The organism is Pseudomonas sp. JUb42 (assembly GCF_024807945.1).
Classification (GTDB): domain Bacteria; phylum Pseudomonadota; class Gammaproteobacteria; order Pseudomonadales; family Pseudomonadaceae; genus Aquipseudomonas.
In genome coordinates this window covers 169,079-225,400 of record NZ_JANUFD010000012.1, presented here as the reverse complement: position 1 = coordinate 225,400, position 56,322 = coordinate 169,079, and the positions used below count along the sequence as shown (strand labels likewise).

59 protein-coding genes (2 of these 59 only partly in view) are annotated in these 56,322 nt (G+C 57.4%); 19 read left to right on the top strand and 40 right to left on the bottom strand.

Features of this window, described 5'->3' with window-relative positions; translation table 11 throughout:
* From M2401_RS23450 to M2401_RS23435, 4 genes are all read right to left on the bottom strand, one after another.
* On the bottom strand, positions 1-583 hold the 5' portion of the coding sequence (locus tag M2401_RS23450) for an alcohol dehydrogenase catalytic domain-containing protein (RefSeq protein WP_259106248.1). 503 nt of this gene lie to the left of the window's left edge; only the first 583 of its 1,086 coding nucleotides appear in the window; the start codon lies at positions 581-583; its stop codon lies off the left edge, out of view.
* 81 nt (positions 584-664) lie between these two features.
* Positions 665-1,657 (bottom strand): ABC transporter permease, encoded by a 993-nt coding sequence (locus M2401_RS23445; RefSeq protein ID WP_259106246.1) that lies wholly within the window; start codon positions 1,655-1,657, stop codon positions 665-667.
* Complete coding sequence (locus M2401_RS23440; protein WP_259106244.1) at positions 1,623-3,128, bottom strand: sugar ABC transporter ATP-binding protein; 1,506 nt, start codon at positions 3,126-3,128, stop codon at positions 1,623-1,625. The genes M2401_RS23445 and M2401_RS23440 overlap by 35 nt, the downstream gene beginning before the upstream one ends.
* A 73-nt stretch (positions 3,129-3,201) precedes the next feature.
* Complete coding sequence (locus M2401_RS23435; RefSeq protein ID WP_259106242.1) at positions 3,202-4,128, bottom strand: substrate-binding domain-containing protein; 927 nt, start codon at positions 4,126-4,128, stop codon at positions 3,202-3,204.
* Between M2401_RS23435 and M2401_RS23430 the strand changes: the two genes are divergently transcribed.
* Both M2401_RS23430 and M2401_RS23425 read left to right on the top strand, forming a co-directional pair.
* A complete protein-coding gene (locus M2401_RS23430) occupies positions 4,127-4,315 on the top strand; it encodes a hypothetical protein (RefSeq protein ID WP_259106240.1) in 189 nt (62 codons plus the stop codon). The genes M2401_RS23435 and M2401_RS23430 overlap by 2 nt on opposite strands.
* A 205-nt stretch (positions 4,316-4,520) precedes the next feature.
* On the top strand, positions 4,521-4,808 hold the full coding sequence (locus tag M2401_RS23425; protein ID WP_259106238.1) for a hypothetical protein: 288 nt from the start codon (positions 4,521-4,523) through the stop codon (positions 4,806-4,808).
* A gap of 52 nt (positions 4,809-4,860) precedes the next feature.
* Here M2401_RS23425 and M2401_RS23420 read toward each other — a convergent pair whose 3' ends face one another.
* The gene (locus M2401_RS23420) at positions 4,861-5,301 is read right to left on the bottom strand and encodes a rhodanese-like domain-containing protein (RefSeq protein ID WP_259106236.1); all 441 of its coding nucleotides are present in this window, start codon (positions 5,299-5,301) and stop codon (positions 4,861-4,863) included.
* 96 nt (positions 5,302-5,397) lie between these two features.
* Between M2401_RS23420 and ftrA the strand changes: the two genes are divergently transcribed.
* The gene (gene ftrA / locus M2401_RS23415) at positions 5,398-6,366 is read left to right on the top strand and encodes a transcriptional regulator FtrA (protein WP_259106234.1); all 969 of its coding nucleotides are present in this window, start codon (positions 5,398-5,400) and stop codon (positions 6,364-6,366) included.
* Between the two features lie 15 nt (positions 6,367-6,381).
* Here the strand turns inward: ftrA and M2401_RS23410 are convergent, their stop codons facing one another.
* The 6 genes from M2401_RS23410 to rutA all read right to left on the bottom strand — a co-directional run bounded on the left by M2401_RS23410 (position 6,382) and on the right by rutA (position 11,469).
* Entirely contained in the window at positions 6,382-7,692 is a 1,311-nt protein-coding gene (locus M2401_RS23410; RefSeq protein WP_259106232.1) for a solute carrier family 23 protein, read from the bottom strand.
* Positions 7,693-7,750: 58 nt separating this feature from the next.
* A complete protein-coding gene (gene rutF, locus M2401_RS23405) occupies positions 7,751-8,278 on the bottom strand; it encodes an NADH-dependent FMN reductase RutF (RefSeq protein WP_259106230.1) in 528 nt (175 codons plus the stop codon).
* A gap of 15 nt (positions 8,279-8,293) precedes the next feature.
* A complete protein-coding gene (gene rutD, locus M2401_RS23400; protein ID WP_409033974.1) occupies positions 8,294-9,067 on the bottom strand; it encodes a pyrimidine utilization protein D in 774 nt (257 codons plus the stop codon).
* A gap of 8 nt (positions 9,068-9,075) precedes the next feature.
* Entirely contained in the window at positions 9,076-9,468 is a 393-nt protein-coding gene (gene rutC, locus M2401_RS23395; protein WP_259106218.1) for a pyrimidine utilization protein C, read from the bottom strand.
* 118 nt (positions 9,469-9,586) lie between these two features.
* The gene (rutB, locus tag M2401_RS23390) at positions 9,587-10,348 is read right to left on the bottom strand and encodes a pyrimidine utilization protein B (protein WP_259106217.1); all 762 of its coding nucleotides are present in this window, start codon (positions 10,346-10,348) and stop codon (positions 9,587-9,589) included.
* Entirely contained in the window at positions 10,348-11,469 is a 1,122-nt protein-coding gene (gene rutA / locus M2401_RS23385) for a pyrimidine utilization protein A (RefSeq protein ID WP_259106215.1), read from the bottom strand. The genes rutB and rutA overlap by 1 nt, the downstream gene beginning before the upstream one ends.
* 515 nt (positions 11,470-11,984) lie before the next feature.
* Between rutA and rutR the strand changes: the two genes are divergently transcribed.
* Positions 11,985-12,617: an HTH-type transcriptional regulator RutR gene (rutR, locus tag M2401_RS23380; RefSeq protein ID WP_259106298.1), complete on the top strand. Its 633-nt coding sequence runs from the start codon at positions 11,985-11,987 to the stop codon at positions 12,615-12,617.
* Positions 12,618-12,629: 12 nt separating this feature from the next.
* Here the strand turns inward: rutR and M2401_RS23375 are convergent, their stop codons facing one another.
* Together M2401_RS23375 and M2401_RS23370 are read right to left on the bottom strand one after the other, a co-directional pair.
* The gene (locus M2401_RS23375; protein ID WP_259106213.1) at positions 12,630-15,065 is read right to left on the bottom strand and encodes an alpha/beta hydrolase; all 2,436 of its coding nucleotides are present in this window, start codon (positions 15,063-15,065) and stop codon (positions 12,630-12,632) included.
* Positions 15,062-15,517 carry a cell division protein gene (locus tag M2401_RS23370; RefSeq protein WP_259106212.1) on the bottom strand — a complete coding sequence of 152 codons (456 nt, stop codon included), beginning with the start codon at positions 15,515-15,517 and terminating at the stop codon, positions 15,062-15,064. The genes M2401_RS23375 and M2401_RS23370 overlap by 4 nt, the downstream gene beginning before the upstream one ends.
* Positions 15,518-16,036: 519 nt before the next feature.
* Here M2401_RS23370 and M2401_RS23365 point away from each other — a divergent pair.
* Positions 16,037-18,085 (top strand): TonB-dependent siderophore receptor, encoded by a 2,049-nt coding sequence (locus M2401_RS23365; RefSeq protein WP_259106296.1) that lies wholly within the window; start codon positions 16,037-16,039, stop codon positions 18,083-18,085.
* Positions 18,086-18,193: 108 nt separating this feature from the next.
* On the opposite strand, the gene nanR is transcribed toward M2401_RS23365, so the two are convergent.
* The 3 genes from nanR to M2401_RS23350 are packed head-to-tail and all read right to left on the bottom strand — an operon-like array spanning position 18,194 to position 20,858.
* The gene (gene nanR, locus M2401_RS23360; RefSeq protein WP_259106210.1) at positions 18,194-18,886 is read right to left on the bottom strand and encodes a transcriptional regulator NanR; all 693 of its coding nucleotides are present in this window, start codon (positions 18,884-18,886) and stop codon (positions 18,194-18,196) included.
* A 50-nt stretch (positions 18,887-18,936) separates the two neighbouring features.
* Positions 18,937-20,133, bottom strand: coding sequence for a hypothetical protein (locus tag M2401_RS23355; RefSeq protein WP_259106208.1), 1,197 nt, complete (start codon positions 20,131-20,133; stop codon positions 18,937-18,939).
* A complete protein-coding gene (locus M2401_RS23350; RefSeq protein ID WP_259106206.1) occupies positions 20,130-20,858 on the bottom strand; it encodes a hypothetical protein in 729 nt (242 codons plus the stop codon). Before M2401_RS23350 ends, M2401_RS23355 begins: the two co-directional genes overlap by 4 nt.
* A 162-nt stretch (positions 20,859-21,020) precedes the next feature.
* Between M2401_RS23350 and M2401_RS23345 the strand changes: the two genes are divergently transcribed.
* From M2401_RS23345 to M2401_RS23330, 4 genes are read left to right on the top strand one after another with little or no spacing between them, the layout of a single operon-like run.
* The gene (locus tag M2401_RS23345) at positions 21,021-21,767 is read left to right on the top strand and encodes a DUF2291 domain-containing protein (RefSeq protein ID WP_259106204.1); all 747 of its coding nucleotides are present in this window, start codon (positions 21,021-21,023) and stop codon (positions 21,765-21,767) included.
* A 4-nt stretch (positions 21,768-21,771) separates the two neighbouring features.
* Entirely contained in the window at positions 21,772-23,352 is a 1,581-nt protein-coding gene (locus M2401_RS23340; protein WP_259106202.1) for a sugar ABC transporter ATP-binding protein, read from the top strand.
* Positions 23,349-24,452, top strand: coding sequence for an ABC transporter permease (locus M2401_RS23335; RefSeq protein ID WP_259106201.1), 1,104 nt, complete (start codon positions 23,349-23,351; stop codon positions 24,450-24,452). Before M2401_RS23340 ends, M2401_RS23335 begins: the two co-directional genes overlap by 4 nt.
* Before the next feature lie 30 nt (positions 24,453-24,482).
* Positions 24,483-25,448, top strand: a complete 966-nt coding sequence (locus tag M2401_RS23330; RefSeq protein WP_259106200.1) for a D-ribose ABC transporter substrate-binding protein — start codon at positions 24,483-24,485, stop codon at positions 25,446-25,448.
* Between the two features lie 218 nt (positions 25,449-25,666).
* Here M2401_RS23330 and M2401_RS23325 read toward each other — a convergent pair whose 3' ends face one another.
* The 9 genes from M2401_RS23325 to M2401_RS23280 all read right to left on the bottom strand — a co-directional run bounded on the left by M2401_RS23325 (position 25,667) and on the right by M2401_RS23280 (position 35,020).
* Complete coding sequence (locus M2401_RS23325) at positions 25,667-26,704, bottom strand: Gfo/Idh/MocA family protein (RefSeq protein WP_259106199.1); 1,038 nt, start codon at positions 26,702-26,704, stop codon at positions 25,667-25,669.
* Positions 26,705-26,791: 87 nt separating this feature from the next.
* Entirely contained in the window at positions 26,792-27,661 is an 870-nt protein-coding gene (locus M2401_RS23320) for a phosphogluconate dehydrogenase C-terminal domain-containing protein (RefSeq protein ID WP_259106198.1), read from the bottom strand.
* A 4-nt stretch (positions 27,662-27,665) separates the two neighbouring features.
* Positions 27,666-28,472, bottom strand: coding sequence for a sugar phosphate isomerase/epimerase (locus tag M2401_RS23315; protein ID WP_259106197.1), 807 nt, complete (start codon positions 28,470-28,472; stop codon positions 27,666-27,668).
* A complete protein-coding gene (locus tag M2401_RS23310; RefSeq protein WP_259106196.1) occupies positions 28,457-29,263 on the bottom strand; it encodes a triose-phosphate isomerase family protein in 807 nt (268 codons plus the stop codon). Before M2401_RS23310 ends, M2401_RS23315 begins: the two co-directional genes overlap by 16 nt.
* Before the next feature lie 8 nt (positions 29,264-29,271).
* Positions 29,272-29,742, bottom strand: a complete 471-nt coding sequence (locus M2401_RS23305; protein ID WP_259106195.1) for a ribose-5-phosphate isomerase — start codon at positions 29,740-29,742, stop codon at positions 29,272-29,274.
* Positions 29,735-31,498: a dihydroxyacetone kinase family protein gene (locus tag M2401_RS23300; RefSeq protein ID WP_259106194.1), complete on the bottom strand. Its 1,764-nt coding sequence runs from the start codon at positions 31,496-31,498 to the stop codon at positions 29,735-29,737. The genes M2401_RS23305 and M2401_RS23300 overlap by 8 nt, the downstream gene beginning before the upstream one ends.
* 3 nt (positions 31,499-31,501) lie before the next feature.
* Complete coding sequence (locus M2401_RS23295; RefSeq protein ID WP_259106193.1) at positions 31,502-32,857, bottom strand: MFS transporter; 1,356 nt, start codon at positions 32,855-32,857, stop codon at positions 31,502-31,504.
* Positions 32,858-33,155: 298 nt separating this feature from the next.
* Positions 33,156-34,175 carry a M10 family metallopeptidase C-terminal domain-containing protein gene (locus M2401_RS23290; protein ID WP_310504150.1) on the bottom strand — a complete coding sequence of 340 codons (1,020 nt, stop codon included), beginning with the start codon at positions 34,173-34,175 and terminating at the stop codon, positions 33,156-33,158.
* Between the two features lie 107 nt (positions 34,176-34,282).
* Complete coding sequence (locus M2401_RS23280) at positions 34,283-35,020, bottom strand: hypothetical protein (protein ID WP_259106192.1); 738 nt, start codon at positions 35,018-35,020, stop codon at positions 34,283-34,285.
* 193 nt (positions 35,021-35,213) lie between these two features.
* On the opposite strand from M2401_RS23280, the gene M2401_RS23275 reads away from it, so the two are divergent.
* Positions 35,214-35,450 carry an acyl carrier protein gene (locus M2401_RS23275; protein WP_259106191.1) on the top strand — a complete coding sequence of 79 codons (237 nt, stop codon included), beginning with the start codon at positions 35,214-35,216 and terminating at the stop codon, positions 35,448-35,450.
* Between the two features lie 120 nt (positions 35,451-35,570).
* Here M2401_RS23275 and M2401_RS23270 read toward each other — a convergent pair whose 3' ends face one another.
* The 4 genes from M2401_RS23270 to M2401_RS23255 form a co-directional block, all read right to left on the bottom strand.
* The gene (locus tag M2401_RS23270) at positions 35,571-37,067 is read right to left on the bottom strand and encodes a sensor domain-containing diguanylate cyclase (protein ID WP_259106190.1); all 1,497 of its coding nucleotides are present in this window, start codon (positions 37,065-37,067) and stop codon (positions 35,571-35,573) included.
* A gap of 174 nt (positions 37,068-37,241) precedes the next feature.
* Entirely contained in the window at positions 37,242-37,874 is a 633-nt protein-coding gene (locus tag M2401_RS23265; protein ID WP_259106189.1) for a hypothetical protein, read from the bottom strand.
* Positions 37,875-38,195: 321 nt separating this feature from the next.
* The gene (locus M2401_RS23260; RefSeq protein WP_259106188.1) at positions 38,196-38,453 is read right to left on the bottom strand and encodes a DUF1652 domain-containing protein; all 258 of its coding nucleotides are present in this window, start codon (positions 38,451-38,453) and stop codon (positions 38,196-38,198) included.
* Positions 38,419-38,625 carry a hypothetical protein gene (locus M2401_RS23255; protein ID WP_259106301.1) on the bottom strand — a complete coding sequence of 69 codons (207 nt, stop codon included), beginning with the start codon at positions 38,623-38,625 and terminating at the stop codon, positions 38,419-38,421. Before M2401_RS23255 ends, M2401_RS23260 begins: the two co-directional genes overlap by 35 nt.
* 211 nt (positions 38,626-38,836) lie before the next feature.
* Here M2401_RS23255 and M2401_RS23250 point away from each other — a divergent pair, with 211 nt between their 5' ends.
* Positions 38,837-39,067, top strand: coding sequence for an antitoxin (locus tag M2401_RS23250; protein WP_259106187.1), 231 nt, complete (start codon positions 38,837-38,839; stop codon positions 39,065-39,067).
* A complete protein-coding gene (gene vapC / locus M2401_RS23245) occupies positions 39,067-39,471 on the top strand; it encodes a tRNA(fMet)-specific endonuclease VapC (protein WP_259106186.1) in 405 nt (134 codons plus the stop codon). Before M2401_RS23250 ends, vapC begins: the two co-directional genes overlap by 1 nt.
* A 566-nt stretch (positions 39,472-40,037) precedes the next feature.
* Here vapC and M2401_RS23240 read toward each other — a convergent pair.
* A complete protein-coding gene (locus tag M2401_RS23240; protein ID WP_259106185.1) occupies positions 40,038-40,631 on the bottom strand; it encodes a hypothetical protein in 594 nt (197 codons plus the stop codon).
* A gap of 91 nt (positions 40,632-40,722) precedes the next feature.
* Positions 40,723-40,902, bottom strand: a complete 180-nt coding sequence (locus tag M2401_RS23235) for a hypothetical protein (RefSeq protein WP_259106184.1) — start codon at positions 40,900-40,902, stop codon at positions 40,723-40,725.
* 266 nt (positions 40,903-41,168) lie between these two features.
* Here M2401_RS23235 and M2401_RS23230 point away from each other — a divergent pair, with 266 nt between their 5' ends.
* Complete coding sequence (locus M2401_RS23230; RefSeq protein WP_259106183.1) at positions 41,169-42,365, top strand: 3'-5' exonuclease; 1,197 nt, start codon at positions 41,169-41,171, stop codon at positions 42,363-42,365.
* Between the two features lie 351 nt (positions 42,366-42,716).
* Positions 42,717-43,646: a hypothetical protein gene (locus M2401_RS23225; protein ID WP_259106182.1), complete on the top strand. Its 930-nt coding sequence runs from the start codon at positions 42,717-42,719 to the stop codon at positions 43,644-43,646.
* Positions 43,647-44,186: 540 nt separating this feature from the next.
* Here the strand turns inward: M2401_RS23225 and M2401_RS23220 are convergent.
* On the bottom strand, positions 44,187-44,555 hold the full coding sequence (locus M2401_RS23220) for a histone-like nucleoid-structuring protein, MvaT/MvaU family (RefSeq protein ID WP_259106181.1): 369 nt from the start codon (positions 44,553-44,555) through the stop codon (positions 44,187-44,189).
* Between the two features lie 536 nt (positions 44,556-45,091).
* Between M2401_RS23220 and M2401_RS23215 the strand changes: the two genes are divergently transcribed.
* On the top strand, positions 45,092-45,496 hold the full coding sequence (locus M2401_RS23215) for a helix-turn-helix domain-containing protein (protein ID WP_259106180.1): 405 nt from the start codon (positions 45,092-45,094) through the stop codon (positions 45,494-45,496).
* A gap of 326 nt (positions 45,497-45,822) precedes the next feature.
* Here M2401_RS23215 and M2401_RS34720 read toward each other — a convergent pair whose 3' ends face one another.
* The gene (locus tag M2401_RS34720) at positions 45,823-46,398 is read right to left on the bottom strand and encodes a TetR/AcrR family transcriptional regulator (RefSeq protein ID WP_409033968.1); all 576 of its coding nucleotides are present in this window, start codon (positions 46,396-46,398) and stop codon (positions 45,823-45,825) included.
* 107 nt (positions 46,399-46,505) lie between these two features.
* On the opposite strand from M2401_RS34720, the gene M2401_RS23210 reads away from it, so the two are divergent.
* Positions 46,506-47,387 carry an NmrA family NAD(P)-binding protein gene (locus M2401_RS23210; protein ID WP_259106179.1) on the top strand — a complete coding sequence of 294 codons (882 nt, stop codon included), beginning with the start codon at positions 46,506-46,508 and terminating at the stop codon, positions 47,385-47,387.
* A 124-nt stretch (positions 47,388-47,511) separates the two neighbouring features.
* Here M2401_RS23210 and M2401_RS23205 read toward each other — a convergent pair whose 3' ends face one another.
* From M2401_RS23205 to M2401_RS23190, 4 genes are read right to left on the bottom strand one after another with little or no spacing between them, the layout of a single operon-like run.
* Positions 47,512-48,321 carry an SDR family NAD(P)-dependent oxidoreductase gene (locus M2401_RS23205; RefSeq protein ID WP_310504149.1) on the bottom strand — a complete coding sequence of 270 codons (810 nt, stop codon included), beginning with the start codon at positions 48,319-48,321 and terminating at the stop codon, positions 47,512-47,514.
* Positions 48,322-48,323: 2 nt separating this feature from the next.
* On the bottom strand, positions 48,324-49,382 hold the full coding sequence (rhaT, locus tag M2401_RS23200; protein ID WP_259106178.1) for an L-rhamnose/proton symporter RhaT: 1,059 nt from the start codon (positions 49,380-49,382) through the stop codon (positions 48,324-48,326).
* A gap of 38 nt (positions 49,383-49,420) precedes the next feature.
* The gene (gene rhaM / locus M2401_RS23195; RefSeq protein WP_259106177.1) at positions 49,421-49,741 is read right to left on the bottom strand and encodes an L-rhamnose mutarotase; all 321 of its coding nucleotides are present in this window, start codon (positions 49,739-49,741) and stop codon (positions 49,421-49,423) included.
* Positions 49,741-50,622, bottom strand: a complete 882-nt coding sequence (locus M2401_RS23190) for an amidohydrolase (protein ID WP_259106176.1) — start codon at positions 50,620-50,622, stop codon at positions 49,741-49,743. The genes rhaM and M2401_RS23190 overlap by 1 nt, the downstream gene beginning before the upstream one ends.
* Before the next feature lie 780 nt (positions 50,623-51,402).
* On the opposite strand from M2401_RS23190, the gene M2401_RS23185 reads away from it, so the two are divergent.
* The 3 genes from M2401_RS23185 to M2401_RS23175 all read left to right on the top strand — a co-directional run bounded on the left by M2401_RS23185 (position 51,403) and on the right by M2401_RS23175 (position 54,275).
* The gene (locus tag M2401_RS23185) at positions 51,403-52,323 is read left to right on the top strand and encodes a LysR family transcriptional regulator (protein ID WP_259106175.1); all 921 of its coding nucleotides are present in this window, start codon (positions 51,403-51,405) and stop codon (positions 52,321-52,323) included.
* Positions 52,324-52,881: 558 nt separating this feature from the next.
* Entirely contained in the window at positions 52,882-53,712 is an 831-nt protein-coding gene (locus M2401_RS23180) for an alpha/beta fold hydrolase (RefSeq protein ID WP_259106290.1), read from the top strand.
* 65 nt (positions 53,713-53,777) lie between these two features.
* Positions 53,778-54,275 (top strand): Dps family protein, encoded by a 498-nt coding sequence (locus M2401_RS23175; protein WP_259106174.1) that lies wholly within the window; start codon positions 53,778-53,780, stop codon positions 54,273-54,275.
* Positions 54,276-54,317: 42 nt separating this feature from the next.
* Here M2401_RS23175 and M2401_RS23170 read toward each other — a convergent pair whose 3' ends face one another.
* The 3 genes in view from M2401_RS23170 to M2401_RS23160 are tightly spaced (at most 48 nt apart) and all read right to left on the bottom strand, a layout consistent with a single transcriptional unit that may run on beyond the window.
* Positions 54,318-55,010 carry a glutathione S-transferase gene (locus tag M2401_RS23170; RefSeq protein ID WP_259106173.1) on the bottom strand — a complete coding sequence of 231 codons (693 nt, stop codon included), beginning with the start codon at positions 55,008-55,010 and terminating at the stop codon, positions 54,318-54,320.
* A gap of 48 nt (positions 55,011-55,058) precedes the next feature.
* Entirely contained in the window at positions 55,059-55,820 is a 762-nt protein-coding gene (locus M2401_RS23165; RefSeq protein WP_259106172.1) for an ABC transporter permease, read from the bottom strand.
* Positions 55,817-56,322, bottom strand: partial view of an ABC transporter ATP-binding protein gene (locus M2401_RS23160; RefSeq protein ID WP_259106171.1) — the 3' portion only. It continues 415 nt past the right edge of the window; 506 of the gene's 921 nt are visible here — the last part of the coding sequence; its start codon lies beyond the right edge, outside the window; its stop codon occupies positions 55,817-55,819. Before M2401_RS23160 ends, M2401_RS23165 begins: the two co-directional genes overlap by 4 nt.

Genomic DNA, 56,322 nt, shown 5'->3' with positions numbered 1-56,322 from the left:
CCAGGGTACCGGCACCGGCAATCACCAACACATCGTCGAGCTGGATATCACCGCGATTGACCGTGTGGATAGCGCAGGACATGGGTTCGATCAGGGCTGAATCCTCAAGGGACACCGACTCGGGGATCTTGTGCACGATGGCGGTCTTGGGGATGCGCATGTACTGGGCCATGCCGCCTTCGGCGACTTCACGCTGGAAGCCGAAGATATTGTGCACTTCGCACATCCAGTACTTGCCGGACTTGCAGAAACGACACTTGCCACACGGCACGATCTGCTCGGCGATGACCTTGTCACCGAACTTCACGTCGAACAGTTCCTCGGCGCCCTCGCCCACCTCGGCCACATAGCCAAAGAACTCATGGCCCGGCACCACCGGCGCCTTGACCCAGGGATTGTCGCCGCCCCAGAACATCGCCGCGCCCGAGTGGCACTTGCAGTCGCTGGCGCAGATACCGCAGGCAGCGATACGGATCACCAGTTCATTGGGCCGCGCCTTGGGCTTGCCGATGCGCTCCAGGCGGTAGTCTTTGGGGCCGTGGCAGACAACGGCTTGCATCTGGTCTTGGGTATTTTTGTCCATGATCTTCAACCTTTTTCGAGCATGAGTTGGCCCGTCACGGCGCCGGGGCGCCATGGGGGCAATGACAGGGGGGTTAACGGCTTATTTGTGTCGTTGGCGGCTGATAAAAATCGCCAGCAAAATGATCCCGCCCTTGATGACGCTCTGCACATAGGGCGATACGCCGAGCATGTTCAGACCGTTGTTGAGTACGCCGAGCAGCATCGCCCCGACCAGGGTGCCGAGGATCACCCCACGGCCACCGGCAATCGACGCACCACCCAGAACCACGGCGGCAATGGCGTCCAGTTCGAAAGACACCCCGGCATTGGGCTGGCCGCTCATCAAGCGTGAACTCAGCACCAGCCCGGCGATGGCAGCGGTCAAACCACTGATGCCATACACCAGCAGCTTGAACCTCGGCGCACGCACGCCGGACAGGCGCACCGCCTCTTCATTGCCGCCAATCGCATAGATATAGCGGCCGATGCGCGTGTGTTGCAGCAGCACATAAGCAATCAGGTAAGTCAGCAGCATGATCAGAATCGGCACCTGCACGCCAAACAGGCTTTCGCGGCCGAAAAAGCCGAACCACTCCGGCAGCCCGGAGATCGGGTAACCGTCGGTGTACATCAGGCCCAGGCCGCGAGCGATGCCCATGGTTGCCAGGGTGACGATGATCGGCGGCATTTGCAGGTAGGCGACGAACACGCCGTTACCGATGCCGAACGCCACGCCCGTGACGATCCCGGCGCCAATCGCCAGGCCCGGCGGCACACCGGCGACCATCAACCCAGCCGTGAGAGTGCCGGACAAGGCCATGACCGGCCCCACCGACAGATCGATGCCGCCAGTCAGAATCACGCAGGTCATGCCAACGGCAATGATTGCGTTGATCGACACCTGGCGAGCGATGTTTTCCAGGTTCGCCGAGGTGAGGAACTTGTCACTGGCGAAGATCATGAACAGCGTCACCACCAGCAGCCCGACGAAGGGAAAGAACGCCGGCGAACGGGTCAGGCGCGCCAGATTGAAGCTCAGCTTGGCTGGCATGAGGGTATTAATGGAGGTATTCATTGTGGCTCCCGGTGGCATGACGCATGACTTCCTGCGGGTTGACGGCGCTGGCTTCCAGCACCTTGACGATGGCGCCCTTGTTGAACACCGCGACGCGGTCGCACATGCCGATGATTTCCGGCAGCTCCGAGGAAATCATGATGATTGCGTAGCCCTGTTCGGTGAGGGCGCGCATCAGCGCGTAGATCTCGGCCTTGGCGCCGACATCGATGCCCCGGGTCGGCTCGTCGAAGATCAGGATCTTGCAGTTGTGATTGATCCAGCGCGCGATCACCACCTTCTGCTGGTTGCCGCCACTGAGGTTGAACACCCGGCTTTCACCGCTCGGCGCTTTGATAGACAGCTGTTTCATCAAGGCTTCGGTGGTGCTGCTCTCGCGGCCATGGTCGATCAGGTGGTAGTGCTCGTACTTGCCGAGGTTATTCAGGGAAATGTTTTCGCGAATGCTGAAATCGGTGATCAGCCCTTCGCTCTTGCGGCTCTCCGGCAGCAGGCCGATGCCTTGCGCCAGAGCCTGGGCCGGGTCACGCAGAGCGACGCTATGGCCGCGCAGGTGCACGTCCTTGCTCACCGACGGCATGGCGCCGATCACCGCGAGGGCCAGTTCCGTGCGACCGGACCCGACCAGCCCGGCAAAGCCGAGGATTTCGCCCTGATGCAGGTCGAAATGGTTGTGCGGGCCGTTGCGGATCAACTGGATATCCTTGACCTCAAGCAACAGCGGGCCGCGGGCCTGTTGGGTCTTGGGCGGAAAACTGGCTTCCAGACGGCGCCCGACCATCATCTCCACCAGACGGTCGATATCGCTGTCGGCCACATCGGTAACGCCGACATTGCTACCGTCACGCAGCACGCTGATGCGGTCGCAGACCTGGAAGATTTCTTCCAGGTGATGAGAAATGAAAATCACCGCCACACCCTGGCGCTTGAGCTCGCGCATGATGTCGAACAACAGCTCGGCCTCGGTGGGCGTCAGGGTCGCGGTGGGTTCGTCGAGCACCAGCAGGCGCGCGTCCAGGGCCAGGGCCTTGGCGATTTCGACGAACTGTTGTTCAGCCACGCTCAGGTGCCGGACCGAACTTTGCAGATCAATGCTGACGCCCAGACGCAGGAACAGCGCGGCGGCCTTGTCGTGCATTTCGCGCTTGCGCAGCAGGCCCAGGCCGTTGACCAGTTCGTGGCCGAGAAAGATGTTTTCTACAGCATTGAGATAGGGAATCAGGCTGAATTCCTGAAACACGATACCGATGCCGGCGGCGATGGCATCGTGATAAGTGGCGAATTTCTGCGCCTGCCCGTCGATCAGGATCTGCCCTTGATCCTGATGCTCGACCCCCACGAGGATTTTCATCAGGGTCGACTTGCCCGCGCCATTCTCGCCAAGCAAGGCGTGAATTTCGCCGCGCTGCACTTCCAGGTCGATGCCCTTGAGCGCCTGCACGCCGGGGTAGGACTTACAGATATTTTCCAGCTTCAAAAGACTGTTCATGCTGCCAACCTCATCCATCGATTGATTCACACCAATGACTGCGCCCGGCCAGATGCGCCGGACGCAGGGGCATTTACCAACTGAAGTCTTTGGCCTTGGCCTGGTCGATCAGAGCGATGTCCACCGGAATGGTGGCAGGAACCTGGGAGCCCCACTTCTTGGCCAGGGCCAGGCCCAACGCCAGGCGGATCTGATCGCGCGGGTACTGGGCCGAGGTGGCGATGAACTTGCTGCCCGGCTTCTGAATGGCCTTGATCGCCTCCGGGGCGCCATCGACGCTGACCAGCTTGACGTCCAGGCCGCTGGCTTCGATGGCCGACAAGGCACCGAGGGAGCCGTTGTCATTCACACTGAACAACCCCTTGAGCCCTGGCTGGGCCTGAAGCATGTTCTCGGTGACGGTCAGGGCCTGGTCACGCTCCTGCTTGCCGTTCTGGATGCTGACAATCTTGATATCCGGGTGCTTGCCGATGGCCTCCTTGCAGCCGCGCACGCGCTCGAGAATCGGCACTACGGCGATGCCGTCGAGAATGCCGATATCACCCTTGTTGCCGATGTTCTTGGCCAGGTATTCGCAAGCCTGGAAGCCGGCGTCGAAGTTTTTCGAACCGACGAACGAATCCAGCGGCCCGTCAGCCTGGGCGTCCACTGCGACCACGACCACGCCTGCCGCATGAGCCGACTTGACCGCCGACTGCACGCCGACCGAATCGGTCGGGTTGATGATCAGGATGTCGATGCCCTTTTGCAGCATGTCTTCAATATCGCTGACCTGCTTGGACACGTCATGGTGGGCGTCGGTGATCTGCAACTGCGCGCCGATGCTGCCGCCGGCGTCCTGCAGGGCATTTTTCATGGTGACGAAATAGGGGTTATTGATTTCCTGAAAGGAAGCACCGATTCGCAGCGGTTTGGCCGGGGTGTCCGCATGAACGGCACCGGCAGTGACAAATCCAACACTTAGAGCCAACAAACACAGGGTTTTTGGAAGCGTTTTCATGGGGAGATTCTCTGTTGTTTTTATTGTTTTGGAGCAAAATGTTATCGATAACATTTTTAGCGAAGCTAACAAAGAATTCAGGCGCCCGCAAGCGCCGTTGAGCGAATTAATCGAAGGCAATGGCGGACAGAAACAACTGGCGTTTACCCCCCTGCGGCGCTGCCCATCCATCGTCTTTGTCACTTGAGCGCACAGATCCCCAGACTAGAGCGGCACAAACCACCCGTCGCCAGTACTGCAAGACTTCGTTCAATTCAATGTAAAAATAGCTGCTCACCGGACGTCGCCCTGAGCGAGCTGTCGTCCTGATTGAGGAATGATCCCGTTCTGATTAAACGTCATGAATGCAGTTGACCAGGAGCAAGCAGTTGGATCGCTACATGGAGCTCTAGATGTTCAACGAAAAATTCAAGTCTCTGACCGGACTCACCTGGGAAGAGGCGGCAACACAATGCAACCTGCTGTTGCTAGAAGCCAATAAACTGGATGAAGAAGCTTATCGTCTGCTGGCGGCCGACAGGCTGGATGCGGATCTGTGGACCCGCTTCAATGACACCAGGAAAGCCGCCGAGAGACGCCGCGCCGAGGCCAGAAGGGAGTGGCTGCGGGTGACCAGGATTTTAAACTCCCTTGATGCCAGAGCGGGAAGAGCGGCCTTCCATGGCAGGACGGTTCACTAACATCGCTTAAGTCTGTGCAGCCGTGAATCCCCAGGATTCGAGGCGCACAGACTTAGCAGGCACATGACACCTGATGGCCGCTGCCAGCCAGCGCATCCCCCTTCCCTTCCAGCGCCAGGCCTTCATCAAGCCAGCCGGTGACGCCACCAATCATCTCCTTTACCCCATAGCCAAGACCCGCCAGGCGTACTGCGGCGCGGTGCACGCCGTTGCAATGCGGCCCCGCGCAGTAAACGACGAACAACGTATCGAGGGGAAACTGCGCCATTCGCTCAGCCGTCATCTCCCGGGAAGGAATATTGATCGCGCCGGGAACATGTCCGCTCTCAAAGGCTGACTGGCTTCGGACGTCCACCAGCACATAGTCGATCTCACCCCGTTGCCGGCTGTAATGGACATCCGAGCAGTCGGTCTCGAATGCCAGCCTGCGGCTGAAATGCGCCAGGGCTTCGGACGGGGATGCAGCGCTGATTTCACTGATCAAACTGGGCATGGCGCTTTCTCGATAATGAAGAGGGAGGCCCATTGTAGGAATCGAGTTGCGGGCGCTACAGTGGCGCACAAGACAGTTACCGGTAGTTTTCCGCCAATGCATGACAATCCAGGATTAGTGGCCGTTCTGGCCTATGACGGGCTCTGTACCTTCGAATTCGGCATTGCTGTCGAGATCTTCGGACTGCCGCGCCCGGAATTCGATTTCCCTTGGTATTCCCACAGCATCGTCGCCGTGGATGAGGGCCCGATGCGCGCATCAGGGGGCATGGCGATATCAGCTGATGCCGGGCTGGCCGAACTGGTAAACGCCCGGACCATCGTCGTACCCGGCTGGCGCAACCGCCTTGAGGCCCCACCGCAAGCGCTGCTGACTGCGCTTCGATCAGCCCATGAGCGCGGCGCGCGGATTATCTCCATATGCTCCGGCGTGTTCGTGCTGGCCGCTGCCGGGCTGCTGGATGGCAAACGAGCCACCACTCATTGGCGCTACACCGAAGAGCTGCAGGCCCGCTTCCCGGCCATCGATGTGGATGCCGATGTGCTCTATGTCGATAACGGCCAGGTAATTACCTCGGCAGGCAGTGCGGCCGGGATCGACGCCTGCCTGCATCTGGTTTCCCGGGACTACGGCACCCATGTGGCCAATACCGTGGCCCGGCGTCTGGTCATGGCACCGCAACGTTCGGGGGGTCAGGCGCAGTTCATCCCGGCTCCGGTGGCGAGGACGCCGCGTGACGGGCTGGCTCAAGTACTGGAATGGGCTCGGCAGAACGCCGGGGTCGCCTTGACGGTAAAACAGCTGGCGGCGAAAGCGCTGATGAGCGAGCGGACCTTCCTTCGACGCTTTGTCGAAGCGACGGGCATGACGCCCAAAGCCTGGCTGCTGCAAGCGCGCATGTCCCTGGCCCGGGATCTTTTGGAAAGCACACAACTGAATGGCGAAGAGATCTCCGCGCGATGCGGCTTTACCTCATCCGAGAGTTTTCGCGTAGCGTTCCGCAAGGCGGCCGGCCTGCCGCCGACAGCCTATCGGGAACGCTTTGGCAGTAGCAGACAAACATAGGAGCCGTGGAAGCCGCTAGACCTTCTCGGCCGAAGCAGAACGAGCAGCCTGCCCTCTTCCCTTCAACAGTTGATTCAACAGAATCGCGCCAAAGGTCGCAGTGCCCAGGCCGTTAAGGGCGAAGCTACCGAAATGCAGAGTGAAGTCACCCGTCCCCAGAACCAGAGGAATCGCGGCCACCATCAGATTGCGGTTGTCGGAAAAATCGACCTTGTTATCGACCCAGATCTTGGCACCCGACACCGTGATCAAACCAAACACCACAATGGACACACCGCCCATCACCGGGACCGGAATGGCATGGATGATCGCGCCGAATTTAGGAGAAAAGCCCAGGACGATCGAGACCAGCGCCGCCACGACAAACATCGCGGTCGAATAGACCTTGGTGGCGGCCATGACACCGATGTTTTCCGCGTAAGTCGTCACGCCCGGACCACCGACGCTACCACTTACAGCAGTTGCGACACCGTCGCCGATAAAGGCACGGCCGATGGAGTCATCCAGGTTCTGCTTGGTAATCGCCGAAATTGCCTTGATATGCCCAAGGTTTTCCGCGATCAGAATTACCACCACCGGAATGATCAACATCGCCGCATTCAAGGTGAAGGTAGGCGACTGAAAGCCCGGCATGCCGAACCAGTCGGCATTGGCGATGGCGCTGAAATCCACCGGTTTGCCGAAACCCAGCACGTTGGTCAGGACCAGATAAATCAGGGTGGAGATGATCAAGCCTGCCAACAACAGCATGCGTTGCATCATGCCCTTGGAGTATACGGCGATCAGGGCCACGCAGACGAAGGTCAGCAACTGCATCCAGGATTCGAAGTTCGATGAAGCCATGGACTTGACCGGCACACTGGCCAGGTTCAGACCGATCACCGCCACCACCGTACCGGTTACCACCGGCGGCATGACGGTTTCGATCCAGGCGGTCCCGGCCATTTGCACGACCACGCCCACCACCACGTAGACCAGGCCACAGAGAATGATCCCGCCCAAGGCCACTGCGACATTCGGGTTGGCGCCACTGCCGGTATAAGCGGTGGCCGCAATGACCACGCCAATAAAGGCAAAACTGGAACCCAGGTAACTCGGTACTTTGCCTTTGGTGATCAAAAAGAAGATCAAAGTACCGATACCACTCATCAGTACCGCAACATTGGAGTCCATGCCCATGAGTAATGGAGCAAGCAGTGTCGCACCAAACATGGCAAAAACATGCTGGATACCCATGGCAATGGTCTGCGGCCAGGGCAATCGCTCGTCGGGGGCAACTACACCGCCCTCATCGGCCTTTACCCGCCAGGAAAATAGATTCTTCATAATGCGCTCACCCGATCAACTTGGAGGATCTCAAAAAAACAACTGGCCTACCCGGCACTTACAACTCGTGATACTGGCGGTTGAAATAGATAAGGCTTTGCGCCTGCTCACCGGTGGAGAGGGAGATTACTTCACAAATCAATACATCGTGAGTCCCAACTTCAGTGATCTGACTCAATCGGCAATCAAAAGACACGCTCGCGTCCTGCAGAATCGGCGAACCAGACGGCCCGCTAGACCATGAAGCCGAGGCAAAGCGCTCGTCCATGGCGGTCTTGCCGCCGAACAGGCTGGAGATGGCCTGATGCCCGGCGCCCAGCACATTCACACACAGCACCCCATTACGCTTGAAGGTCTCGTAAACCGACGCACTGCGGTTCAGGCACACCAGCAGGCTGGGTGGTTCATCGCTCACGCTGCACACGGCGGAGGCGGTAAAACCGGCGCGACCGCCAGGCCCGTCCGTGGTGATGATATTTACCGCAGCCCCCAATCGCGCCATTGCGTTGCGAAACTCGACCTTGTCAGGAACGCCCTGACTGCCAGCGCTGGGGTCGACCGTGGTAGCTACCGGGGATGTCTGCATGATGAATGACCGGATTCAGGAGTTTTTGACGAAGGACAGCAACGAATCGTTGAATTCGCCAGCCGCCGTAATGTTATGGGCATGGGCGCCATGCTCGACGCAATGCCAGTGCGCATCAGGCAAATGCCGAGCCAGCTGTTCGGAACAGGTCCAGGGCACCAGTACATCGTCCCGGGCCACTGAAATCAGCACCGGCACGCCGATCTCGACGAGCCGCGCGGTGACGTCGAAGCGGCGCAATGCAGCGATACGCGCACGCATGGTATCGGCACCGGGGAAATGCTCAAAGGCATGATCCACTTCCGCCTGGACCCGCTCGGCATTGGCCGCGCACCAACTGGCCGGATAGAGGAAAATCGGCTGGGCCTCGACATAGGCACGGGGGCCGGAGTCGGCCAGCAGGGTCAGACGGGCGTCGAAGCAGCGCGCGGAATGCGGGTTGGGCTCTGACCAGGCATTGATCAGGGTCAGGCTGCGCACACGCTCGGGGCAATCCAAAGCCAGCTGCAAGCCGACCAGGCCACCGAGGGCGTGGCCGACCAAATGGCAGTGGTCCGACTGCGTAGCATCGAGAATACGCCTGACGTCCTGGGCCATATGCTCAATGGCGTAGTCCCCAGGCAAAGCGCCGCGGCTGCGTCCCGTGCCGTGCTGGTCGTAGGCGATAACCCGGTAACCGGCCTCGACCAGCATGGGGATCTGCAGCGTCCAATAGTTTGCGGAGCCGCCAAGACCGGACGACAACAGCACCACTTCAGCGTCAGCGGGCCCATGAACCTCGGTATACAGATCCATCGTCAGAGTCCTTTGCCGATATGCGCCACGCTGGCGATTTCAATCAGCGCATCGGCTTTTACCAGGCCGCACTGAATGCAGTAACGCGCCGGCTTTTCACCGGGAAAATACTCGGCATAGACCGCGTTGATGGCAGCGTAGTCTTCCCAGTTCTTGAGGAAGACATGGTTGAACGTGACGTCGGCCATGGTCCCGCCCGCGCTCTCAATGACGCCCTTGATGATGTTCAGCACATGACGCGTCTGGGCCGCAGCATCGCCGACATGGACGACGTTATTGTCACTGTCGAAGGGCAAAGTGCCGGAGACATAGACGATGCCATCGGCGGTTGTGCCCGGAACAAATGGGCCGATTGGCGTGCCGGTACCGGCAGGAATAATGACTTTTTTAGGCATGGACAGTCCCTCGATTAAAAGTTGATGGTTGTAGGAGCTGCCGAAGGCTGCGGATGGGGCTATCCGATACATCGCTTTCGCAGCCTTCGGCAGCTCCTACAGGTGTTCTCATTCCAATTCAGCTCGATTGCAACATCTGAACAAAATCACCGACACTGGAAACCCAGCCGAAAAACGTCTCGATGTTGTACACGGCACCCGCCTGAATGGCGCCGCCACCCAGTTCATGGGTGGCGTCTTCTAGCATCACGCCGAAGTATTCGAGGTGGAAGGCATCGCGCAGGGTTGACTCGACGCAGACGTTGGTGGCAATCCCGGTGAAGACCAGATTGCGGATGCCCCGCGCCCGCAATGTACTGTCCAGCGAGCTGTTGAAGAAGCCGCTGTAGCGGGTCTTGGGCACCAGGATATCGCCGGGCTGCGGTTTCAATTCGGGAACAATCTCGTAGTCCCAACCGCCTTTGGCGAGGAACTTGCCTTGCAGCTCCGGGCATTTGCGCATGGTCTTCAGAGCGTTGGATTTGTAATAGTTCGGCGAAGCAGGCCCACCGGCTTCTACGTACTGGTCATCCCAGCCGTTTTGCAGATAGATCACCAGAACGCCCGCCGAACGTGCAGCCGCTATCGCCTGGCCGACCTTGGCAATCACACCTTGGGCACCGGAGATATCGAACCCGGCGCAATCGACATAGCCGCCGACCGAGGCATAGGCGTTCTGCATATCCACCACGATCAGCGCGGTATTGGATGGATGCAGGTAAAGCGGCTCCGGGCGCGCGGGCAGCACCAGTGGCGCCGCAGCGCCGACAACCGTGCTGATGCCGACCGGGACCGACGAGGAAAGGGTCTGGTTCTTCACGCCGTTCTTCACGCCAACCATCACACCGCCTCCGCGCTGACTGGGGCACTGCGCACCTGGGTTTGCACAGGGCTCATGGCGTCGATACGGCTTTTCATCAGCGGCTGGATACGTGTGCCGAAGTTCTCCACGCCCTCGACGAAGTTATCGAAGGTCAGCAACACTCCTTCAGTTCCCTCCACTTGCGCCACCTCATCGAGCATCCGGGCGACGCTGGCATAGGAGCCCACCAGGGTGCCCATATTGATATTCACCGCCGAAGTGGGGTCCGCCATCTGCCGCACATTGGTATCGGCGCCGGACTTCTTGTCTACGGCACCCTGCACGCCGAGCCAGGCAACAGCTTCTTCATCGACCCCCGCCTTGTAGTGATCCCATTTGGCTCGCGCGGCTTCATCAGTCTCATCGGCAATGACCATCATCAGCACGTAGGTACTGACCTCGCGGCCGGTCACCCGAGTGGCTTCGATCAATTTGTCGGCCGCCGGGGCGAAGGCCTTGGGTGTGTTGACGCCTTTGCCGAAGCAGAAGTTGTAATCGGCATATTTCGCGGAAAACTCCATGCCCGCATCGCTCTGCCCCGCACAGATAACCTTCATATCGGCCTGGGGCCGCGGGCTCAGACGGCAGTCATCCATCTGGAAATGCGCGCCCTTGAAATCGGACTGACCCTTGCCCCAGAGATCGCGCAGCACCTGAATATATTCGGACAGGTATTCGTAACGATTGCTGAAGAACTCATCGCCAGGCCACATGCCCATCTGCGAATACTCCGGGCGCTGCCAACCGGTAACCAGGTTGACGCCAAAACGGCCATTGGAAATCGAATCGATGGTCGACGCCATCCGCGCCACGATGGCGGGCGGCATGACCAGGGATGCAGCAGTAGCAAACAGTTTGATTCGACTGGTCACAGCAGCAAGACCGGCCATGAGCGTGAAGGACTCCAGGTTATGGTCCCAGAACTCGGTTTTGCCGCCAAAGCCACGCAGCTTGATCATGGACAGCACGAAATCCAGGCCGTAGTACTCTGACGACTGCGCGATCTGTTTATTCAATTCAAAGGTAGGTTGGTACTGAGGGGCATTTTCCGAAATCAACCAACCATTGTTGCCAATTGGGATAAAGACACCGACTTTCATAATCGTCACCGATTTGCGTCGGCAGCCACTACGGCTGCGCTCTTGGTCAAGGTGATTGCAGGCGTCGTGCCAAGTAGTTTTTATTGTTGTTAATCAGTGGGTTAAATAAACATGTGATTTCCGATCAGACCAAATGGTCCGATAAAGACCATTTGGTGAGTTTTCGCTGCACGAGACTGATGCAGGTGGAGCGTGGAAAGTGACATTTGAGGGCGTTTTTATTGATCGAGATCAACGTCTCTGCAAATTTAATTGAGGTCTTGTGGGAGTCGGCTTGCTGGCGATGGCGAAAGGTCGGTCACCGCAGCTATTGCAAGCGCTTCGCACTCGATCGCCACCAAGGCGGCTCCCACCAGAGCCCATTCTGTGAAGGTGCCTGATACACTGCCCCAATGATTCGACATACGGTCCGCGCTGTGAACAGTGAATCCCACCCTGCCGACAAGGCCCCGGCCAAGGCCAATAAAAAAGCCGCAAAGCCTGCCTCGAATGCCAAGCCCAAGGCCCCCCGAACCCTGAGCCCCAAGGCTGAAAGCCGCCGTCTGCTGCTGGTCGAGGGCAAGCGCAATGCGATCATTCAAGCGGCGTTACAGCTGTTTTCCCAGTTCGGCCTGCACGGCACCAGCCTGGACCAGGTCGCCAGTTCGGCAAACGTCTCCAAGACCAACCTGCTCTACTATTTCGCTGGCAAGGAAGACCTGTACGCCAACGTCATGCAGCACTTGCTGGATATCTGGCTTTCGCCCTTGCGCGGGTTCAATCCGCAGCAGGACCCTTTGCAAGCCATCGGCAGCTATATCCGGGTCAAGCTCGAGCTGTCACGGGATCATCCCGCGGAATCAAGGCTGTTCTGCATGGAAGTGATGCAGGGCGCGCCGCTGATCATGAATCAGTTGGAAGGCCCGCTGCGGGATCTGGTCGCCAATAAGGTGCAGGTCATTCAGGGCTGGATCGACGCGGGCAAGCTGGCACGAATAGACCCTTTGCATCTGATCTTTTCGCTGTGGAGCACCACACAGCACTACGCCGACTTCAGCACACAGGTCCGGGCAGTCAGCGGCAAGACCCTGGCAGATCCCGAGTTCTTCGAGGAAGTCCTGGCCAACCTGCAGACGCTGATACTCAGAGGCATTGAACCGAGGGCCTGATTGCGCAGGCACTCACTCAATCAGCTTCAACTCGCCATCGGCATACAGCACTTCCCGCCCCAGCCAGGCCAGATCGACATCGGGCATGACCGCCGAAGGCTTGCGCAGCTCACGCAGCAGGGTCGAGCCGTGGGACAGGCGCCCGCCCATGCGTGCAATCACGGCCCGGGCGCTTTGATAAACAGCGTGGCGCCCAGGGTCCAGAGTGTCTTCCAGCAAAATGTCTTCACCCAGCACACCCCTGACCTGCCCCGGATAAATCATGAAGCCACTGGCTTTTTCACTGCCCTCACGGCCGTCCTGCCAGAAACTGCCATCCCGGCTGCGAATATGCGGGTGCGGCGCAAACCAGTGTTCGCGGTCGGCTGTCGGCATGGCGTGATGCAAACGAAAGAATATGCGCATCAGGTTGTCCCGATACCACTCGCGCACTTGCAGGAAATAGCCACGCAGACCCGGTAAACCGACGCGGCTTGCAAGCCGAATCGCCGAGGGCCAGGACGCAAAGGCTTGCAATGGCAGGTCGGACAGTGCCGGGCGCGGGGTGGCCGGATCGGTTTCCCAGGGCAGTCGATGGGGGCAGTGTTCGACGTTCTCGTAGGCGGTCGGCGGACGCCCCAACAGGTCGCCGCCACTGCTGGCCAGGGCCGTGGCGATACACAGGTTGCCCTGCACGACGAAGACATAGAAACGGCTAAACCAGTCGGCCAGTTGCCTGCCGTCGGCGCCCTGCTCTTTCAGCGCCGCAAGCTCGCGGTCGAAGCGCTGCAATTGCGCGTCAAGGGTCAGCAGATGGCCTCGGGCAATGCGCTGCATACGCAGGAACAATGGCAATGAACGTAATAGGCGCAGGGGCCGCAATGGCAGCTCTGGGGTCGCGCCACCGACTTCACCGGCGTAATTGCTGGAAGCAATCCCCCAATCCGCCAGACGTGCGAGAAACAGATCGTTGTTGATATAGGAAGCGTCGCCAAACAATGCGGTAAAAGGCTCGTTGTCCTGCAGGATGCGCGCGTCCCAACGGGACATGATCGCCGGAATACTCGCCGCCGCGCGGCGCTGTGCGTACTCCACCAGGCGGCTCGGCTGAGGTGGCAGGATTTCGGCGATATTGGCCGCAGTCAGGTGCCGACGCCAGCCGTAGTCACTGATGGGACGGTAATGCAACAGCCATAACTGGCTGCCATCCCAGGCCCATTCGACATCTCCGGGCACATAGTGAAAGACCCGCAGCACGCCTTGCAGGAAGTTCCAGAGTGTTTGCTGAGTCAAGCCATGGGCGGCCCTGAACTCGCCGCTGCTCCAGGAGGCACCGAGGCGGGAAATCACCGCCCGCTCCGGGCTGGCCTGACCGTCAGCCAGGGACTCCAGATGGCCTTCGACCCACTCCAGCTCCACGGCCAGATGGCGAACGAAGGCAATCCCGGAGAGCACAGGCGTGATGAAGCGCTGCACCACGACCTCTTCAACACCCGCACCATGCAGTTCGGCGATGCGTGCGGGCACGTTATGCGCAGGTTCGCGCAGATAGGTAGTGCTAAGCCCGGCATTGGCGGCGTCGGCCTGATCCTCGCCAAAACTGGACGAGCGCACCGCCCAGGTAGCGTCCGGGGCGTTGGCGAGAAACCCATTCAGCCCGGCGTCATCGCCCTGCATCAGGGACAGCGCCGCAGGCACCGGCTGCCCGGCACAGGCCGCCAGGCGTAAGCGACCGCCTTTGGTATGGGCGACAAACCCGCGCTCGCCCGACTCAAGCCAGTGCACGAACTCGGCCGGGGCGTCGATCCAGGGGTAATGGCCCCAGCCCGGTTTAAGGCTGATGCTCAGGTCAGCCCGGGCCAGAATCGCCGACCAGGCCGCCGCCTGCTCGATGCCCAGCACCTTGTCCTGATCGCCCCAGACCAGCTCGACCGGGTCCTCGACCCACTCCAGTAACGGCAAAGCTGTATCGGCGCGCAGCATATCCCAGTACGGCACGAAGGCGCGGCAGCGGGCATAACCGGCGCCCATGCGCGCATAGTGCGCGGCGGGCCAGGCCTGCCGGGAAAACTTGTGGGCGAACAGCGCGGGCTTATTGGCCAGCAGCCAGTGGATGGTCTTGCGAATGGGCATCGGCGACATCAGCGCCGGCAAGCGCCGCTGCCAGAGAAACGCCCCGACCGGCGCCAGCAGCACGCTGCGACAGAAATGCCCCGGTGCGCGTTGCAGCGCATGCAGGACCAGCAACGCATTGACCCCCACCGCCACTATGGCACTGCCCCGCACAGTGGCGGCGATCAACGCCTCGGCATACGCGGCAAGGTCGGCACAGGGCGGCTGGGGATTGATGCCGAAACCGGGCAATTCCAGTGGCACCACCTGATAGCGGGTGAAATGCGGCACGGCATCGTCCCACCACTCGGCGCTGCCGCCATTACCCGCCAGCAAGTACAGCAGAGGCTTACTCATTTGCACTGCTCACGCCGGTCATGGCGATACAGCCAGAACAACGGCGGCAACAACATCAGCAGCGCCACCGTATCGATCCACAGATGCGACCACATGCCGACCTGTGCGGAAATCCACATGTCCTGCGGCGCCCACAACACCAGGCCGATAATCAACCAGCCCCAGGCCATGGGTGCCCTCAGGCGGTTACCGATATGCAGCAGCGCCAGCATGTACAGCGCATAGCTCTGCAACGTCGCGCCAAACAGCGCCATCCACCAGACCTGCTGCGCACGGGCGGCAGGCGGCACCGCGCCGGTCCAGAAGGCCTGCTCCAGGGACGTCAGATAGCCCTCGAACACTCCCGACGAACCGGCCCATGAGAGCAACAGGCCAAACAGCAGATGCGCTGCTGCCACGGCATATAGCCAGAGGATCAACGTGCGGCGAAGGGTGTGGGAAGGGAGCGACATTCCGGGTCCTTGGTGTCTTTGCGGAGCGCGAGTATAGCGATTGCAGGGTCGTCGCACAGCGAACACTTGGCGGACGCAAGAGCAAACTCGCGCTCATCAAATAACGCGCAACCTACTGAATAAAAAAACTCTGTGGGAGCGAATTCATTCGCGAAGGCGATGTTCCAGGCGATGAAGATGCGTCGAATGCACCGGCCTCTTCGCGAATGAATTCGCTCCCACAAGATGTGCTCCCTGCCTCGGTGAGTGTTTGCGGCGTGACAGCGCGGCGTCGTAGACGGGGCGGAATCTCCCAAAAAGTTTTGGTGATTGCCCAGGCTGTGCGTTGTTTGAGAAAAACCGCCTGCTGCTACCGGCAATCCGGCAAATGTGAAAAATTTGTCAACAAGCCTTATCAATTGGTATAAGTTCTCATTCGCATTGTTGAAATTTAAGTTGTTACTGCCAATTGCACCAAGGAATGCCATCTTGAAACCTCGCCTCCCCGCCAGCCTGTTGCTGGCTGGCGCCTGCAGCGCCATGTCCCTTGCCCATGCTGCCGGTGATCTGACCCTGCCAGCCACGCAGATCGAAAGCACTAGCACAAGCACTGACGACCAAAGCGTGGGCTATCAGGTCAAGCCTTCATCCAGCACCACCAAGCTGGGGCTGACCGACAAGGAGACGCCCCAGGCGGTCACCACCATCAACCGCCAGGCCCTCGACGACTTCCGCATGACGGGCATCCGCGACGCACTGCGCACCGCGCCATCGGTAACGGTTGAACAGACCGAAACCGACCGCACCGAGTTCACCTCCCGCGGTTTCGATATCAACAGCTTCGAATACGACGGCATGGGCATGCCCTTCGTCGGCACCACCCTGGTGGGCGAACAGGATCTGGCCGAGTACGAGCAAATCGACGTGCTGCACGGCGCCAACGGCTTGATGAGCGGTGCGGGCAATCCGTCGGCTACGGTCAACTTCGTGCGCAAACGTCCTACGCAAACCTTCCAGGCGCAGATCGACACCAGTGTCGGCTCCTGGGATAGCCGACGAATCAACGTGGACGTTTCCGGCCCGCTGACCGATACCGGCAACGTACGCGGCCGTTTCATCTACGCCCACGACAAGGGCAATTCATGGATGGACCGCTACAGCCACGAACGCAACATCGCAGCCGGCCTGCTGGCGTTCGACGTCACCGACAGCGACACCCTGACTGTCGGTTTTTCCCAGCACAACAGCGACGCCAATGGCAGTTCCTGGGGCAACCTGCCCCTGGTGGACAGTGACGGCAACGCCCTGCATTACGGCAGCCGCAGCTCCGCCATCGGCCAGCCGTGGACCTACTGGAACCAGCACACCCAGCGCGCGTTCGTCGAGCTCAAGCATGACTTCGGCAACGGCTGGGCGTCCACGATCACAGCGACCGGGGTCACCGAGAAACAAGACACCAACATGCTCTACATCGCAGGTGTCAGCGGCGACGACGCGTCAGCCTTTGCCGCCCACACCACCAGCGAAGCCCACCAGTTGCTGGGCGAAGCCAAGTTATCCGGGCCTTTCAGCCTGTTCGGCCGCGAACATGAACTGACGCTCGGCGCCGCCTATGGTCGTACCCATCAAAAGGCCCGGGAGTACGATGCAGCAGCCGATGGTTACTACGACGTTTCGTTCGCCGATGTACTGGCTGGCCGCGTGACCCATCCGTCGTTCACCTACACCAGCGACACCAACACCGAGAACTACAACGACACGCAGAAGAGCGTTTACGCCGGTTCGCGCTTCAGCCTGACCGACGACCTGCACTGGATAGTCGGTGCCCGCATGCTCAGCGCCGACGGTACCGGCGAGAGCTACGGCGCGGCCCACGACACCCGCGCCCATGGCAAGGTCACGCCTTACACCGGCCTGGTCTACGACTTCAACAAGCAATGGAGCGTCTACAGCAGCTGGACCAAGATCTACAGCCCGCAATACAACATCGGCGCTAACGGCGGGCTGATCGCCCCGCTGGAGGGCAAGAGCCTGGAAGCGGGCGTGAAAGGCAGCCTCGACAGCGGCTTGAATCTCACCGGCGCCGTATTCAAGACCGAACAGCAAAACGTCGCGGAGTACGTCGGCTTTGAAAATGGCCATAACGTCTATGACGCCCTGGAATACAAGAGCCATGGCGTAGAGCTGCAGGCATCCGGCGAAGCCCTGCCCGGCCTGGATCTGCTCGGCGGCTACACCTACGTGCGCATCGACAACGATGACGGCGAGAAAGCCCGCAAGTATGTGCCGACCCACAGCTTCCGGGGGATGGCGACCTATCGCCTGCCGGGGCTGCCCCAGGCCAAGGTCGGCGCACGCGTCAGCTGGCAGAGTGCGGTGGAGAACGATAACAACAGTGCGATCAAGCAGAATGCCTATGCGCTGGTTGATCTGATGGCCAGCTATGACATCGACAGTCACTGGAGCACGTCGCTCAATCTGAACAACGTCACCGACCGCAAATACCTGCTGTCGCTGTACAACAGTGCCACCACCACCAGCTACGGCGCGCCGCGCAATCTGACGGCGACGGTGAGCTGGAAGTACTAAGCACGCCTTGATGGTTCGCGTGGGCCTGCAATAGGCCCACCGCGAAGATTTTGATTAGCCTCAGGAGTGGTCCTGCCCGGCAAACCTGCGGGCGGGCGTCCCGGCAGACTACTCTTCGCCGCGTTCGACCAGGTGATGATGCATCGCTTTTTCCGCACCTGCCGGGTCATTGGCCTTGATAAAGCCCAGGATGATTTCGTGCTCTTTGAGCGTCAGTTCACGCCCCTTGAAACGCAGCATGTCTTCGCGATAATCCGCCATCCATTCCAGTATCGCGTGGGAAATGGCGACATAGATGGGGTTGCCGGATATACGGGCAATCTCGGCATGGAACTCCATGTCCGCCGGGATGAACTCATCGGTTTCACGGTATTTGTGCATCTTGGCCAGGGCGGTTTCCAGTCGCACCACATCCGCTGGCGTGGCGTTCTGCGCGGCGATTTTCACCAGGCCCGTTTCGAAGAACTCGCGCGCCTGGCGCAAATGGTCAACATTCTTGGCCGAACTGGAAAGCAGATGCCGCGCCGCCAGGTCGATCTGACCGATCATGGAATGCATATCGACGCGGCCGACCTTGGCCCGCTCGCCATGCTGAATGGTGATCATGCCCATGCCCGCCAGGCGCTGCATGGCTTCGCGCACCACAGGACGACCGACACCGAAGCTCTCCATCAGCTCGCGCTCGGCAGGCATCTGGTCGCCCGGTTGCAGGTTTTCCTCTTCAATCAGGCCGATCAATTGCTCGAAGACGACGTCAGAAAGCTTTTTGCGTTGAATAGTGCGTTTCTTGATCTCTGACATTAATCGACATCTCTTTCGTGAAAGCGTAAATGGCGGCAACGGTAGCGCGATTATAAGCCACACTCAACGTCGCGTCGGCAGTCCAGCTTCAGTACGGCGTAGGGCCCGAGGACCGGTTTGTCCAGCGCTACGCAAGTGGGCCGGTGAATGAAGCCGGAGTCATGCAGTGCCAGGTCGTAGTGGTCGGCGTCCAGGTGCGTAACGCCAACGATACTCGCCCCGCTCAGTTCGAATGCCTGCTCACTGTCGCTCAGATTAGCCAGCCAGACCTCTACCCCGTGCTCCTTGCCCCAAGCCAGCACGGCGATATCTGCGCAGGAAGCACTGACATTGAGTGCAGTTTTACCGCGCCCCTGATTCAGACCACACAATAGATGAAACGTCGGCCAGTACTCGTTCGCGGCAGCGACGGCAAATGGCTCATTTACCGCCCAAAGCGCCACGGCGTCCGCACCCGCGCGCTGCAAGGCGGCGTAATGGCCCAGAGTCCAGGCGGCGGCGAACTGACTGCGCTGGCGCGGATCGCTGTTGCTCAGGGTCAGGCGTTCGCCCTCGGCATTGACAGCGAGCTGGCCACCATAAGGGTTGCACCATGCACCAATCGCCGAAGTCGTGATGCGGTAGGGCCTGCCGTGCGCCAGATAACGCGCCGAGCGGACGATATCGCCCAGCGATTCCAGGGATTCCATGACCGATCGATCGTCGGCGGCATGGACGATGGGCGACGTGGCATGGGTCAGGTAATCGAAGCTGCCGGCGGCAGGTCGACAGCGATTGAGCTCAGTGAAGTAGGTCGGCACGCCGCCACCGATCTGGTAATCCGGCAGGCATGCGCGCGCCACTGCCGCCACGTCCTGGGGCGTCGGACCGCTCGGCCATTGGCCGTCGGGTTGGTAGCTGGCGAGGTAGGCCGCAGGGGTCGTCAGGATGCCTTTGGGTTGCCAGGCGGCATTGTCGAGAACGCTGGCCAGGTCCTGCAGTTGAGCCTGTACTGCATCGTCGCTGACTATCACCAACAGCCAGGCATCGGTGCGGGTGCGCTGGCACAGCAGCAAGGCATCCTGCAATCGCTCCAGAGCGTCGCCGCGCCGCAAATCCACCAACAGATCAAGGTGCGCGCCGCCCAGTTGGCGGATCAGAGCCTCGATGGCGGCGCTGTCTTCGAGGTGGTCGACCCATAGTCCGTGCCCCAGGGCTGGCAGCGGCTGGGTACAGGGTTCACCGATGACGATGCGTGTCGGATTCATGGCTGACTCCCCTGCTGACGCCGCACGTACAGCTCGATGCCCTGCTCGATGCACTGGCCCGCCTCGATGACATAAGGGCATGGCCACGCCAGCGGCCGGTTATAAGTCTTGAACGAGGCATCGGACCAATTGCGCTGATCCTCCATCTCAAACACATCACCACTGAAGCGCCACTCCAGGGTCAGTCCTGGCATCGGTGAGTGCACCAGGCCCTGGATATCGAAAAACGGCTGGCTCGGGCTGATCAGATCCGCAAAGGCGCCGGACTGGGATCGACCATCACTGTGAATCACCGTGACCGGCGCGCCGACCACCCCATGCAGAGGGTGCAAGAGCGTCAACCCGGCACGGCAGGTCGGGAAATCGCGATGGGCACGCAGCTGAGTCCTGATGGACAGCCCTTCCTCACAAACCGCCATCTCCAACTGCCATTCCAGCGCCGGCTCTTCACCGTTCGACGCCACGCTGCCCTGCACCTTGCGCCACCACTGGCCTGCTTCAAGCCCGGTCTGGCAATGGTGCTCCAACAGCCTGTGCGTACCCCAGAACCCGTCACGAATGACCAATCCGACGCTACGCAGGATCTCCCGTCCGTCGGCACGCAGGCGGCGCAACTGAGCGCCCTGGGCAAGAAAATCCAGCCTGCCGACTCGGGTGAGTGGCTCCTCGGGACGTGGCTGCAACGTGCCATAGAGGCGGTAATCCAGGGCTTGGGACGGGTTCATCAAGGACGCTCCTGTTGTTGTTCTGGACGACAGCAAACTAGACCAGGCTAGCTTTCAGCGCCGAAAAAAGACGCTATCTTGAACTGGTATGATGATGATATATAGTGATGACTGAACCTCCTGACAAGTACAAAAAAACGCCATAAGGCGAGGAGAATCTGCATGAGCTTGACTGTATCCGGCAAACCGTCGGTTTTTTTCCGCGGCCTGCCCGCAATCGCCGTCGTCGGCGTCGCCGCTGCGGTATGGGCAGCAACGACTCTGATCGGTGCCCCGCTCGTCACCTTGCGCCCGTTGGATCCGGCTACCGGCCGGGTTGTCTTCAATACTGCGCAAAGCGCCAACGCCCAAGGGCAGAACCAGAAGTTCGCCATCAACAGCTTCAACGCCGAACAGTACGTCGAACAGCAATGGGCCAGCGACGTGCAACCGATGTTGGACAAGCATGTGGTCGACCTGACACCGGTACTGGCCGCCATCGCCGCAAACCCGGCCGACGCGGCCAGCCGCTACGCCGTCAATCATGACGGCAACAGCAAAAACTTCGTGGTCAGTGGCACCGCACGGGTCGCCGAGGCCAATCTCAAGTCGCCCATGGGTCTGTTGACCCTGGAGTTTCCCGATCATCCCGAGCTGGCTCAGCAGAAGATTCAACTGCTGACCGGGCCGCTGGTGATCAGCACGGTGCTGCGCGACGTGGCCAGCAATATGTCGCTGAACGCCTTTACCAATCAGACCCAATACGCCGACGTTGCCGCCGCCCTGAACAAGCAGGCCCTGGCGCGCACCTATGGCAAGGCCCCCGCCGCCAGCCTGCTGGGCAAGACCGTCAGTTTCGTCGGCGTGTTCAACCTGCAGTCCCCCACGTCGATTCGTATCATGCCCGTCAGCCTGACGGTGAAGGAGTAGCCGGATGAATGCTTTCTCCTCCGGCGCGCCCCTGGCCATGCGTGCCCGGCAGATCCGCAAGGTGTATCAAGGCACTACCGCGCTAAAGGGCGTGGATTTCGACGTGGTGCACGGCAAGGTCAATGTGTTGATCGGCGAGAACGGTGCCGGCAAGTCAACATTGATGAAAATCCTCGCCGGCATCGAGCAACCGACCTCCGGGCAGCTGTTTGCCGGTGACGAGAGCCTGACCCTGGACAATCCCCGACAGGCCATGGCGCTGGGAATCGGCATCGTCCATCAGGAACTCAACCTGTGCCCCAACCTCAGCGTTGCCGAGAACATGTTCATGGGCAAGGAACGGCGCAGCCGTTTCGGCAGACTGCTATTGGGCGAACAACGCCAGCTGGCCCGGGCCACCCTGCAGCGCATGGGCCAGGACATCGACGTCGATGCCCTGGTACAGGACCTGAGCATCGGCAAGCGGCAGATTATCGAGATTGCCAAGGTACTGGTCAGCGATGTGCAGGTGCTGATCCTCGACGAGCCGACCTCTTCGCTCAGCGAGGCGGAGGTCGGCATCCTCTTCTCCCTGATTGCCGACCTCAAGCGCCAGGGCGTTTCAATCATTTACATTTCTCACCGTCTGGAAGAGCTGATCGAGATCGGTGACCACTTCACCGTGTTGCGCGACGGCAATCTGGTGGGCACCGGCGTGCGCGGCAGCGTGACCATCGACTGGTTGGTGGAGCGCATGATCGGCAGCCAGATGAGCACTGAACTGCGGGCCGCAAGGGATCCAGGCGAGCAGGAGGACGCCCGGGAGGTACTGCGGGTGACCGATCTGGAAGTCGCCAGCGAGCGCGGTTCGCTGCTGTTGAACAAGGTCTCGTTCAGCGTGCGCCGGGGCGAGATTGTCGCCTTCTACGGGCTGATGGGCGCCGGCCGCACCGAGTTGTTCGAAACCCTGATCGGTCTGCGTCAGGCCATCGGCGGCCGTATCGAACTCAACGGCCAGGTGCTGCCGCTGCGCCAGGACATCGCCGGACGCATCCGCGCCGGTATCGCCCTGGTGCCCGAGGACCGGCAAAAGCTCGGCCTGGTGACCAGCGCGAGCGTGCGCGACAACCTGCTGCTGGCCAACCTGGTCCGCTATCGGCGTGCCGATGGCCTGGCCCGCCAGCCCATGGACGCTGACGTGGCGCGGATGATCCGGGAACTGCACATCAAGACCGAGCATGCAGGCATCGCCATATCGTCGTTGTCCGGCGGCAACCAGCAGAAGGTCGTGGTGGGCAAGAACCTGCTCACCGAACCCCATGTCCTGCTGCTCGATGAGCCGACCCGGGGAATCGATATCAAGGCTCGTCGCGAGCTGTTCGAAGTGCTGGACCGCCTGGCCAAGAGCGGTCTGACCATTCTCTACGCCTCCAGCGACCTGGGCGAAATCATCGGTGGCGCCGATCGCGCACTGGTGATGTGCCAGGGCCGTATCACCGCCAGCCTCAGCCGCCAGCAACTGGATGAACCGACACTGGTGGGCTGGTCGCAAGTCTCGCGCAAGGAGCCGACAACCCCGGCACCCATTCAGAAGGAAACCGCATGATGGCCGAATCACTGTCCCTGCCTGCCCGCAAATCCCCGTCCCTGAGCATGCGCTCGCTACCGCTACTGCTGTTGCGTCTGCGCGCCTATCTCGCCCTGCTGCTGTTGATCATCCTGTTTTCTTCCATCGCGCCCTCGTTCCTGTCGGCACGCAACCTGGTCATCGTCGCCGAGCAAGTGGCGGTGTTCGCCATCCTCGGCATTGGCATGACCTTCGTGATTCTCGCGGCCGGGATTGATCTGTCCGTCGGCGCAGTGGCCGGACTGGCGGCGATGGTCGCCGGTTATCTGATCAGCGAAGGATTACGCCTGCCGTGGCTGGGGGTGTCGGCCTTCTTCAGCATTCCCGTGGTGTGCATCCTCAGCCTGGCCCTGGGTACATTGGTCGGCGCGATCAATGGCTGGTTCATCACGCGGCTCAAGGTCACACCGTTCATCATGACCCTGGGCATGCTGTACATGGCTCGCGGCGCCGCGCAGCTGGTCTCCGGCGGCGCGACCTACGGTGACCTGGCCGGCCAGGCCGAGCTGTACAACGGTGGTTTCCTCCTGCTCGGCACTGCCCGGGTACTGTCGGTGCCGGTGTCGATCTGGCTGATGCTGATCCTGACCCTGGTGGCCGTTTACATCAGCCGCAAGACGGTATTTGGCCGCCAGGTGTTCGCCATCGGCGGCAATGAGCGCGCGGCCGAACTGTCGGGAGTACGGGTCAGTCGGGTGAAAATGGGCACCTACGCCATTTCCGGATTCTGCGCCGCCCTGGCCGGGCTGATCATCGCCTCGCGCCTGGGCGCTGCCAACCCGGCCATCGCCACCTCCTACGAACTCAATGCCATCGCCGTGGTGGTCCTTGGCGGCGCCTCGCTGTTCGGCGGCGTCGGCACCATCGGCGGCACGCTGATCGGCGCTTTTGTGCTCGGGGTATTGAGCAACGGCATGGTGCTGGTGGGCATTTCAGACTTCTGGCAGACCGTTATTACCGGCGCGGTGATCGTGCTGGCGGTGGTGGTCGATCAGTTGCAACGCCGTGTCGAAAAGTCCAGTGCGGAGCGTCAGGCCAAGGCTCAGGAAGACCGAGGCTCACCGACGACTGCCGCGTGATTTTTACTCCATAGAGGGATGACTAAAACAATGAAAAGACTCTTCTCCTGCACGCTGCTTTCTCTGGCGGTATTGTCCGCCTCGCTCCTGCCCCTGGCCGCTTCGGCAGCCGATTTCAAAGCGGCCGATCATCTGATCGTGATCATCACGCCGTCCCATAGCAATGCGTTCTACAAGGCCGAATCCGACACTGCCGAAGCCGCCGCGAAAAAGCTCGGCTACAAGACTAACGCCCTGGTCCACCAGGACGATCCGGATATCCAGTTGCGTCTGGTGCAGACCGCCATCGGCGACAACGCCTCGGCGATCATTCTCGATAACGCCGGCTCCGACTCCTCCATCGCGGCGGTCAAGCGGGCACAGGAAGCGAAGATCCCGGTGTTTCTCATCGACCGCGAAGTCAACGCCAACGGCATCGCCACGGCGCAGATCGTATCCAACAACTCGCAATGTGCGACCTCGGTTGCCGAATACTTCGCTGATCAGGTCGGTTACAAGGGCGAGTATGTGGAATTGATCGGACGCAGCTCGGACGTCAACGCCCATGTGCGTTCGAAAGGCTTTCACCGGGTGCTTGATCAGATCCCGGACCTGAAGATGGTTTCCCAGCAATCGGCCAACTGGGACCAGACCCAGGGCTACAACGTCATGCAATCGATCATCCAGGCCAACCCGAATATCGTCGGCGTGCTGGCCGGCAACGACACCATGGCCCTCGGCGCCGCAGCGGCGTTGAAGAATGCGGGCAAGAGCGACGTCAAAGTGGTTGGCATCGACGGCAACCCCGATGTCGTCCGGCAGATTGCCGGTGATGGCCCGATCATCGCGACCGGCTTGCAGCAGGCGACTCAGATGGCCGCCATGGCCATGGAGCAGGCCGACCACTTCCTGCGCACCGGCAAGTCCGACAAGCCGGAGAAACAGTCAGTGGACTGTGTGATGGTGTCCAAGGACAACAGCAAGCAAGTGCGCGAAGGCGGCTTTGGCATGCGCTAGGTGTCACTACCGATCTAGCGGGAACCGCCTCTTACAAACAACGCAAAACCTACTGAATCACCGGAACACTGTGAGAGCGAATTCATTCGCGAAAGCGGGAGCACAGACGCCACAAATGCGGCGGATGTACTGACCTCTTCGCGAATGAATTCGCTCCCACAATTCGCTACCACACAGAATTCGCTCCTGCAGAACTGACTTGCGCTCACCCGCTTGGTTCAAAGCCTGGCAGGCACCACGGTCATACCCTTGACCGCCGACTCATACGCCGCTTCCACCAACGCCTGGGTGTTGAAGTTGTCCACGCCGCAAGTCTCCGATGCCTGCCCGCGCAGGCGGTTGCTCAGCCACTCGCGCTGCAGGCGCAGCACGCTTTCCTGGATGGGAAACCACGGTGCATCGCTCCAGGCTGGAGCGACCGGGGCAACGTCGAGGGTTTCGACATGACCGTGGGCATCGTGGATCTGCAAACGAAAATCGGCCAGCAGGCGCAACGAGCCACGATCACCGTCCACCTCGATCAGGCTTTGCGGGAAGGGATCGTTGGCCAGCCGCGTGGCGTAGCTGAAATCCACCACACTGGTGACACCCTGTTCATGGGCGAGCATGACCGTGGCGACGTCCTCACCGGCAATGACCGGATTGATTCGCCGCGTCTCGCAGGTCAGGCGGGCGACGTCACCGAACAACGCCCGGGCAATGTCCAGCACATGCACGCCGAGGTCTTCGATGATGAAGCGCGGCGTCTTGGCCAGATAAGGCTGCAAACGGTAGACATCGAAGCCGCTGCGAAAACTCACCCGGCCAAAAAACGGCGTGCCGATCACCCCATTGCGCAGGTGCTCGATGGTGGCCCGTACCGGCGCCTGCCAACGGAAGTTTTCGTGCACGGTGAGCCCGACATTGTGTTCTGCACAGGCATCGATCATCAGCCGGGCATCGTCCAGGGTCGCCGCGAATGGCTTCTGACAGATGATATCGACCCCTGCCCATGCACCCATCAGCACCAGCGGTTTGTGCGCCGAGGTCGGCGTGGCGATGTCGATGAAGTCCAGCTCCAGCTCGCGCAGCATGATCTGCGCGTCGCTGAAGGTCCCCGCCTCGGGGGCGTACCTGGCAAATTCGGCGAGCCGTTCAGGGTCGCTATCGCACAGGGCGACGATGTCTACGCCGTCCAGATCCTGCCAGGCACGCAGTTGGTTGAGGGCGAAAAAACCGCAACCGATCAGCGCGCCCCGCAGCGGTTTACTCTCCATGATCAATCTCCCTGGCCGCACAAATAAAAAGACGCCCGCAGGTGCTGCCACCCCGGACGCCAAAAAGTAGTCGATTTTGCGTACCTATCAAGCCGCGTCGGCTTTGCGCACCGCGTCGATCTTCAGCATGCGGGCGATGATCAGGTCGAGTTCTTTCTCATCGAAGATCTTCTTCCAGTCAGGCTTGATGATCTGCTCGCGACCATACTCCATGGCGATCATGCAGGCATCGGAGAACGGGTTGGTGCTGCGGAACGACACCGCCAGGGCAATCTGGATATGCCCGTAGAGCATGGCCTTGGCCGCCGCCTCGGGTAAGCCGATACGGTTGATGGTCTCGTCCAGCGCTTCTTTCATGAAGCTGCCGACCATGCAGGCGACGGTCTCGACCAGGGTAGGTTCGAGATAGGCCAACTGCTTGACCGTTACCCAGTGCACCACGCCGACCGGGCCGTACATCACGGCGATGATATTGGCCAGTTCCGAACGCTGCTTGTCGTTGCCACTCTCGAACGCCGCGCAGACATCCTGCACCGCAGCATTACCGCCAAAGGCGTCGGCATGCTCTTCCTTGGTGTAGCGCTCCAGGAACACCGAAGGATGGCAAGGGTGGGCCACCGCCTGATGAATGCCGTCGCGCTGGGCCAGCAGCCCGGCATAGGACGCGGCAGGGTCAAGGGTCAGCAGGATGGCGCCATTCTTCATCTGCGGCACCACCTGGGCGGACACCGTTTCCAGCGCCACATCCGGCACCGCGAGGATCACCACATCAGCCTGGGGCACCACATCATTGGTCGCCGACAGGGTTCGGCCGGTGGCGAGGATCTGCTCCTGGGCCCTGGGCGAGTTTTCGCAGTAGGTCACGCTGTAGTGGCTGCCCTGCAGGTTGTTGGAAATGCGCATGCCCATCTTGCCGCCGGCACCCACAATCGCAATTTTTTTGAGTTCGTATGTCATGGGGTCACTCCTCGGTTTGTCTTGTAGTGAGGTAATTCAGGTTATGGCGAGTCCACTGGTCTTCGAGAGCGCAGGTGCTCGCTGCATCGAGCTGCCAGGGCAGCCAGTGTTCGATGATCTGGTTGATATGCCGCGTGTCGGGCCGCACCTTGCTGCGCATGTAGGCGTAATCCAGCAGGCCTTCGCCCATGGGGCAGCCAGCGAAGGTGAAACCGACCCAACCGTCGCGCCGTGAAAAGGCGAAATCCTTGACGTGCAGGTTGAGCACCCGTTCAGCGGTCATGTCGATGACGTCCGTGGGGTTCTCCAACGCGGCGACGCAGTTGCCGGGGTCCAGGCAGATGCCCAGCCAGGGACTGTCGATGCGCTCGATCACCTGCAGAACCCTGCGGGTCGGCACTTGTTCGTAGGTTTCCAGGGCCAGCTTCACGTCCTGTTCGACAAACTGCGGGATCACCGTTTGCAGCAGAGCCAGGGCCTGATCGGACGTTGGTTTCAGGCTGTTGCTGTTGAACATGCTGCGAATCAGCCGCACCCCGAGAATCTCGGCGAACCCGAGGTATTTGCGCAGATGTTCGGTGTCCAGGCCGCGCGTGCCCAGCTCCAGCTCCAGCCCGAGGTCATCGGCCTGACACTTGAGGTCGAGCAGTTCGCTGACACCGAATGCCTCGATGGCCTTGAAGTCGCAGATCTGGAAAACATCGGCGCCCAGTTCGGCGGTCTGTTGCAGCATCTGCGGCAGATCCAGCGGATGCGGCACTCGCTCGCTGGCGCGCCAAAAAAACGAATAGGTACTCAGGCCGATTGCCATTGGACGCCCTCCTCGCTGCGGACCGGGGCTGCGGCACACTGGCTGCCCGCCTCCTCGAGAATCGATTGAAAAGCTAGCGGATCATGGGCGAAACGTCCCAGGAACAGCCCATCGACCTGGCCATCGAGCTGGCTCAGCAGACCGGGCCCGGCGCTGCCGCCGTAGATCACCCGGATACGCGAGTCATCCAGAGCGTCGCGCAGGCCTTGGCAAACCTCGCCGATAAAATGCGCAGACGCCGGTTGCGCCGCACCGATGGCCCATTGCGGTTCGTAGGCCAGGATCAGTTCACCACTAAGCCCGCTGCGTCGAGCTACCGCCAGTGATGAATCCAGTTGCTGGCGGCACACCTGCACGGCCTCGCTCACGCCCATTGGGCGCTCCTCACCCAGGCACAGCACCGGTGTCAGGCCATTGCGCCAGGCGGCAGCGGTCTTGTCGGCGATCTGCCGGTCGGTCTCGGCAAAATGGCGACGACGCTCGGCATGGCCGATTTCGACAACGCCACAGCCCATCTCCCGCAACATTTTTGGGCTGACTTCGCCGGTATAAGCACCCTCGTCTTCCCAGAACAGATTCTGCGCGCCCACCTGGGCCAGACCGTCGAATATCTCCAATACCGGCGCCAGGGTCGGATAGCTGGGAATGATGAACACCTCGATCGCGCCGCTACGCATATCGGCATTGGCCGCCAGCTGCGCGGCAATGGCCTGGCACCAATCGAGGGTGCGGCGGTAGCCGAAGTACATCTTCAGGCTGACGCCCAGCGTCACCACCGGTCTGCTCACCACGGGCGTTTTCATCGCGCGCTTACTCGCTCGTAATCGGTCAGGGTCTGCACCTTTTGCGCCGACGCCGAGTGCTCATCGAAACGGTAGGTCAGCCACTCCTTGAGCAGGCGCCGGGCCAGCTCGATGCCGATGACCCGCTGGCCGAACGTCAGGACCTGGGAGTTATTGCTGAGCACCGCCCGCTCTACGGAAAAGCTGTCATGGGCCGTCACCGCGCGTACACCCGGAACCTTGTTAGCCGAAATCGCCATGCCAAGACCCGTGCCGCAGATCAGCAGCGCCCGGTCAGCCGCCCCCGAGGCGACCCTTTCCGCCGCGGCGATGGCCACCAGCGGATAGGCCGTATGGCTCTGGCTGTCGACGCCGACGTCTTCGATCAGCTCGACGTCCGCATAGCCCATAAGATCGCGCTTAAGCGCTTCCTTATATTCATAACCGGCGTCATCCGAGCCGATGACGATGCGCAAAATGTCACTCATGAACAGTCTCCTCGATACGACGGGGAGCCAGGGTGCCGGTCCACAGGACGGGCTCGATGGCATTGATGATCAGGGCAAGCGATACCGCGCCTGCGTCCGGGGTGCCGAGGCTTTTTTCCGCCAGGGGCCGGGCGCGACCGATGCGCGGGCGCAGTTGGGCGGTGGCAGTGGCGGCAGCGCTGGCGACCTGTGCCGCGATGCGCCAGGCCTGATGCAACTCAAGGCCCTGCCCGGCCGCTTCACTCAGTGCCGCGCTGAACGGCACCAGTACGTCGACCATGGTTTTGTCGCCGACCTGCGCCTTGCCGAAATGCTGAATGCCGTCGCTGGCCCGGCCGATACCGTCAGCCACCGAGATCGCGTCCGGTTCCAGGCGATCTCCCAGCGAAGTCCCCAAAGCGGTCAACAACACCCCCCAGATGGCGCCGGAAGTACCGCCCGCCTCATCGGCCCAGGCGTCAGCGGCAAAGCGCAGCAAGGTGCCGACACCCGCATTCAAGGCCAGGGCCTCACGAGCCTTGCCGACAGCGGCGATGATCCCGCGCTGCATGCCGATGCCATGGTCGCCATCACCGGCCACCGCATCGATGCGGCCCAGTTCATCGGCCTGCTCCACCACTACGCGCTGCATCGCCTCCAGAGCCTGCATCACACAGTGTGCAGAACGCCGGGATTTGGCGCTGGCGGGCGGTATCACCTGTTGTTCGGTGAACTGGGCAGCGTCTTCGATCTCTTGCTGGGCAATGTGCAGGGAGCCCTTGCGGTAGGCGGGCGTCAAAGTCGGCGCACACCAGAACGCTTCCAGTTCGGCGTCCAGCCAGCATAGGGTCAGCGACAGCCCGGCCATGTCAAAACTGGTGACCAACTCGCCGACCTCGGGCTCGACCACGGTCAGCCCGGCGGCATCGAGCAGTTGGGCGATACGCCGATAGAGCACGAACAGCTCTTCGTACTTGATGCTGCCCAGGCCATTGAGGATGACCGCGACACGCTGGCCTGACGCTTGCGTGATGCCATCCGGCAACTCATTGAGCAAGGACGAAACAAGGGTTTGTGCCAGCTCATCGGCGCTCGGCACCGCGCCCTCGCTGATGCCCGGCTCACCATGAATGCCCATGCCCAGGGCCATGCGACCCTTTGGCACATCGAACAGCGGATGTTCGGCGCCCGGCAGCGTGCAACCGGAGAACGCCACGCCCAGGGAGCGGGTACGGGCGTTGGCGTGACGTGCAACCCGCACCACCTCGGTAAAATCGTATCCGGCTTCACTGGAGGCCGCCGCGACCTTGAACACCACCAGGTCACCGGCAATGCCACGCCGCTTGTGGCGTTCGTCAATGGAGGCACTGGAAATGTCGTCGGTGACCGCGATCACTTCGCAAGGGATGCCTTCGGCATTGAGCCGGTCCTTGGCCAGACCAAAATGCAACACGTCACCGGCATAGTTGCCGTACCCCAGCAACACTCCGCCGCCCTTTTGCGCGGTACGGGCGATGCCGTAGATCTGCTGCGCGGAGGGTGAAGCGAACAGATTGCCCATGACCGCCGCATGGGCCAGCCCCTGACCCACCAGACCGGCGAACGCGGGATAGTGCCCCGAGCCGCCGCCTATCACCACCGCCACTTCGCCGGGTTTGTACTGGGTGCTGCGTATCACGCCACCGGGCACCTGACGCACCTTGTCGCGGTGCGCGGCAACGAATCCTTCCAGCAGCTCACTGGCGAAGGCAGAAGGTTGATTGAACAAACGGGTCATTTCTTATTCTCCCTGGAAGGCCTGAGGCGGCACGCCCATCGGTTTGGCGTCGACCTGAGGCCGGCGGGCGCCAAGGGCGACCATCAACACCGCGGACATCAGCATCAGGCCGCCGACCACCATCATCGGAACCGAATAACTGCCGGTGTAATCCTTGAGTGCACCGGTCACGAAGCCCGCAGAAAAACCGGCGACGTTGCCGACGGTATTGATCAGCGCCACAGCAGCCGCCGCAGACGCGCCGGTTAGGAACTGGGTAGGCAGCGTCCAGAAATTGGGCAGCGCGGCGAAGATCGAACAGGCGGTGATGGTAATCACCGCGACAGTGGCGGTCGGCGACCCCATATACAGCGCCAGGGGGATACTCACTGCGCCAGTCAGGGCTGGCAGCGCAATGTGCCAGGTACGGCAGCCGCGCCGGGTCGCATCGCGGGACCACAGGTACAGCGCCACAGCCGCTGGCAGATACGGGATCGCGGTAATCAGGCCCTTCTCGAAGACGCTGAACGTGGTGCCGAACTGCGCCTGGAAGCCACCGATGATGGTGGGCAGGAAGAACGACAGCGCGTACAGCCCGTAGATGAAGCCGAAGTAGATCAGGCAAAGCATCCATACCCGGCCGTTGAGCATGGCCGCGCCGACACCGATGTGGTGCTTGCTGTTGGCTGACTCGCTGTGCTCGCGCTCCAGTTCGCCGATCAGCCAGGTTTTTTCTTCGCTGCTCAACCACTTGGCCTGGGAAGGATGATCGACCAGATAGAACCAGGCGATCAGACCCACGGCGATGGCCGGTAATGACACGCCGAGAAACATCACACGCCAGCCGGACAGGCCGAACAGACCGTCATGACCAATCAGCCAGGCCGCCAGTGGTGCACCGATGACAATGGTCAGCGGTTGCGCGAGGTAGAACAGCGCGAGGATCTTGCTGCGATAACGCGCCGGCACCCACAGGCTGAGAAACAGGATCGCCCCCGGGAAGAAACCGGCTTCGGCGATGCCGAGCAACAGGCGCAGGGTGTACAGGCCTTCGACACTGCTGACCCAGGTGAACAGCAACGAAACGATGCCCCAGGACACCATGATTCGCGCCAGCCACTTGCGGGCGCCGAACTTGTGCAACGCCAGATTGCTTGGCACCTCAAGCAGGATGTAGCCGATGAAGAAGATCCCCGAGGCCAGGCCGAATTGAGCAATGGTCAGGCCCAGATCCTGGGTCATGCCATTGGGGCCGGCAAACGAGATCGCCGTGCGGTCGAGGAAATTGATGAAAAACATGAGCGCCACGAATGGCACAAGGCGTAGGGAAATGCTGCGTATGGCCGATTGCTCGACCCGGGAAGCGGAGCTGTCATGCATGGCGTTTCTCCGACTCACCTACAGGCTCCGAGAGCTGGTGTGATGAGATGATGTTCTTATTGGGGCCACTGAAAGGCAGCGATCCAGACCTGGGCTCGGCGTCGCTAGGCAGGCGTTAAGCTTGGTTAAGTTCTAGCATGGTGTTTTTCATTTGTATACTGTGATGATGGTATGATCTCTTGCATTATTCGTAGCCGACACACAGCCCAAGCTCGGGAGGCCCTATCTAGAGCACCCGGACTAAGGCCTGACCGTGTATCGGCATTTTGAATTTATGCAGCGCGTTTAGAGCAAGTGATCAGACTGCTTCAGGTGGGGTCGGGACCAGCCCGATAAGTTCGATCTCGTTCTCAATGACCGCAGTGGTCTGGTTACTGTCAAAAATCACGCTGCCTGTGCTGAGTGCTTTGCGCACATCACCGGTGAAAAGAATTTCAAAGCTATGTCCTTCGGCATCCGGGTCCAGTGATTTGAGGGCAGTCTGCGTGCCAGCGGCATTGACGCTGAGCTTCAGCGTGCCATTGTGACCGTCGCCCAGGCCGGTGAAACCCAGCATGGACAGGTCAATCAAATCGCCCTCGGCGGCATGGAGGTCAGTGATGAGGTCGCGGTGGGTGACATCGGCGTCGACCCGAAAACTATCGGCCACGGTGGCGAAGAAGAAAGTATCTGCGCCGCTACCGCCGGTGAGCGTGTCGCCATCCAGACCGCCGACGATACGATCATCTCCGCCCGCACCGTTGAGCACATCGCGACCCATTTGCCCCGCCAGGGTTTCCTGGCCCCTGTCAGTGCCGGTCAGGACGTCGTCGAATTGGTCACGCTCCTCGAGATTCCAGAAGTTGGCATCGGTAAGCGTGGTGCGGTAATCACCCTGCAGGGCGACCTGGAAGTACTTAAGATCCTCGCCGGGAATATAGTCATGCTCATAGCTGCGCAAGTAAGTGCGGTCCAGCGCCTCGTTGTACACAAGATCAACTTTTCCACCATAACCATGACCTATTCCGTCCAGGCCGATACTTGTCAGATCAAGCTTGTCATGGGCGGGATCGAACCCCACGATCAAATCGCTATGGCCGCCGGTGCTGTCGGAATAACTGTCGCTCTCACTGGTAAAACGAAAGGTATCGTCCTGACTCCCGGCGATCAGGCGGTCGTTGCCAGCACCGCCGATCAACAGGCTGACGCCTTCGCCTTCGCCTGCTGTAAGTACGTCATTACCGGCGTTACCATAGAGAATGTTATTGCCTTCGACACCGTCGATGACATCGCTTTTAGTAGTGCCGTACCAGTCGGTGCGTTGGGTGAGCGATGGCATACTGCCCCCTTTTTATTCGATGATTATTGAAGGGAAACAAGGCTAGAACAGTACCGGGATATGACCAGGCGTAATGGATAAGCGGTACTTTTCACAATTACACGATGCTACTGCACCGGCAGGAAGTTCATCAGCAACAAACTCTGTGCGTAATTAAGCCCGATGCGCCGATAACGCTCATCGAGAATCTGCGCGAGCAAATCGAGGCGCGCGACGATCTTGCCAAACTCCACGGCGAAACTGAGATTACTGCCCTGCTCCGATATCTCGTTGGAGAACAGCATCAGCGCGCCATTGGCATCCTGGCGCTGGCTGAGCAGCCAGGTGGCCTTCTCGATATTGCGCGCGGCATTGCTGACAAACTGCGGATTGATCGAGTCAGTCATATAAAACTGTGTGCGCCCGCCATGGGCCGTCACCAACATGCTGCCAATCGCATAGATAAAAGCACCCACCCGATCACCACGAAACTCCGGACTCAAGGAATAACTCAAGGCCGCCAGATCACGCCGATCGCCCAGCGCAGGCAGCGCCTGACGCTGCTCAATCGCCCGACGAATCTCCCGGGCAGCCGTCACCGCATCGGTATACCCCGACAACCGCCACTGATTCGGGTTGCGCAGATACAGCTTGTTCATCAGCAGATACAGGCTCTGCAGATTGTCGTGCATGCCCAACGTCGCCACGCGATCCACCGTGGTCTGGAAAAACTCATCGGGTTTGCCATTGCTGAACTGCCGGGCAATGTCACGGCCGTCTTGTTGGGTGCAGGCTGTGGCACTGAGCACCAAGAGTACCGCCAGCGTTAGCGTCCGAGGTATATGAACAGGTGATCTTCGATCCATCGGCAGGCAATCTGACTCTTGCGTCCACGCCAGGGGCGGTGTGGTTGTGACAGAGATAGATCAGGGAAATGGCAGAAAGTGCGGCGCGCAGGCTGATTTACGAGTCAAACCTAGCATTTCTGACAGTTGTCGCGGTTGGTAATCAGGGGGAACATTGCGAGGCGTGTATTGACGAAGCAAGGCGAGGTGCACCATGGCAAGCGTGTTTGACAGACTCAAATCAATTATTGTCGATAAGCTGAATGTCGATGAATCAAAAGTCACCAAGGAAGCGAATTTCTCCACAGATCTGGGCGCCAACTCGCTTGCTCAAGTTGAGCTCGTGATGGCAATCGAAAAGGAATTCGACATTGAGATACCTGATGATGAGGTGAAGAATATCCCGACAGTGGGACAGACCGTTGATTTTATTCTAAAAAAATCCAGGTAATCCTAGTTGCCCAATGCGGGATAAAACCGGAAGTATTCAAACCCAGCCTCAGTCAACGACTGACGGTTGCTCCCGAGGACTATGCCACGCGCTTTACCGGCAAGTACCAACTACGCCTGATCAATGGCGATATCGATTGCGACCCGCCGCTTTCGCCCTGTATAGCGCCTGATCGGCGGCTTCGATAAAAGCAAGTATCGGCTCTAACTGCGGACCTGCCGCCGTGGCAATACCGATACTCATTGTCACGCGCGAGAAGGGACTGTTCGGGTGTGTAATGTTTTCCTGCTGCAGGCGGTCGATAATCAGTTGCGCTACTGCCGCCGCACCCTCGCTATCGGTGGCAGGCATGATGATTGCCATTTCCTCGCCACCATAACGCGCCAGCAGATCCGAGGGGCGGCGCACGCATGTCCGCAATAGCTTGCTCACCGCCTGCAGGCAGGCGTCTCCGGCAACGTGGCCGAGGGCATCATTGAACAGTTTGAAATGGTCGATATCGATCATCAGCAAGGCCAGAGTTGAGCTGTCGCGCTGTGCCCGGCGCGCTTGCACGGCCAGCGTTTCATCGAAACAGCGCCGGTTTGCCAGGCCGGTCAGCGCGTCCATCGTCGCCAATAACTCCAGTTGTTGGTTGGAGTCGAGTAACTGTTGCTGGGTGACATGCAACGCCTCTTCCGCCAGGGTTCGCCGACGTATATCCACAAGCAGGAACCAGCCAATCAGCCCGGTCAACCCCAGCAGCCCCGTCACCACCACAGCCGACAGCAACGCCTCGATACGCCATGCGGTGAGGGCTTCATCCTTGCCCAGCGCAACGGTAGTGATCAGTGGCAAGGTTTCGCTTTTACGGAAAGCATAAAGCCGCTCCACGCCGTCCAGACTGGAGGTGAACGAGGCGGTGCCGACTGTTTGATCGACGAGATACTTGGCGTAAATTGGCGTTTGGGAAAAGTTGCGCGCCATGTCCTGTTCGCGAAAGGGATAGCGCACCAGCAGCGTGCCATCGGTGAAGGACAAGCCGATTGCGCCATCCTGTCCTACATCGAGTTTACCGAACACGCGCAGGAAGTTTTCCACGCCCAGCGTCACGGCCACCACCCCGGCGAACTCGCCTCGGGCATCATTGAAACGGCGGCTGATGGTGACCACCCACTCCGAATTCGAACGGCTCCGGATCGGCGGGCCAATAAACGGCTCACGGTCGGGATTGTCACGATGATGAGTGAAATAGGCACGATCGCGGCTGTTGGCGCCCACCGGAATCGGCCGGTTGGAGGACATCAGCCAGTGACCCTGATTGTCATAGACAGTGATACCACTGAGTTGCGGCATCAGTGGCTGCTGCCTGTCAATCAGCGCACGGATTCGCTGGATTTGCACGGGGCCACTGCCTTCGTTTTCCAGACGTTCGACCAGTCCGAGCAACAGCAGCGAGCTTTGCCGGACGATGCCTTCAGTGTAAGTGCCAAGCGCCTGAGTCAGGTTCAGGCCATGAACGTTCACCTCCGCCAGCGCTCGGTCGCGGGACGAGAGGACTTTCCAGATCGTCAGTGAAGTCAGGGAACAGCCGATCACAAAGAGCAAGAGCATTAAAAGGCGGGTATCACGCTTCAAGTCAGCACCTTAAGGAAGCCCGGTTTCCATTCCAGTCATCATTCGAACGTCGGCACTCACTGCGGCCACGTTTGTCGCGGTGCAAGCATACAAGCAGTCTGTTACAGCTGCAGCATCAAGGTGTACAGCATGATCACGCCAGTTGCGAGCCAGCGCTGGCAGAACGTGTTTCTTTCATTTGTCCAGATTCAACAGTTCGTGCATCCGCTTCCCGAATATTCCCCGCAACCACGCAGCGTGAAACTCCATTTCCTGCAGAGAGGTGCCGTCACCCAATTGATATTCGAACACCTTGCCCTTGTGCCCCTGATACACGACACGGAAGTGACCATGCCGGTCAAATGCCGCAACAACGTAGGGACGGATGTAACTGATGTCGCTAAAGGGCACACGCACTTCGACGGGTTTGCGGCCGCGACGGGTAACCGTCAGGGTAAGCAGTTGCTGGCTTTCGTCGAACGTGAAGGCCTGCACTTGAGGCTCAGAGGCCATCCACGCGAAGAACACAGCAATGAGCACTGCAATGCCAAGCAGGAACAGGATAAGCGGCGAGCCCGTGAGGCTCGACTCATGACTGGCCGGCACACCATGTATCGCTTCAAGTCCGTTGATGAGCATCATCGCCAGCCCGTAGCCCGGCACAAGCAAAAGCAGCGCAAGGTAGAAACCAAAAATGCCCAGGCCATTGCTGCCAACGACCGATATGCTCGGGCCGTAGTGCCATACAGGTGGGTGGGAAGCAGGATTTTCAACATTTGCCGCAGCTGACGGCGTTGCCACAAGGTGAGGGGGGCGTTGGCGATTCATCCAGCAGGCTCCTGAGATTGCAGCGTAGAAGGTAGCACTACTGCTGGACAGTCCAGCTCAGGATGATCGGGCTTTTTTACTGCATTTACTTGTCAGCGGTCTCCTGGGAGAGTCACGCACAGTCACGCCCTCCGGCGTCCTGCCGAGGTATGCGAAAGTGATATTTCTCGAGGTGCCTGCTGATCGCCTGGTTCGCGGAATATTTCAGTCAGGGCAGGGCTTTAGCCGCGTAGAAGATATATCGCTCTGGCCCAGAACGGATTGAGTCAACTTTCTATCATGATCCAACCCCGGCCCAGCGCCAGGCTTTTCGTACCTGCCCTACCCCATTCGCTTCATGGATAACTCCATATTACTCATGAGGTCTCTCTGCTCTCTCAGCGAGAGCACCAACTTGGCTATGGATCTACTGGTAGTAAGCTCAGACAAAGGCATGTTTGCTACATACAGCTCGATATCACCTGATTCGGGATTGATGAGTTTCACCGAGAAGCTGTCGTTCGCACCGATGATGCATTCGCACCTTGAGGGTAAAAACGCTGTTTCAAGAACTCGCTGAATATCTAGTTTTGAATGCATCGTGCGTCCTCTGCTGGCCAATAGTTTCATCAAGAATAGACAACCCTACGCCGATTTGTTGCAGATCAATACCCGCCCCAGCGCCGGGCTTTTTCGTTCTGGCATCAACGCTAATGAAAAAGAGCACCCCATGCATGGCGCGGGGTGCAAAACCCGCTAATAACTGCAACATAGACAGGCGCCCACTGCAAACGATGCCTGATTGTGGTGAACCGAAAACAGCAATTACCCGCAAAAGTCCCTCCGGCGCGGCCCTGAAAAGTCCCTGCCAGCCGTCGCAACCATCGCTCACACATCATCAAACCTCTAATGTATATTCCATTAACATATCCCGATCCGGCGCTGCGATAAAACCTACATTTGAGTCACCCGAGAGGTTCATCATGGAACAAGGTTCCGTATTTCAGAGCAATCGCAGCCAGGCAGTACGTCTGCCTAAAGCTGTCGCCCTACCCGACGATGTGAAGCGCGTTGATGTGGTCGTGGTCGGTCGCACCAGAATCATCACGCCTGCCGGTGAATCATGGGATAGCTGGTTTGATGGCGAAGGCGTTACCGCTGACTTCATGGTCGAGCGTGAGCAACCCGCCGATCAGGAGCGTGAAGCCTTCTGATGCTCAAGTTCATGCTCGATACCCATATCTGCATCTTCACCATCAAAAATCGACCACAGCCGGTGCGTGAGGTTTTCAAACGACATCATGGGCAGATGTGCATCAGCGCAGTCACGCTCATGGAAATGATCTACGGAGCCGAAAAGTCCGCAAATCCTGAACGAAATCTGGCAGACGTCGAAGGGTTTGCGGCTCGCCTGGAAGTTCTGAAATACGATCAGGAGGCAGCGGCACATACCGGCCAACTGCGCGCTGAACTGGCCAGAGCTGGAACGCCTAGTGGCCCCTACGACCAGATGATTGCCGGGCATGCTCGCTCACAGGGACTGATTCTAGCCACCAATAATCGTCGCGAATTTGATCGGGTACCTGGCCTCAGGGTCGAGGATTGGGTCGCAGAATGAAGTCCCGCAAAACGCCCGCCCATGAAAAAGCCCAACCTGAAAAGATTGGGCTAAGTCACTGAAAAATATGGTCGGGACGGAGTGATTCGAACACTCGACCCCTAGCACCCCATGCTACCGTCAAGACTCACATAACCCTATGATTTAATTGAAATACATAGACATCCGAGCAAGCCAAATAATCCGTTTTATTGTGGTTACGCAAACGAAAACACGCGATCTCCAGCGCAGGTTTTGCGCAAGCTCGCACCCCTCCCCCGGCGTCCTGCCGACACACAATTCCCAATCCCAACCGTCACCCTTTCTTCCATCGAGTCACACAGGACTCAGATAAATGTGCGGATTAGCAGGAGTATTAGAAAAGGGGCTTTTAAAGGGCTGGAGGGGTGCTTTCCCCCCCTGAAATCCCCCAAAAAATCTCATTTGGTACAAAAAGTGGTACGAGATTCCCGCCTATACCAGCAACGGAGCTGAGAGCCGAATTGTCCGAAGAGCAGAAGCCCCCCGGCAAGGAGCCCCGTGTAGCTAAAATGGAGGCTGCCGCAACTTCCCTCAGTCAGGCGTCATTACTTAATAATCTCCAGATCTTCATAAGAGCCATTTCTGACCAAGCAATAAAAGCTAACAGGCTGAGAAGAACCTGAAAATTCGTAATACCTCGCATTTACCTTCAAACGGTCAACGCCGCCGACATTGCTTTGACCTTCAACAATCCAGTCCCTGATGCTAGCTGTAGATTGCGACGATCCAGCACCGGATATCCTTTTCTGAAGGTCTTTGACGCAAAGGTTTACTAGGTCACTGCGCGTATTAGGTCTGTAGGCAGCTGTCAGATTCACGACACAAGTCTGAGTACCTGTAATGACAGCGGCAAGATCCTTCGACTCCATTCGGCCCGCGACCTCTTTGGTTGTCAGTATCGAGCCGACCTGTGTATTTAACGACTCCTGCATTTTTGCTGTAAAATCGACTCCTTGGGATTTGTCTGTATCCGTGTTAGCGACTTGGTATGCGCCTTTGAACACGGCGCCAGCTTCAGTTGAATAGCCAAGCCCACAAGCTTTAATGGCCTGATCAACTGGCGTCACTGACGAATATGGCGAAAGCCCAGAGCACGCGCTAAGAAACAAAAGGGTGAACAAAAAAGCGATCCAACGCATAGGTAATTCCCTTTATCAACATAATGTCTACTTGACATCATAACATCAGTAATTTTGCCATCCAGCCTTATAAGTCACCCTATGACCGATATCACTCAGGCACCTCGGCGGCCTGCCCGTCCAGGCCGTGCGTGCAATCGCCCAGATACTGGATGCGGCCGTCGGTGACGAATGAATGGCAGATCTTGCCGAACCGGTTGGCGTACACCGAGTCTCTCCCGCCCTTCGCGTACATCGCGTCGTACTCGGCTTCTTCCTTCGGTGTCATCACGGCGCGCCCATCCGGTGCGCCAGCGGTCCAGGCCAGTACCGAAGGCGTGAACGTCGGCGCGTCAGGATCGCCGCTGTAGCCCCACGCCAAAAATGCTGGAGGGGTACTGCCGACTTCAGGTGGTTTCCGGTCGGGCGCGAGGTGGGCAATGGCGGAGTCAGCAGCCTAGGCTGATACCCGTGATTCTTCGTAAATCTGAATCTTACCGACCGTCTACCCTTGTAAAACGAGATATCGCCCGCAGCTTCGTTAGGCTGTGGTGAACAGTGAACACCTGCCCTAAATTCACCTACAAGATCGAAGGTGACATTTCTCCTCAGTACATCACCGAAGCTTTCTACAGCGCTGCGTCGTATATGGAAAATCTGGGCTTGGACGTCTTCGAAGCCATCCGGGCGATGCGCTTGCCAAAGGGCGATGTGGATCGAGATTTCTTCCATGCGTTGGCAATCTACTGGAATGATTTTACCCGCATGCTGTTCAACATGACCCCGCCGGTAATGACGTTCAATACCATGTTCGCCATCTTCAGCGAGCGTAAGCCGCACAATCTCAAAGCGCTCTCACAGGGCGTGCTAAAACCCATGACGACTCTGCTTGTTGACGAGTTTCAGGATGTCGGTGCCAACACTATATCGTGGATTCGTGCGACCTTCGCCGAGATCGAAAGGCGCAATTTGACAGTTCCCACCAACGGTTCACCAGCCTACGCTTCGCTTATGGCAGTAGGTGATGACTGGCAGAGTATCTACGGCTGGCGAGGTAGCTCTCCTCACTACCTCATCGATTTTGACAAGGTGTTCGAGTCGCCTGAGCCGAATCAGGTGCTCATGCAAGAGAACCATCGCTCCCATCAGATGGTGATTGATGCAGCAGAGGAAATTGTCAAACGCACCCCTGGAGGCGTTCCCAACAAGCAAGGGGTTGCGAAAAACAATTCCGTAATGGGGCACCAAGTGCCAGTTGAAGTCCGGGAACTGAACTGGAAGCAAATCGCTGCTGACGTTGAACGACATTACCACGCCGGAGACTCGATACTCGTCCTCACGCGCTCAAACTCCGTCAAGGATGAGGCACGCGACGAACTTGAGGACTTGCTTGATAGGGCAAGGATGGAGAAACGCTCAAACCAGATAAAATTTCTTACCTACCATTCAGCCAAGGGTCTCCAAGCAAAGGCTGTATTTCTACTCGGTGACTGTGACCTGAAAACTTCCTCGCCCTCAAAGAACGACCTATACGCGCAGGCTGCTCTGAATCGAATAGGTGATCCGTGTGGATATGACACCGCGCAGGGCGAGGAAGCACTCCGTACGGCCTATGTAGCGATCACCCGCGCCATCACCTACTGCTACTGGTATCTGGATGATGAGTCGAGACCGGCAATTCAGAGGGCCAGCCGACATATCCAGTCGGCACAGCCGTATTGGAATGTAGTAAAGGCCCCCGTCCCTGCTTCGTAGCCATGAAAAGGTAGTCAGGAGATGTGTTCAGACAAGCTTTTGTGTACGCGCTAGCCACAGGCTTCCGAGTTTTTCGCTAGGCAGGAGCAATCCATACTGAGGCCGGCGCCGATCCCAAAATGGATGCCGACGGAATATCCATTGAGTCCGTCATCTTAAATAGGAATAGCGGGCACAAGATATAAGCGGAACAGCCGTATCACCTTCCATAGCGCTTCCGAGTCGCTAGAAGCTATCCTAGCCTTTGAAAGGTGTGAGAAAACCCCTAACGAGGCTGTGGGCTCAGTACGTGGCAGATTAATTCAATCTCAAACGTTTGATGAGGTTCTAGTGACGCATACTCAGGAGCAGATGGAAGACCTACGCGCGGGATTCAGCCGCATTATGGGTGACCAGAAAGAACGATTCACCGGTAGTGGCATCCCTCCGTTACTTTTGGAGTTGGGCTTAGCGGACTTCACTTCGGCCCCGAGCAAACGTGAAAAGCTTCAAGGTGCTGTTGAGGCCTCCAGCAATAGCCAGATTTTGGCTGCGGCCATAAAAGCCCTTACTATATTAAAATTGACTTACTCCGAAAGATGCTTTTTACAGGAGATGATTTGGCTGGACTTCCCCTATCCTGTTATTCCCACCCGTTTCAGACGAGATGCCGCGTCACAGTTATCCAAAATAAATCTAAGCATAGATCACAAAGGCTTTTATAATTGCTTATCTGAATTCTGGCCTATTCACGAAACTAAATTTATCGACTTTGATTCTTATGATGGTACCGCAACGCTGCGCGAAAAAATTATGCGCCACTACGTAGAAGGCAATGATTGGAACGCACATAAACTCTTCGACGAACTAGGAGCATTCCAAACTAGCAACGCAAGATTCGTCGTCTTTCTAGAAGGACTTGTATCTTCCAGCGTTCGTCCTGACGAAGACGCGCAGCGTGAATTCATCGTGCTGGTGAACCAAGCTTTGCAGCCCTGCGGAGTCCGATTCGTTGAGACGCTGGCGGATGACGGCTATCTGGCGCCTTCTCTTGAATATATCAGCTCCGGCCAACGCGGCTCGCCTAAAAATCTAATTTTTGCCTCAGCTGATAAACCTGATCTTCGGTTTCGCGACGCGCTTGATAACGACGTTGAAATTGTTTCAAACGCTGACAAGGTGCTTATTTACGACCGCACCATAAAAAAAGTGGATTGCTATGGCGAGATATCCAGACATGGTGGTCTGAAACTCAGGATATATCTCAAGAAGATGCTAAGCGTAGCCTTTACTCCCGATTAAAGAAGAGCCTACCCAAGAACTCCCCTCCCCAGATGCTTGCCTTTACGTCATTTTTTAAAGCTTTCGGCGCTGATAGTTATAACCTCCCTGCACTATTGCCAGAGGTCTGGCTCCATTGGGATCCACAGACGGTATCGGAGCGTGGGAAAGCCGCACTGCTACGATTTAGGATGGACTTCTTCCTATTGCTCCCTGGTGGCGTCAGAGTCGTGATAGAGGTGGACGGAAAGCACCATTATGCTAATTCCGATGGCCGCGCCGACCCTCAAGCATATTCGGAAATGATGGCAGCAGACCGGTCACTGAGGTTGGCCGGATATGAAGTCTATCGCTTCGGTGGATATGAATTGACTCAAGATGGAGCAAAAGACGTTTTAATAGACTTCTACAGGTCGCTCTTTGCTAGGTATGGAGTTCTTCCTGCTCTCTAAGCACCGCAGGAAGGATGACCTAGGCCTTTTCTCGTTACAGTTGCCACATCGGCGGTGATTGGATTCAATATATAAAAAAGCCGCCATGCAGGCGGCTTCGCACATCAGATCATACGGAAAGCCAGGATTCCACTGTCTCAGACCCATGCTCAGCCTTCCAGGCTTTCAGCGTCTTGTGGTTACCACCTTTCGTTTCAACCACCTCATCTGTATGAGGATTCTTGTAAACCTTCATGACACGTGCGCGGCGCGTGCCTTTCTCGGCCTTGACAACAGGAGCCGACTTACCACCAAGCGCCGGATCTATGACGTTGATTACGTCGCGCAAGCTGTAGCCGTACTCATCAAGAAGCGAACGCAGTTTGCTCTCAAACTCCATTTCAGTTTTCAGGCCGGAATCGTCTTTCATGGCTTCGAGCTCAGCGAGCTGAGCGGCCAGCTGCTGTTCGAGTTTTCGGTATTCGGCTAAGCGAGACATAAAATTCCTTTGAAAGCAGGAGAGCGTAAGGTTTATGAGGATTCTGATCCGTATATCGAGTTAACAATATAACCCATCCCCCACAAGCAAACCAACTCCGCATTAGCTCTTGATAATGGGGACTAACCGTTTCAGCTTCTCGCCGAGAGACATAGCCCGCGCTCTCCATGCTTAGCAACGTACCTTGGCCAACGAGGCCCTGAGAATGCGGGTGGCTTCGCAACCGGATTGTCTAAAACGCATCGGCCCGATACGTATCGCCGGATTAGATATCAGCTACGGCTTTCAAAACGGACGACAAACCAGCCACTATGCGTGATAATTCAAATGCTTTTTAAGCACAAATCCCGCCATCAAGGTAGGGCACATTTGCGATATGCAAGTTGATTTGTGCTATCCCCCCACTCAACGATACTGAGTTTTACAGGCGAGTAATGTTGCCAGCTAGCTGTGGTAGCCTTCATGCATTGCGCGCCATGCTAGATAGAGAGGCGCTTGCAGATTGACGAAGAAATGAACCAGCCAGGAACGCTTTTATGTCACTCAAAAAAGCCTTCGCTTCAGTGCTTAAAGCGATGCGCGCTACCCGGATGCTTTCCCAGAAAAACCTCGCCGAAGTCAGTAGCCGAACGTACATTTCTAAGTTGGAGCGGGGTCAGTGCAGCCCAACGTTGGAAATGATTACGTCCCTCAGCGCTCCTCTTCGTGTGAGTCCGCTGACACTGATCGCTTTGACGATAGGCGCCGAAAGTGGGCAATCCATCAAAACCCTCGTCGATCGCCTAGAGAGCGAGCTGACTGAGCTGGCCAATGCAGGCGTACTCGACAATCTAGATATCCCACTCGCCACGTCGCCGACGCGGAAACCAAACGCTTCTAGCCCCAAAACTAGATATACGGCGAGCTCATTTCAACAGGCTGAATTTTGTTTTGCCGATTGAACGTGCTCGCATAAAATAGCGCTTGCTGACCAGATAGACCATTCAGAGAGCAGGTGTCCGTCCTCATATCTTGTCCAAACGGCGATCGGGGATACATAAGTCAGAGACTGTTTGGAAAACCATTCATTGGAGCCTGTAGGCCGGAGTTGCGACTCCGATCAGGAGTACAGAAGTACTCTCCCCTAACCTACCTGACGTCTCGCATCCTTTCGTGCACCGAACATTGGCTGGCCGACAATCAGAACTTTAACGCCACGCATCGGTTGGCTCGACAAGAGATCGTCGACGGTTGGAGGAACTCCTGCTAAGGCGGCCCTTTGGCGTAACTATTGTGGCTGAGTCAGATGACTGACCGCAGCATCCAGAATTTCTGTTGAGAGCTTTTTCCGGGAAGTAATCCTTGAGAGCGTTAGCGCCCCTACCATTGTGCTAATCGCTGCCAAAGCACGAGTGCGAGCCAAACTGCCTGAGTCCTGCGTCAGCTGTGCGGTTAAGAGATCTACAACTCTTTCCAGGCCAGTCGTTGCGACGTCTTTGACCTGTACATCATCTCGCGCCAGTTCACTCCCCAGAGACGCGTAGGGGCAACTGAACGCCAAGTCGTCCCTGTTTCTGACTGAAAGATAAGAAGCCACTATAGCCTCGAAACCACCCCCTCCCCCCTCACCGGATAATATCGCTTCAAGACGACCCATGAGTGAATCAATGGATGACTCACACGCCTCAGCCACGATCTGCCCCTTTGATTCGAAATGGCGGTAGAAACCGCCATGTGTGAGGCCAGCGGCAGCCATGAGTCCGGTGAGTCCCGTTCCTTCTATTCCGTGCATTCGAAACTTTACGCTGGCTGCTTCTACGATCCGCTTTCGGGTTTCTATGGTTTCCTGTCTCGATTTACGCATAGCAAAAGAGCCTTCTGATGAGTGTGCCAATCTTTAGATTTCGGTTATCATCTAAACATAGCACAATCTGGACATTCGCTAATGCACACGACCTTGAGGCTACAAAAATGACCCAGCCGACAATTCTAGTCACAGGCGCTACGGGAAATACCGGCCGTAAAACGATTGAGATTCTCACCTCAAAAGGTGTGCCGGTAAGGGCATTGGTTCACAAGGAAGACGAACGCTCGTCTGGGCTACGAGCAATGGGTGCCGAGGTTGTGGTCGGCAACTTGCTGGATTTGAATGCAGTCCGAAGTGCCCTGGAAGGCATTCGTACCGCATATTTCATTTATCCAATCGCTCCCGAATTGCTTGAGGCTACTGCACGCTTTGCACAAGCGGCGATAGAGGCTGGGGTAGAAGCGGTCGTCAACATGTCGCAAATTTCAGCGCGTCGTGAATCCAAGAGTATGGCGGCTCTTAACCACTGGACAGCGGAGCGGGTTTTTGACTGGTCAGGATTGGCAATGACTCACCTGCGGCCAACCTATTTCGCGCAGTGGCTCATTTACCCTAATTTCCGTGCTCAGATATTAGACAAAGGCCAGATTCGTCTTCCCTTCGGTGAAGGGCGTCATGCACCGATAGCGGTAGAGGATCAGGCGCGCATGATCGCGGCCATTCTTGAGAATCCACGCGCACACCAAGGCAAGACGTATACGCTCCACGGCCCTGTTGAATTGAGCCAACAAGGGATTGCGGATGCGATCAGTGAAGTCCTTGGCCGCAAGATCATCTATCAACCCATCGGGCTTGAAGAATACAAGGAAGAATTGCTTCAGAGCGGTCGATCAAATTTCCTGGTACAGCATCTGGGTGAAGTCGCACTGGATTATCAACATGGTGTATTCGCAGGTGAAGACAACATCATTCGCGAGACAACTGGTATTGCCCCTATGACCGTACAAGAGTTCGTAACCCTGCATAAAGGTCTTTTCTCTGCATGACGCGGTGAGGGTGAGCGCACCAGGCTCTCACCCCGTGTCCCTCGGCGTGACTTCCCCTGCGGTCGATGCACTTCTCAGGTGAGCTAGCGCTGTACCCTAAGAGCATTTGTCCGAAGTCATTGGCTCACTGCAAATTCACAAATAAACCGCCATCCACCAGCAACGACGCCCCGGTGACGTACCTGGCCATGTCCGACGCCAGGAACACAATCGGGCCAGCGACATCCTCCGGATCGCCAAGACGACCTAACGGCGTACGCGAGGTCATGTAGGCGAGTTTCTCTTCGTCCGCTAAGTCCTCTTTATTGATGTCGGTCGCAATGGTACCGGGGAGTACCGAATTGCAGCGGATGCCATACGGCCCAAGCGCAATGGCGCAGGACTGCATCAGTGAGTGCAACCCCGCCTTGGTCGGCGTGTAGTGGGTTTGCATGGCGCCCCCGACCAGTGCGCTGATTGAGCTTACCGCGATAATCGCCCCGCCCCTGCCCTGGTTCTTCATTTGGTTGGCGGCCGCCTGAACCGCAAAATAAGCACCGTTCAGATTAGTATTGATCGTTTTTAAATAAACCTCGCGCGGCATATCGAGAAACGAATGGAATGGGCAAATACCTGCGTTGTTGACGAAAACGTCGACGCTGTCAAAAGCTGCCAATGCACCCGCAACCAGTCGGTCGCCGGTATCCGGATCGGCTGCATCACTGCCCACTTCGATGGCCTGTCCGCCGAACGCAGCAATTTCTTCGATCAGACTGTTCGCGGCCTCTGTGCCCTGCTCGCTGCCACTATGGCCGATCACGACACGCGCCCCCTGCCTTGCACATTCGCGTGCCGCCGCCCGGCCGATACCGCGGGAGGCGCCAGTGATGATTACGGTTTTACCTGCCAATAACATAGAGAACTCCTTGAAAGTGAAGATGGAAATAGGGGCCACGTTCAGCTCAGATAGTTGCCATAACCGACCATACCGATAGCACCCAGAATCACCGCAATACCGGATACCAGAACGCCCTTGTTCGACGCGCTGGTGCCCTGCCATTCACGGAAATATAGCCCCCAGCAGTTCGAGACGATGATGATGAAAGACATGTGCAGTACCCAAGAACTGGCGTCGTTGTGCAGACGGGTTTCGCCCATGCCATAGAAAAAGAACTGCAGAAACCACAGCGTTCCTGCACTCGCCACCAACAGGTAATTGCGCAACAACGGCGTCTGCGTGTTGGTGTAATCACCGAAGCTGCGATTGCGTTTATTGAGCCACAGGCACCAGATGGCATTTGTGGTCAAACCGCCCCACATGATCACCATGAACGTTACGTTGTTCTGGAACAGGCTATTGGTACCGTGCTGCACTGCGGCTTCGGCCAATGGCCGACCGGCTGTTATGCCATAGCTGAAGCAGGCACTGAGCACTCCGGAAATGACCGCGACCAAAGCACCTTTGCCCAAGGAAAACTCACTGATACTCGCGAACTTGGTTTCCTCGGAAACCTCACGTTCCTTCAGCACTCCGGCACGTCCACACAACGCAATGCCGACAAGAGAAACTGCCACGCCCCATAGCACCCAGTTACCGCTGGAACTGGTGACCATTTCACTCAATGTCCCGGCCTTAGCGTCGGTGAACAGGTCGCGATAAAGCGCCGGCACTAGCGCGCCCAATGCTGAAGTCAGTCCCATGACCAAGGACATACCGAGCGACAAACCCAGATAGCGCATCGTGAGGCCGAAAGTTAGCCCGCCTATCCCCCAGAGAACTCCAAAAAAGTAAGTCCAAAATAAAGTGACCGTGTCAGCTTGGCGCAAAATATCAAGGTATCCGGGTACGGTGAGCTGTGCCGCAATCAGCGGTACTATCAGCCAAGACGCTAGCCCGCCCGTAATCCAGTAGCTTTCCCATGCCCAGCCACGTACCTTTTTATAAGGGATGTAAAAGCTGCCTGATGCCGAACCTCCAATAAAATGCAGCAGCACGCCCAGCAGAATAATTTCCACGTTTTGCTTCCTTTTTTGTTATTGGATTTGCCAGTTGTTCAGCCTTGATTCAGGCTAAACACCGGCTGCATATCTACCGCAATCGGAGAGCCATCCGAGTGGGTTCGCATGATTGGTTGCATGAACTGCCACCACCGCTGCATGACGTCGAGCCTTTGTAACTGATCAAGCAAGTGTTCATCTTCGTGGGTCAGCACCGCATACAACGACAGCGTTTCAGGATCGAGAAAAATCCGATAATCCAACACACCAGCATCGCGCAACGCTTCGACTAGTTCAGGCCAGATTTCGTCGTGACGTTTGCGATACTCATCCGTTTGCCCGGGGTTAAGGTTCATGCGAAAAGCGCGAATAGGCATCAGAGTGTCCCTTGCAAAGTAGGAATTGAGTACGCGCGAGAGACGTTATGCAGAAAGAACTTTTCCTGCGCCGCAAGCGGTTTGCCTGACAAGCATTGCCTGACCAAATTCAGAGTGCTATCGAAGTCCGCGATGGAATTGCTATTGGGCCAATCACTACCAAAAAAACAACGATCCTCACCAAAGGCTTCCCAAAGATAAGCCAGCCTGTCGCGATAAAAGGTAGGGTCTGTGACCAGGCCGTTCTCGTCCGCCTGCGGGATTTCTGCAAGCTTGGCGAACACATTAGGGCGCCCAGCTAACTCAAACACATCAAGCTGAAAGTCAGCCCCTTGTCCATGAGGCACCGAGGCGTTGGGTAGGTGATCTACGACGATACGCAGAGTCGGAACGGCATCGCTTAGACGTAAAAGACCTTTGATAAGACGCGGATTGGGATTCGCGGTATCAAGGGTACGTCCTGAGGCTGCCAGGCGACGCATCGCCTCGATGAAACCAGGCCGGATTTGGTCATCCAGCAAATCCCTGTCCCACAGGTTGCCATAGCGTAAACCGAGGAACAGCGGTTCAGCTTCCAGCGCACTTAGGTCATCGTGGAAATGCATATCAAAAGGGGAAAGGTTCCCGATAAATCCAAGCATCCCTGGGCTTTGCCGAAGCGTCGCTAATAGCCAAAAATTATCAAGTCGTCTAGGGCTGGCCTCGACGACAATGGCACCACGAATTTGCTGGTGAGATGCCAGATCCCAATAATTAGCTGGCAAGGCGACGCCGTAGAGCGGGTGATCTGGTTCAGGCCAAGGAATTCCTTGAGGCCGGCGGGCATCGAAAAGATGGATGTGGCTATCAATAATGTGGCCAGTGTAACGGTCTTCAGTCATGCCGAGTCCGTCCAAATTTGTTTTTATTGACCATGGACACTATGCCGCAGTGCGATTCATGACTAATCGTTTTTTGGTTATAAGTGATACCCTTAGGGTATTAGTGCTGCTGCGACATGAAGGATTTCACGCCTTTTCCCCATCTCAGGCTAGAATTTTCCGCTTTAAGAAAAACCGTAATATCTCTTGAGAGGGTTGTCCCTCTGCTATTGGCCTGATCCTGTATGTTTACGCAGCCCCCGTTCAGTCTCCTCTGGAACTCAGAATCTGCTCACGGCACCAGCATAAATGCGCACTAGAATTGAGACCTAATTAGCTTTAATCGACCACTTACGAAAACGAGGAAGCTGCCAGTCCCTTACCCGTCGTTGCGAACTGATATCGCACCCACCTTAAACTTGGAGAGCAAGAACTATCACTCTTTAGAATAATACGTCGAATTGCGCACATTTAAAAAGTCAGTTATAGATTAACTCTATCGTACAATTACTATCAGCAATTCGAATAGTGCTGTTCCAATACGTTAGCACTCCCGCCCAAGACGTACTACACAGATACGTTTAGAACAAGACGAATCGAGCCTGGAGAAAATATTTCTCTGACTTTCTTGTATCCCGGTTTGTCGATGTATATATTCTAAGCCGACTCGCTTTTCGCCGTATCGAATCTCAAAAAAGAATTATGCGTATTAGGAATATCTTCAAGGATCAATGCTGATTATACGGATACTGATTCATCATGGTGCACCCTTGACGATCCCACGCGGGTCTAATTTACCGCGTGTCCAAAGGTTATCTCTTGAACTTCGATTGGAATGACATACCGCTCCTGCTTGCATTGGCACGAGAGGGCAGCATGAGTGCAGCAGGCCGCAAGCTTGGTATTGATCCATCAACGCTCAGCCGCCGTTTGGTCGCGGCAGAGGGTGCATTGGAAACGCGGTTATTCATCCGCGATAACACGGGCTACCATGCCACCGAGGCAGGTCTGGTATTCCTGAGTTATGCCGATCGCCTATTTGGTGATGTGAGAAGCATGCTCATGGATACTCGTACTGAAGCCGACGGAGTGGGTGGAGCGGTACGCCTGACATCCATCGATGTTCTGTTCAGCCACTGGCTGGTCGACCATATGCCCGTTCTGCTACAGCAATATCCACAGCTGCGGCTACAGCTACTCGTAGCCAACCAGGCACTTTCATTCACTCGTAGGGAAGCCGATTTCGCCTTGCGTCTAGCACGGCCAACAGATGATGCCGCATTGGTGATGCGCAAGGTGGGTGATCTAGGTTTTGCTGTATATGGCGCAGAGCGATTTGCCCAGATCCCGCGCGAGTTATGGCCTGAGCAACCGTGGATGGCTTATGGCGAAGAACTGTCAGCTCTACCTGAGATGCTGTGGCTAAAAACGTTTGTACCAGATGGCGATTTTCAGATACGTGTAAGTAGCGTTAGTACATTGGTGAATGCTTGCGAAGCGGGGATGGGACTGGCTCTGCTGCCGTGCATACTCGCTGAAAAGAATGGGTTACGCCGCTTGAGCGAGGAGCCAGAGCTCCACCGCGAAATCTGGTTATTAAGCCATCGGGATGCAGGAAGTATCGGCCGCTACCGAGCAGTCGCAGCGTGGTTGAAGGAAGTTTTTGAGCGGGATGCCGACCGCTTGCGGGGTGAGCGGAGAAACCCGGCACCTCCAATCTGAGATGCTTGCAGCGGCTAGGGCTGCAATGTTGTAAGAATTGGCAACCCGGTGATGCAAAATCGCAAAGCGTCTTTGCAAGGCTGAAGGTTCCTTGATTAACCTTAATCGTAGATGATCATCGCAGACGCAATCGCTTCATCAATTTTTTTGGCATAAGTATATAACATGAGAAGTAGATGCTAACGATTCTAACTACGATAAATTCCAATCGTTAGAAAATCATTCTGGCCTTGAACACTGCCAACGATAGCACTGTGGATACAGATGAGCACCATTATCTGAGAATCCTCGATCCCTGTAGTAACGACCAATAGCAAATAGCGTAAGCCGCTGAGATTCTGAAATCTTCAGATTCCAGCCCTCAATGTTAAATAAAATGTAATGAGGCCTTTGATGGACAACACTGATCGCAAGGTAGATCTTCAGCGTCGAGCTGTGATGACAGGCTCGGCTGTTTTGGCCGCAGGATTTTTTATACCGCTTTCCAGTTTTTCAGCAGTCACCAACGCTGCGACTAGCAGCCTTTTAACATCATCCACTTCTCAAGGTACAGACGCCATGAACTCGATTACGACCAAAGACGGCACCGTGATTTTTTACAAGGACTGGGGGCCGAAAGAGGCAACTCCCGTAGTTTTCCATCACGGCTGGCCACTAAGCTCGGATGATTGGGACAATCAGATGATGTTCTTCCTGCTCAAGGGCTATCGAGTTATTGCTCACGACCGTCGCGGGCATGGTCGGTCTACGCAGACGTGGACTGGCAACGAAATGGATACTTACACTAACGATGTAATCGAGTTGACCGATGCGCTTGACCTCAAGGGCGCCATTCACATTGGCCATTCGACTGGGGGTGGTGAAGTTGCTCGCTACGCCGCACGCGCCAAGCCTGGCCGCGTCGCAAAAGCTGTGTTGCTCAGCGCAGTGCCGCCAATTATGGTCAAGTCTGCAAAAAATCCAGGTGGTTTACCTTTGGAGGTCTTCGACGGTTTCCGTGCCGCGCTGATCGCCAACCGAGCTCAATTTTATGTGGACGTCCCTACAGGGCCTTTCTACGGTTTTAATCGACCCGGCGCCAAAGTATCACAAGGTGTGATTGATAACTGGTGGCGCCAAGGAATGATGGGTGGCGCAAAAGCTCATTACGATTGCATTAAGGCATTCTCGGAAACGGACTTCACCGAAGACCTGAAAGCGATCCAAGTGCCGACGCTGGTACTGCATGGTGAAGACGATCAAATCGTACCTTTCGCAGATTCCGCGCCCTTGGCTGCCAAACTTCTGAAACATGGCATCCTCAAGACCTATCCTGGTCTTCCGCATGGCATGCCGACCACAAACGCCGACCAAATCAATGCTGACTTGCTCGCTTTTATTCGCGGCTGAAATCAGCACACTGACGGTGCAGCGGCGCCGTCAGTGTGCGCAGAATATTTACCAGGAGAAGTAAATTGGCACAAGCGAACTCGATCGCTCAACCACCTGCAAGTCTCTTCGACGTGAATACCGAACTTGCCGTTGACGCGCTCAACAAAATTCTCGCAGACAGCTTCGCGCTTTATATGAAAACAAAGAACTTTCACTGGCATGTACAGGGGCCTCACTTTCGAGAGTATCACCTGATGCTTGACGATCAGGCTACTGAGATACTGGGTACAACCGATCAAATTGCCGAGCGAGTTCGTAAAACCGGGCACTCAACCCTTCGCTCTATCGGTGATATCGCACGCTATCAACGCATTAAAGATAGCAATAGTGACTCTATAGCTGCCCCAGAAATGTTGGCTGAGCTCTACAACGATAATGTCGCTCTTGTACAAGCACTCCACGAGGCCAAACGCCTTGTCGATGAGGCTGGCGATAATGCGACAAGCGGACAGCTCGATGATTGGACTGATTTGGCTGAGGGACGGGCGTGGTTCCTGTCCGCAACGAGCCGATCGAGCTAGTCAATGGGGCGTAAGACATGGTGTGACATAATGTTTGGCTGATTAACGCACCGTGCATGGGGCACGGTGAATTTTTCCTTGAACAGCCTCATAACGAGCAACTAACCTCTCGACCCACCTCGCAATCCCCGGATGGTTCTCCCAAATCTCCAGGCGCAACACCCACGCCCATAAGAAGAACCCCCCAATCAATACATCGACTGCACCAGGCTCATCACCGTCAAAAAACGGCGTTAGCTGTAATTGGGCCTTAAGTGGTTGAAGTGCGCTCTCGACTAACTGCACTCCTGTGGATGGATCGGCGAATGCCTCCAAGGACGACCCTAATAATCCTTCATGTTTACTCCGGAAATAGCAAGCGTCCTCAAGTGACAATAAGGGCAATATTCGCAAAACCAGAAGCCGAAATAGCCCTATAAGTAGATCCTGGTGAGCAAACCTGTCGATGAGAGTTGCGCGATGCTTAGCTATGCCCTCTAAACCCAGCGATGCCCGCGAGTATTGTCGATCCAGGTAGCAAGCAATCGAAAGGCTGTCGTGAACAATGCTTTGGCCATCGCGAAGAACTGGTAGCAAATCTTGTCCTGAAAACGCTATCGCAGCCTTGTCGGAATACGTAATGGGTCTTGATTCGAACGGTAGCCCCTTAAAAGCCATCGCCAAGCGTACTCGCCAGCAGAAAGGTGAGAACACTAGTTTCGGGTCTGCCCCACAAACCTCAAACAGTTCGATCATTGTGACGGGTTTCCAAGTCGATGGCGGGAGTTTCGCCACCGACCTTTACTAAATCTGAAGCCGGTAGCCCGAGCGTAAGATTAACCTAACTACCCCCAGACAGCACATTAAAAAAATGATTAATAACATGAAGTCTATAGCCGGATTAAATACCGAGGTCGCATAGAAGCTCCAGCGAAAGAGGTCTACCACATAGGCCAGCGGATTCATGAAACTCAGGGTTTGCCAGCCGCTCGGTAGAGCCGACAGGGAGTAAAAACACCCGCCGAGAAAAGTCAACGGCGTAATGATAAGTGACGGCACCAATTGGAGCCGATCCCAACCATCCACGCAAAGGCCGGTTATAAAACCTAATAGGCTGAATGATAGTGCAGTCAGGATCAGGATCGCCAAAGCACAGAAAGGGTTAGCTATTTCAAAGGGAACGATCAGCCTGGCCGTCAGCACAATCAGCAATCCAAGCACCACCGATTTTATTGTAGCCGCCCCCACATAGCCCACAATGATTTCAGCCGGCAGCAATGGTGCCGAAAGCACCTCATAAATCGCTCCTGAATACCGAGGCATGTATATACCAAAAGCGGCGTTTGAGACGCTCTGAGTCACAACTGTCAGCAATGTCAGCCCTGGTACGATGAATGCCCCGTAGGAAATTCCAGCGGTACCCTTTAAAGGGAAGTCCATAGCTGCGCCAAAAACCACGAAATACAATACCGTGGAAATTACAGGGCCAGCGATGCTTTGCAACCATGTACGACGCGCTCGGCTGATTTCGTAGTGTAGAATTGCGCCAATCGAATACCAGTTCATTGTGTGCTCCGCAGTATGTTGATGAAGATATCCTCAAGAGAGCTTTCGGACGTTCGCAAGTCGGTAAACCTGATTTTCGCGGCAGAGAGATGGTTCAAGATATGCTCGATATTTGATTGCTCGCCTCCTATCTCTATGATCAATTCGCGTCCGTTTTCATCAAGGCTGGCATGCTGCGAACTAAAGGCAGTTGGGATAATGGCTAACGGATAGGTCAATGATATATGCACTCGACGGCGTCCCAGCCGTCTGATCATGGCGGCTTTGTTTTCAACAAGTCTGAGCTGCCCATCGCTGATCACCCCGATGCGATCAGCCATTTGCTCTGCCTCTTCCAGGTAGTGGGTGGTCAACACGATGGTGACACCCCTATCCCGCAAGCGACGAACCATAGCCCACATGTCCATGCGAAGCTCGATATCGACCCCAGCGCTCGGTTCATCGAGGAACAATATAGTGGGTTCATGTGCCAACGCCTTGGCAATCATGACTCGCCGACGCA

What these genes read in the sequence shown, in the direction of transcription:
- M2401_RS23445 (WP_259106246.1), bottom strand. Translation starts at nt 1,657, where the DNA reads ATGCCACCGGGAGCCACAATGAATACCTCCATTAATACCCTCATGCCA.
- M2401_RS23440 (WP_259106244.1), bottom strand. Translation starts at nt 3,128, where the DNA reads ATGAACAGTCTTTTGAAGCTGGAAAATATCTGTAAGTCCTACCCCGGC.
- M2401_RS23430 (WP_259106240.1), top strand. Translation starts at nt 4,127, where the DNA reads ATGGGGAGATTCTCTGTTGTTTTTATTGTTTTGGAGCAAAATGTTATC.
- M2401_RS23435 (WP_259106242.1), bottom strand. Translation starts at nt 4,128, where the DNA reads ATGAAAACGCTTCCAAAAACCCTGTGTTTGTTGGCTCTAAGTGTTGGA.
- M2401_RS23425 (WP_259106238.1), top strand. Translation starts at nt 4,521, where the DNA reads ATGTTCAACGAAAAATTCAAGTCTCTGACCGGACTCACCTGGGAAGAG.
- M2401_RS23420 (WP_259106236.1), bottom strand. Translation starts at nt 5,301, where the DNA reads ATGCCCAGTTTGATCAGTGAAATCAGCGCTGCATCCCCGTCCGAAGCC.
- ftrA (WP_259106234.1), top strand. Translation starts at nt 5,398, where the DNA reads ATGCATGACAATCCAGGATTAGTGGCCGTTCTGGCCTATGACGGGCTC.
- M2401_RS23410 (WP_259106232.1), bottom strand. Translation starts at nt 7,692, where the DNA reads ATGAAGAATCTATTTTCCTGGCGGGTAAAGGCCGATGAGGGCGGTGTA.
- rutF (WP_259106230.1), bottom strand. Translation starts at nt 8,278, where the DNA reads ATGCAGACATCCCCGGTAGCTACCACGGTCGACCCCAGCGCTGGCAGT.
- rutC (WP_259106218.1), bottom strand. Translation starts at nt 9,468, where the DNA reads ATGCCTAAAAAAGTCATTATTCCTGCCGGTACCGGCACGCCAATCGGC.
- rutB (WP_259106217.1), bottom strand. Translation starts at nt 10,348, where the DNA reads ATGGTTGGCGTGAAGAACGGCGTGAAGAACCAGACCCTTTCCTCGTCG.
- rutA (WP_259106215.1), bottom strand. Translation starts at nt 11,469, where the DNA reads ATGAAAGTCGGTGTCTTTATCCCAATTGGCAACAATGGTTGGTTGATT.
- M2401_RS23375 (WP_259106213.1), bottom strand. Translation starts at nt 15,065, where the DNA reads ATGAGTAAGCCTCTGCTGTACTTGCTGGCGGGTAATGGCGGCAGCGCC.
- M2401_RS23370 (WP_259106212.1), bottom strand. Translation starts at nt 15,517, where the DNA reads ATGTCGCTCCCTTCCCACACCCTTCGCCGCACGTTGATCCTCTGGCTA.
- M2401_RS23365 (WP_259106296.1), top strand. Translation starts at nt 16,037, where the DNA reads ATGTCCCTTGCCCATGCTGCCGGTGATCTGACCCTGCCAGCCACGCAG.
- nanR (WP_259106210.1), bottom strand. Translation starts at nt 18,886, where the DNA reads ATGTCAGAGATCAAGAAACGCACTATTCAACGCAAAAAGCTTTCTGAC.
- M2401_RS23355 (WP_259106208.1), bottom strand. Translation starts at nt 20,133, where the DNA reads ATGAATCCGACACGCATCGTCATCGGTGAACCCTGTACCCAGCCGCTG.
- M2401_RS23350 (WP_259106206.1), bottom strand. Translation starts at nt 20,858, where the DNA reads ATGAACCCGTCCCAAGCCCTGGATTACCGCCTCTATGGCACGTTGCAG.
- M2401_RS23345 (WP_259106204.1), top strand. Translation starts at nt 21,021, where the DNA reads ATGAGCTTGACTGTATCCGGCAAACCGTCGGTTTTTTTCCGCGGCCTG.
- M2401_RS23340 (WP_259106202.1), top strand. Translation starts at nt 21,772, where the DNA reads ATGAATGCTTTCTCCTCCGGCGCGCCCCTGGCCATGCGTGCCCGGCAG.
- M2401_RS23335 (WP_259106201.1), top strand. Translation starts at nt 23,349, where the DNA reads ATGATGGCCGAATCACTGTCCCTGCCTGCCCGCAAATCCCCGTCCCTG.
- M2401_RS23330 (WP_259106200.1), top strand. Translation starts at nt 24,483, where the DNA reads ATGAAAAGACTCTTCTCCTGCACGCTGCTTTCTCTGGCGGTATTGTCC.
- M2401_RS23325 (WP_259106199.1), bottom strand. Translation starts at nt 26,704, where the DNA reads ATGGAGAGTAAACCGCTGCGGGGCGCGCTGATCGGTTGCGGTTTTTTC.
- M2401_RS23320 (WP_259106198.1), bottom strand. Translation starts at nt 27,661, where the DNA reads ATGACATACGAACTCAAAAAAATTGCGATTGTGGGTGCCGGCGGCAAG.
- M2401_RS23315 (WP_259106197.1), bottom strand. Translation starts at nt 28,472, where the DNA reads ATGGCAATCGGCCTGAGTACCTATTCGTTTTTTTGGCGCGCCAGCGAG.
- M2401_RS23305 (WP_259106195.1), bottom strand. Translation starts at nt 29,742, where the DNA reads ATGAGTGACATTTTGCGCATCGTCATCGGCTCGGATGACGCCGGTTAT.
- M2401_RS23300 (WP_259106194.1), bottom strand. Translation starts at nt 31,498, where the DNA reads ATGACCCGTTTGTTCAATCAACCTTCTGCCTTCGCCAGTGAGCTGCTG.
- M2401_RS23295 (WP_259106193.1), bottom strand. Translation starts at nt 32,857, where the DNA reads ATGCATGACAGCTCCGCTTCCCGGGTCGAGCAATCGGCCATACGCAGC.
- M2401_RS23290 (WP_310504150.1), bottom strand. Translation starts at nt 34,175, where the DNA reads ATGCCATCGCTCACCCAACGCACCGACTGGTACGGCACTACTAAAAGC.
- M2401_RS23280 (WP_259106192.1), bottom strand. Translation starts at nt 35,020, where the DNA reads ATGGATCGAAGATCACCTGTTCATATACCTCGGACGCTAACGCTGGCG.
- M2401_RS23275 (WP_259106191.1), top strand. Translation starts at nt 35,214, where the DNA reads ATGGCAAGCGTGTTTGACAGACTCAAATCAATTATTGTCGATAAGCTG.
- M2401_RS23265 (WP_259106189.1), bottom strand. Translation starts at nt 37,874, where the DNA reads ATGAATCGCCAACGCCCCCCTCACCTTGTGGCAACGCCGTCAGCTGCG.
- M2401_RS23260 (WP_259106188.1), bottom strand. Translation starts at nt 38,453, where the DNA reads ATGCATTCAAAACTAGATATTCAGCGAGTTCTTGAAACAGCGTTTTTA.
- M2401_RS23255 (WP_259106301.1), bottom strand. Translation starts at nt 38,625, where the DNA reads ATGTTGCAGTTATTAGCGGGTTTTGCACCCCGCGCCATGCATGGGGTG.
- M2401_RS23250 (WP_259106187.1), top strand. Translation starts at nt 38,837, where the DNA reads ATGGAACAAGGTTCCGTATTTCAGAGCAATCGCAGCCAGGCAGTACGT.
- vapC (WP_259106186.1), top strand. Translation starts at nt 39,067, where the DNA reads ATGCTCAAGTTCATGCTCGATACCCATATCTGCATCTTCACCATCAAA.
- M2401_RS23240 (WP_259106185.1), bottom strand. Translation starts at nt 40,631, where the DNA reads ATGCGTTGGATCGCTTTTTTGTTCACCCTTTTGTTTCTTAGCGCGTGC.
- M2401_RS23225 (WP_259106182.1), top strand. Translation starts at nt 42,717, where the DNA reads ATGGAAGACCTACGCGCGGGATTCAGCCGCATTATGGGTGACCAGAAA.
- M2401_RS23220 (WP_259106181.1), bottom strand. Translation starts at nt 44,555, where the DNA reads ATGTCTCGCTTAGCCGAATACCGAAAACTCGAACAGCAGCTGGCCGCT.
- M2401_RS23215 (WP_259106180.1), top strand. Translation starts at nt 45,092, where the DNA reads ATGTCACTCAAAAAAGCCTTCGCTTCAGTGCTTAAAGCGATGCGCGCT.
- M2401_RS34720 (WP_409033968.1), bottom strand. Translation starts at nt 46,398, where the DNA reads ATGCGTAAATCGAGACAGGAAACCATAGAAACCCGAAAGCGGATCGTA.
- M2401_RS23210 (WP_259106179.1), top strand. Translation starts at nt 46,506, where the DNA reads ATGACCCAGCCGACAATTCTAGTCACAGGCGCTACGGGAAATACCGGC.
- rhaM (WP_259106177.1), bottom strand. Translation starts at nt 49,741, where the DNA reads ATGCCTATTCGCGCTTTTCGCATGAACCTTAACCCCGGGCAAACGGAT.
- M2401_RS23190 (WP_259106176.1), bottom strand. Translation starts at nt 50,622, where the DNA reads ATGACTGAAGACCGTTACACTGGCCACATTATTGATAGCCACATCCAT.
- M2401_RS23180 (WP_259106290.1), top strand. Translation starts at nt 52,882, where the DNA reads ATGAACTCGATTACGACCAAAGACGGCACCGTGATTTTTTACAAGGAC.
- M2401_RS23170 (WP_259106173.1), bottom strand. Translation starts at nt 55,010, where the DNA reads ATGATCGAACTGTTTGAGGTTTGTGGGGCAGACCCGAAACTAGTGTTC.
- M2401_RS23165 (WP_259106172.1), bottom strand. Translation starts at nt 55,820, where the DNA reads ATGAACTGGTATTCGATTGGCGCAATTCTACACTACGAAATCAGCCGA.